Origin of the sequence: Hymenobacter saemangeumensis (assembly GCF_039541835.1) — a bacterium.
Lineage (GTDB): Bacteria > Bacteroidota > Bacteroidia > Cytophagales > Hymenobacteraceae > Hymenobacter > Hymenobacter saemangeumensis.
Genome location: NZ_BAABGZ010000013.1, coordinates 573,998 through 628,058, shown reverse-complemented (window position 1 = coordinate 628,058; position 54,061 = coordinate 573,998). Strand labels below are relative to the sequence as shown.

Genomic DNA, 54,061 nt, shown 5'->3' with positions numbered 1-54,061 from the left:
CTTCCAACGTTACCACACCCGACGACTTCACGGCCCGCTTCGGCCATGCCTTCGCGCCCACGGCGGCCGGCGGCGGCTGGAACAGCACCGGCACCAGCGGCGGCGCCCCCAGCCGCGGCTACTACATTCAGTTCACCGTGACGGCCGCCAGCGGCTACTCGGCCCGCATCGACTCGCTGGTGTTTAACTCCACCACCTACGGCACCGCCGCTGGCCGCCTGGCCCTGGCGTACTCGCGCAGCGGCTTCACCCAGGACTCGGTGGAGCTGAGCGCGGCCAGCTTCGCCAGCCCCATCACCCTGACGCAGCAGTCGACCGCCAGCTCCACCACCACCAACAACGTGCGCTACCGCCTGCCCCTGAACGGCGCCAGCGGCCTCACCATCACGCCCGGCCAGACCCTGACCGTGCGCTTCTACTACGGCGTTAACTCCAGCGGCACCAGCGGGCGCTACGCCCTGCTGCGCGACGTATTCGCCACCGGCGCCGGTATCGTGACCACAGTAAACAACATCACCGTGAGCTCGGCCCAGATTATCTCGGGCAACTACAACAACGTGACCATCACCGGCACGGGCACGGCCACCCTGGGGGGCAGCACCACCGTAGCCGGCACCCTGACGGTGCAGAGCGGCGGCAGCCTCGTAACGGCCTGCCAGCCCCTGGGCGGCAGCGGCAGCTTTGTGCTGGCCTCCGGCGCCACCCTGAGCGTGTGCGATGCCAGCGGCATCAGCGGCAGCGGCGCTTCGGGCGCGGTGCAAACGGGCGGCAGCCGCTCGTTCAGCCCCGATGCCAACTACATCTACAACGGCTCCAGCGCCCAGGTAACCGGCAGCGGCCTGCCCGCCACCGTGCGCAGCATCACGGTGAACAATGCCAGCGACGTGACCCTGAGCCAGGCCCTGAGCGTAAGCCAGCTGGCCCGCCTGCAGAACGGCGACCTGAACACCAACGGCCAGGCCTTCGTGCTGCTTTCCGCGCCCAGCGGCACGGCCGTGCTGGTGAACACCGGCGGCGTAGTGAACGGCACCGGCACCATGCAGCGCGCCATTACCAACAGCGTAACAGGCCCGGCCTACCGCCACCTCAGCTCGCCGGTGCAGAGCACCACGTTTGCCGACCTGAGCACGCCCGGCTTCACGCCCGTAGTAAACCCGGCCTACAACAGCTCGGCTACGCCCAACTTCGTTACGCCCTTCCCCACCGTGTTTGGCTACGATGAGAGCCGCATTGCCACGGCCACGTCGACCTACAGCAGCTTCGACAAGGGCTGGTTCTCGCCCAGCGCTCTCACCGACGTGATGCAGCCCACCCGCGGCTACACCGTGAATGCCCCCGCCACGGCGACGCCCATCGACTTCGTGGGCACCTTCAACAACGGCACCCAGAACTCGGGCAGCCTGAGCCGCGGCACTGATGCTGACGCGGGCTGGCACCTGCTGGGCAACCCCTACCCGGCGCCCCTGGACTGGAGCACGGTAACGGCCGCCCAGCGCCCCGGCATGGACGCCGCCATGTACGTGTACCAGAGCACCGGCCGCTACGTAGGCAACTACCGCTCCTTCGTGAACGGCATGGGCACCTCGCCCATCATCAACGCCGGCGCGGGCTACTTCGTGCGGGTGAGCGCTGCCGGCACCCCCGGCGCCGTGAACCTGACCAACGCCAACCGCGTGACCAGCTTCGCCGCCGAGCCCGCCTTTGGCCGCGGCACCACTGACACCCGCGCCCAGCTCCAGCTGCAGGTCAGCGGCGCCAACCTCAGCGACGACGTCATCGTCTACTTCGACGCCACGGCTTCGGCCACGGTTGACGCGGCCACCGACGCCGTGAAGCTGGCCAACCCCGCGGGCCTGAACCTGGCCGCGCTGGCCGGCACCGCCGAGCTGGCCATCAACGGCCTGGCCCCGCTCGCCGGCACGGAAGTCATCGTGCCCCTGGCCCTGCGCACGCCCCAGGCCGGCGCCTTCGCCTTCGAAGCCGCTGCCCTGGCGAACTTCGGCACCGGCACGGTGTACCTGCGCGACGCGCAGACCGGCACCCAGCTGCTGCTCAGCGCCGGCTCGCGCTACGCTTTCACCCTGGCCGGCACCAGCACCACGCGCTTCAGCCTGGTGTTCCGCGGCGCCAGCGTGACGGCCGCCCAGTCGGCCATGCTGGCCGGCAAGGTGAGCGTGTACCCCAACCCGGCCGCGGGCCGCTTCGCGGTGCTGCTGCCCCCGGTAGCGGGCCAGCAGCACGTGCAGGCCACCCTGCTCAACGCCCTGGGCCAGGTGGTAGCCTCGCGCACCATCGCCCTGACGGCGGCCGGTGCCAGCAGCGAGTTCGACACCCAGGCCCTGGCCGCGGGTGTGTACGTGCTGCGCCTGCAGGCCGGTGCCGACGTCCTCACCCAGCGCGTGGTGGTGGAATAAGCGCCCCTACTCGCGAAGGAAACACCCCGGTTGGCGCCCTGCCAGCCGGGGTGTTTTTTTATGGACAATTCCGGTTCGGTTTTCTCGCAGTGTTTCGCGGCGCTGTTCCGATAACCTGGCTGCACCTAGAATCTGCCTGTGCGTCTCAGCACATTCCTGATGCCGGGCACCGCCGGATTCTTAAACCACTTGGCTTCCTGAGTCGCTTGAATGCTTCAGAGACGGCATGTTACGTCTTGTCGTTGAACCATGGCGTAAGGTTAAGCTACGAGCATGAGAAGACGCAGCGTCTGTAGTGTCCTCCCTGGTGCAGTCCCGGAGACGCAAAATATTGCGTCTCTACACCATAAAAAAAGCGGCCCACCGGATTCGGCGGGCCGCTTTTACAAGGAAGCTGGATGCAGGTTTTACTCCAGCACCAGCTTGTGGGTGTATACGCCCTGCTCGGTCTTCACCACGCAGAAGTAGAGGCCGGCGGCCAGGCTGGGGTTGGTGTAGGTAGTGGAGTGCAGGCCGGCGCTGAGGGCCGGCTCGTTCAGCACCTCGGCCACCTTCACCCCCGCCATATTATAGAGGCCGATGCTGATGCTGCCGCCCTTCGGCAGCACGAAGTCGAAGCTGGTTACGCCCTGCGAGGGGTTGGGGTAGGCGCGGAAGTTCTGCGACTCCCGGGGCCGGGCCGTGCCCGTTACCGTGCCGAGGTGGCCCACGCCGGCATTGGGAATCACCACGGCGGCTACGTCGGCGGCATTGTTGAGTACCTGGGCGTAGCTGTAAGGAATCACGGCGGCGCAGGCGCGCAGCACGCGAGTATCGGCCGAGTACGCAAAGGGCGAGTTCACCAGCTGGTTGCCCACGATGTCGCCGAAGCCGTCCTGCGTGCTGTAGGCACTTACGTAGGGGTTGCGGGTGTTCACGAAGGCGTTGTTCTCAATCTTAAGGCAGGCGCCCATGCGGGAGTTGGCGGCCGTCGACACCACCCCGCTGTAGTAGTTGTTGAACACATGTCCGTTGCCGAAGCGGAACAGCGGCAGGCGGGAGTTGATGTTCTCGAAGCGGTTGTGGTGGTAGGTAATCTTGCGGTCGTAGTTGTCGGTATCCTCGAAGCCGCAGAGGCTGGCCTTCCAGGCATCGTGCAGGTAGTTCCAGGAGTAGGTGATGTACTCGCAGTTGTTCTTGGCGTCGAGCAGGCCGTCGTAGTAGTCCTGGTCGATGCCCTGGAACTGATTGTGCAGCTCGCAGTGGTCAATCCAGATGTGGTCCGACGGGCCTTCGATGGAGATGCAGTCCTTGTCGCCGGTGTTCACGTGGTGAATGTTGAGGTTCTGCACGATGATGTTGCGGGCCCGCCAGATTTTGATGCCGATGCCGTGAAATTCCCCGCTGGTACCCACCCCGATGATGGAGATGTTGTTGCGGTCCTTCACGTCAATCTTGCTCAACCCGGGCGAGTTGGCCGGCGTGATGGTGCCGCTGATGTAGATGGTGAGCGGGGCGTTGCTGCGGTTGCCGTTGATGGCCGCCTGCAGGGCCGAGCCGGTGCTTACCGTCACGGCCGTGCCGCCGGCCCCGCCGGTGGTGCCGGTGGTCAGGGTGGAGTAGCCCACCTGGGCGAAGTTGACCGTGGGCGCCTGGGCCCGGGCCGCGCCTGCGAGCAGCAGGGCCACGCAGGCCGTGAGTAAGACTTTTTTCATACGGACCTTAGTAAAAGATTAAAACACAGTGGCTGACCAGCAGCTTTATTCTTCACGAACAAAGTACTGCCGGCCAGCCGCTGGCTCATATCAACTCTACTCTACCACCAACCGCTGGGTGCGGGCCCCGGCGCGTACCAGGTACAGGCCGCGGGCCAGGTCCTGCAGGGCAATGGTGCTGCTGCCCAGGGGCAGGGTGCGCACCAGGCGGCCCTGGGCGTCGAGCAGCTCCACGGCCTGGCGGGCGTCGTGGCCCTGCACCTTCACTTGGGTCTGGGCCGGGTTGGGGGCCAGCTCCAGCGGCGTCAGGTCGCGGCCGGCACGGCTGGCCAGGCCGCCGGTGGGGGTGAAGGTGAAGATGCGGCCGCTGGTGGCACGGCTGGCAATGCTGCTGGTTTCGGTGGTGGTGCTGGCCGTAGCCGTCAGGTTCAGGTCCGACAGCGACATGAAGTTGCCGGCCATGAGCCCGCCCAGGCCCACGGAGGCGCTGCGGGTGGAGCCAGCCGCGCTGGTAGAGCCCTGCAGGTACTGGAACTGCACCACGTTGGTGCCCTCAAACAGGCGCACCATGCAGGAGAATACGGGGCCGGCGGCCGCCGGGCTCCAGCGCACGTTGCGCCACTCAATGGTGCAGACGCGGTTGCCGGCCGTGCCGCTGGTCTGGTAGTACAGGTTGCCGTCGGTAGCCGGGGCGGGCGGCATCGATACATCGCCGAAGCTGATGTCGTCCCAGAGCGGGGCCACGATGGGGCGCACCGTGCCGGTACTCAGGCTGTTGGCCGGCATGGCATTGGCCAGGGCCTGGCCGAAGGTCATCCAGCCGTTGGTGGAAGCCGAAAACGTGGTGTAGGCCGTGCCCGCAAACACAAAGGAGAAGCCGATGGGCAGGTTGTTGTAGTAGCCTTCGTCGAAGGTACCGGCCGTGCGCGTGGCAGCGGCGGAGGAGGGCTGCAGCAGGGTGTAGGCCGCGGCGCTGCTGCCGCTGCTGGCATAAGTGTAGCTGGTTACGCTCTGGGCCTGGGCCACGGCGGGCAACAAAGGCAGGAGCAGCAATGCGAGGCGGCGGGCAGCAGGCGAAAGAGTAAAAGGTGTAGTCATACAAGCGATGAAATGAGATAATGCGCTGACAATGGGGCGGCCCTACCGCTGTGGTAGCAGCCTGCCCGGGCGTAAAAGCGTCCCCGGGCTGCGAAAAACCCAGGGCCTCCGCACGGCACTTTGCGGGGAGTTAGCTAGATTTTTGGTACTCTTGTGGTGGAAAGAGCTGGCTAAAGGTTCCGCGAAGGCCCCGGCATAAGCAAGATTTGGACAAATATTTTTTGCGCAAACGTTGCCGGGAACGTTACCGACTCCTACAAACCCGTCTACCACTGGCTTAACAAGCTGAAAACCGGGCATATTTGCAGAGAACCCCGGCCACCCCCAGCTTAAACCTATTATTGTACTTTAATAAGATAACCGCTTGGACCCCGTCACCATCAAGGACATTGCCCGCGCACTGAACCTGTCTACCTCGACTGTTTCGCGGGCCCTGCGCGACAGCTACGAAATCAGCCCCGAAACCAAGCGGCTGGTGATGGACTATGCCGAGCGCATCAACTACCGTCCCAACCCCATTGCCCTGAGTTTGAAGGGCAGCAGCAGCCGTGCCCTGGGCGTGGTAGTACCCCAGATTGCCAACAACTTCTTTTCCCAGGCCATCAACGGCATCGAGGCCATTGCCTACAACCGCGGCTACCACGTCATCATCTTCCAGACCCACGAGTCGTACGAGCGGGAGCTGGCCAACATCCAGCAGGCCGTGTCGCGCCGCGTCGATGGCCTGCTGATTTCCCTTTCCAGCGAAACCTCCGACGTGTCTCACCTCAAGGCCCTGCAGGCCCAGGGGCTGCCCCTGGTGCTGTTTGACCGCGTGGCCGACGAGCTAAACGTGGCCCAGGTAGTGGCCGACAACTTCGGCGGGGCCTACGCCGCCACCTCCCACCTGCTGCAAACCGGGCGGCGGCGCATTGCCCACCTCACCATTCCGCCCTACATGTCCATCACGCAGGAGCGCCTGGCCGGTTACCGCGCCGCCCTGGAGCAGTACGGCGTGCCCTACGACGAAAACCTGGTGCGCTACGGCACATTCGGCCCCGACGAGGCCGACCAGCTGGTAGAAGACCTGCTCTCCCAGACGCCCCGCCCCGACGCCTTTTTCACGGCCAGCGACCGCCTGGCTCTGGGCTGCCTCACCGCCCTGCACCGCCGCGGCATCGCCATTCCCGACGACATCTCGCTTATCGGCTTCACCAACCTGCCCGCCGCCGAGCTGCTGAACCCGCCCATGAGCACCGTAACGCAGCCCGCCCAGGAAATCGGCGAGCTGGCCGCCGAGCGCCTCATCGAGCAGATTGAGCGCAAGCACAAAGCCAGCCCGCCCAGCACCACCAAGCTGCCCACGGGGCTGAACGTACGCGACTCGTCGCGACTGGTGAAAACGGTGGTTTAGCCCCACCCCCGGCCCCTCTCCTACAGGGAGGGGAGCCAATACTGGGATTTTAATAAAAGTGAGGATTTGAAAGGATGTTATGCCTTTCAAATCCTCACTTTTAACTTTTAACTCCTACAAGGCCGGGTCCCAGTCGCGCAGCACCTTCGCGCGGCTATACTTCGCGGCTTCCTCTGCCGTGAGCTGCTGGCTCCAGGGCACGCGCTGCCTGGGCTGGAAGCCGGGGCCGCGGTTTTGGTACTCGGCGTAGTAGGCGGTTTTCTGGTTGCTTTCCTTGCCCCAGTGGTCCCAGCCGGCGGGGCTGATGTGGGCGCCCAGCTCGCAGGCGATAAACACGGTTTTGGCGTGGGGGCGCCAGGGGCGGCCCAGGGCGTAGGAGGCCGCGGGCGCGTCGCCGGTGAGGCGGCAACGGTAGAACACGTAGCCGTAGCGGGCCGTGTCGGGCGTAGAGGCCGCCGTGATAAAGGAGCCGCCTTTCTTGGCGAAGATTTCACAGTCTTCGAAAAAGGCCGTGGAGGAGCCGAAGATGAAGTCGGTGGTGCCTTCGATGTAGCAGCTTTTGTAGTATTGCCGGCTGCCGTAACCGTAGGTGTAGAGCGTATCCTGAAAGCCCAGGAAGCGGCAGTTCACGAAGCGGGCCTTGTCGCCGGCTACCCACACGGCCACGGCCTGCCCCACCGGCCCGGCGCTGTTCTGAAAGGTGAGGTTCTCAGCCGTGAAGTCGCTGCCAAAGATGTAAAAGCTGGCCGAGCCGGAAGTGCCCTTGTCTTCGCCGAAGATGTTCTTCTTCTGGTTGAAGTCGTCGTAGGTGAGGATGGTAGTGCGCAGGTCTTCCCCTACCAGCTTCACCAGGGTCTTGCTGCCGGCCAGCACCAGCTTTTCCTTGTAAGTCCCTTTTTTGATAAAAATGGTGGTGACGTTCTTGCGGAAGTCCGGCACGGCGTTGATGGCCTCCTGCACGGTGCGGAAGTCGCCGCTGCCATCCTGGGCCACCACAAACCGGCCCACCTGCCCGAAGGTGAGGGCGGGCAGCAGGAGCAGGTAGAAGAGGAGCAGCGGTTTCATTTTGTTAGTTGTTAGTTGTTAGTTGTCAGTTGTCAGTTGTCAGTTGTCAGTTGTTAGTTGTTAGTTGTCAGTTGTCAGTTGTCAGTTGTTAGTTGTTAGTTGTCAGGACTGTTCTGATAGTATGCTTGGTATACTTGGTGTGCTTGGCCAGGGAGCGTGTCATTGCGAGCGCAGCGAAGCAATCCGGCCTCTAGCTTCCAGAAGCCCGGTAAACGCACGCGTTAAGTATCCGCCTCTCGATGATACCCCTTATCACTCCAATTGGCTGGTCGCCTGGACAGGACGGATTGCTTCGCTGCGCTCGCAATGACACGCTTCCTTCGCTCGCCCTCAGAACAATCCTGACAACTGACAACTGACAACTGACAACTGACAACTGACAACTGACAACTAACAACTGACAACTAACAACTAAGGCTCCACCCGAAACCAGTCAACGTCCACATTCCCGGCGTCGTTGGTTTTGCCGGCGCGCAGGCAGAACAAACCCATCTTGGCGCCTATCCACTTGCCTTCGCGGGCCTGAAACTCGCTGCCTATGGGCTGGAATGTCTGCCCGTCCAGGCTGTAGCTGAACTGACACTTTGCACCTTCTTTCACGGAAACGCGCAGGTAAATGGGCTGTTTGGCTGGTATTTCTACAGAGCCGCCGCTTGCTTCGGCGCTGCCCTTGTCGGCGCTGGTGCAGGTGGTGGGCGCCAGCAGCAGCTTGCCGCCCTGGCTGCTGAGGCCCAGGTAGGCGTAGTCCAGCCCCATCATGATTAGGCCGGTCTTCTCGCCTTCGAAGCGGGGCGTGAAGCGTAGCCTGGCGGTGGCGGTAAACTGGGCGGCCGGCAGCTTTTGCAGCAGCAGGTTGGGCACCTGCCACATGTTTTTGAAGTCGGCCGGCAGGGGCACGGAGTAGAGACGCAGGTAGCCCTGGGGGCCGTTGGGAAAAGCCCAGCCCACCTGGGGGTTGGCGTGCCACTGCCACTGCAAGCCCAGGCTGTTGGCTTCAAACTCGTCGGAGGTGGCGGGCGTAGCCAGGGTTACCGGGCCTTTCACGGCTGGCTTGGCGTGGGTCAGCACCGGCTCGCCCGTGCCATCCCCATCGGCGTCGCTGCCGATGACGGGCCAGTCGTTTTTCCATTGCAGGGGCTGCAGGTGCACCACGCGGCCGTAGGGCCCCTGGTCCTGGAAGTGCAGAAACCAGTGCTCCTTGCCGTCGGGCGTATCTACCCAGGCACCCTGGTGCGGGCCGTTGACGGGCGTTTTGCCCTGGGCCATCACGATTTTGTCTTCGTAAGGCCCAAATGGGTTGTTCGAGCGCAGCGCCACCTGCCAGCCGGTGGCCACGCCGCCACCCGGCGCCAGGATGTAGTAGTAGCCCTTGCGCTTGTAAAACTTCGGTCCTTCGATGGTGGGGTGCTTTTCGTGCCCGTCGAAAATCAGGACGTCGTCGCCGATAAGGCGCAGCCCGTCGGGGCTCATGCGGCTCAGGGCCAGCACGCTCTTGAAGCCGGCGCGGCTGCCGGCAAAGGCGTGCACCAGGTAGGCCTGCCCGTCATCGTCCCAGAGCGGGCAGGGGTCAATCCAGCCCCTGGCTTCCTTGACGAGGACGGGCGCTTCCCAGGGCCCGGCGGGGTGTTTGGCCCGCGTCACGTAGATGCCCCGGTCGGGGTCGGGGTAGTAGATGTAGTACTGCTTGTTGTGGTAGCGAATAGCCGGGGCCCACACGCCGTTGCCGTGCTGGGGCTGCTGAAAGTCGGCCAGCGGTGGCTGCTGGCTGAATACCGCGCCGATGATGGTCCAGTTCACCAGGTCGCGGGAGTGCAGAATCTGCAGGCCCGGCACGGCATTGAAGCTCGACGAGGTGAGGTAGTAGTCCGGCCCCACCCGCACCACATCGGGGTCGGAGTAGTCGGCGTACAGCACCGGGTTTTTGTAGCTGCCGTTGCCCAGGTCGGGCACCCACACTTTCGACACCGGGCCCTGGGCCCGGGCCGCCAGGCAGCCCAGGCCCAGCAGCAGCAGAATGCCCGCGATGCGGCGCAGCAAGGGCCCGCTCCTCATTTACTTGCCCTGGCCAAGCAGCCAGGCGGCCAAGTCCTTGGCGGCCTGAAAGTTTTCAAACGAAGCCGGAATCTTGCGGCCATCCACGTACTCGTTGTACAGCCAGGGGTCGCCGAGCACGAACACCGTGCCTTTGCCCAGCTTGGCCGTGGCCATGATGAGCTTGCCCTCGCTGGTGACCAGGGGCTGGGCCGGGGCTTTCACCTCCAGCACCGACAGCTCCTTGATGTAGGCGTTTTTGGCGTTTTTAAACACGGCCTTACCCGAGGACAAGTCCACCAGCCCCTGCTCAAACTGGCTGCCCTTCACCATGTGGGAGCTTTGGTCGGTGAAGCGCACGCCGAAGTTCCTGGCCAGCTCGTTGAAGCGCCTGGTTTCGCAGTTGGCGGTGTCGTTGGCCAGCAGCACCAGGGTTCCTCCCGCCTTCACCCAGTCGGTAATCACCTTGCTGTCGGCATCGCTGATGTAGTTGGGACTGGCCGTTTCCTTGCGGGTATCGGGGTCGACAATAATGTAGACGCTCAGCGGCTTGAGGCTGGCGGCCGTGGGGGCGGCGGGCAGGCTCACCGTTTTGGCGCCCAGCTCCCGAAACTGGTTGCCCCAGAGCCAGAAGCCGCCGTGGCTGCGGTCTTCCCAGGTGTAGTGCCACTGCTCCTGCTCGCCGGTGAGGGGGCTTTTGCGCAGCTCGTGGTTGAAGTGGTAGTCCAGGCCCACGGCTTTGCCCTGGCCCAGGCTGTTTTCGGCGGCAATCTCCATCTCCACGCTGGCCAGGATAAAGGGGCCCACGCCCTTGAGGTCGTTTTTGCGCAGCGGCTCGCTGAGGTAGTACTCAAAGGAGCCGTCGCGGTAGGGCTTGCCGCCCAGGCCGCCCACGCTCACCGTGCCGTTGAAAGCCAGGGCGCCGCCTTGCTCAGTGCTTACGAAGGATTTCACCAGGCCATCGTAGCCCTTTCTGGCCACCTTGGCGAAGCTTTGGTCGAGGTAGCCCAGGCGCACGCCCTTGGCCAGGAAGTACACGAACATGCTGGAGCCGGACGCCTCGGCGTAGTTGCCCTGGCGGCCTTCCTGGTTCATCACCAGGCTCCAGGTGCCGGTTCTGGCATCCTGGTACTTGGCCAGCACGGGCGCCAGGCGCTGCACGTTCTTAATCAGCTGCGCCCGCTGGGGGTGGCCGGCCGGCATATAGTCCAGCACATCCACCAGGGCCATGCTGTACCAGCCAATGCCGCGGTCCCAGAAGTTGGGGCTCTGACCGGTGGTTTTGTTGGCCCACTGCTGCTCGCGGCTTTCGTCGTAGCCGTGGTAGAGCAGCCCGGTTTTGGAGTCCAGCAGGTTTTGCTCAATCAGGGCAAACTGCTTGGCCACGTCGTCAAACCCGGCCGGCTGGTTGAATACCTGGCTGTACTCGGCGTAGAAGGGCTCGGCCATGTAGAGCCCATCAAGCCACATCTGGTTCTGGTAGATTTTCTTGTGCCAGAAGCCCCCGGCCTTGGTGCGCGGCTGCTTGTCCAGCTGCGAGCGCAGCAGCGTGGCGGCCCGGGCGTACTTGTCGGCCTCGGGCACCGAGCTCTGGGCCAGCAGCAGCAGGGCGTGGCCCGTGGTGAGGTTGTCGAGGTTGTAGTCGTCGAGCTTGTAGGTGCGGATGCTGCCATCCTTCTGCACAAACAGGTCGAGGTCCTTCTTGATGTAGCTGAAGTACTTGCCATCGCCCGTGCGGTTCCACACCCGCTCCAGGGCCTTCAGCATCAGCCCCTGCTCGTAGTCCCAGCGCGTGGTTTTACGGCTGCCGATGAGGATGGAGTCGGGGTGCCAGGAGATGAAGGCGTCGGCCATGCGTTGGGAGAGCGGAGCCCCACCCCCCAGCCCCCTCCCCTGCAGGGAGGGGGAGCCCGACGGCTCTATGTGGCTCGTTGGCGCGGGGTTTAGGGCCGCGGACAGCTGGCTCATCAATGACAGTCCCAGCAGTGGAAGCGCAAATTTCTTCATGCAATGAAAGTAGAATCGAGTGCAGTTGTCGGGTTCGTGTAATGGCTCCAGCCGTTCAACCCTACCCCCGACCCCTCCCCGATGGGGAGGGGAGCCCGCAAAGAATTGATATGGGGAGATACCAGTTGAAAAGCAATGCTCCTTTTCACGCTTCACTTTTCACTTTAGCTCAATCATTTGGCTCCCCTCCCCCGCAGGGGAGGGGCCGGGGGTGGGGCTACCGCCCCGCCACCGTCACCGTTTTCTTGCCCAGCTTCTGGTCTACATCCAGGCTTTTCTTGGCCAGCTTGGTGTCGGTATTGTTGAGCTTGATGTTTTTGCTGCGGTCGCCGGTCACGCGCAGCAGCAGCTCGGCGCCGCTGGCGTAGCGGATGCCGTCGAGGGTGATGTCGCGGCTGTTCTGCACCTCCAGCACCGGCGTGGTGTCGGCCGTGTACAGGGCCACGTTTTTCAGCTCGATGTTTTCGGCTTCCTGGCACACCAGGCCTTTCTTGCTTTCAATCACCACGTCCTCGATGCGGATGTCCTTGATGGCCATTTCGGGCAGGCCGCGCACCAGGATGCCGGTGGCGGCGCCCTTGCAGGTGACGTTGCGGATGCGGAAGTTGCGGAACTGCGGCGTGCCTTCGCCCAGCGGCTCGGCTTTCATCACGGGCGGGGCCGTGCTTTCGCCGGCCATCGGCACGGGGTCCTTGGCGGCGTAGTACATGTCGAACAGAATGGCCTCGCCGGCGATGTCGGTCATGTCCACGCCGTTGACGTGGATGTTTTCCACCACGCCGCCGCGGCCGCGGGCCGTTTTGAAGCGCAGGCCCACGTCGGTGCCCATGAAGGTGCAGTTGCTCACGAAGAGGTTGCGGGCGCCGCCCGACATCTCCGAGCCTATCACGAAGCCGCCGTGGGCGTGGTACACTTTGGTGTCGCGGATGATGAAGTTCTCGGTGGGCACACCGCGCTTGCGGCCCTGCTCGTCGCGGCCGCTCTTGATGCAGATGCCGTCGTCGCCCACGTCGAAGGTGCAGCCTTCCACCAGGCCGTTGCGGCAGGATTCCAGGTCAAGCGCGTCGGTGTTCTGCCCGTACCAGGGGTTTTTGGCCGTCACGCTGCGGATGGTGAGGTTGTCGCAGAGCAGGGGGTGAATGGTCCAGGCCGGCGAGTTCTGAATGGTGAAGCCTTCGAGCAGAATCTGCTTGCAGCGCGTGAGGCTGAGCATGTTGGGCCGCAGAAAGTCCTTCACGTCGGCGTAGTCGCTCACGTTAGCGGCTTGCCCGGGCTTGAGGATGCCGGGCTTGGTGGCGTTGGCGCCTTTCAGCGACTGCTCCGAGGGGTACCAGGTATCTTTCTTCTCGTTCAGCACGCCGCCCGAGGCCAGCAGGTTTTGCCACTGCGTGGCGTTGAGCTTGCTTTTCTTCACCATGCGCCAGGCGTCGCCGGCACCGTCGAAGGTGCCCGGGCCGGTGATGGCAATGTTTTCCAGGTCGTGCCCGTAGAGCGGGGCCTGGTTGCGGATAGCGTCCTCGCCTTCCCAGGTGGTTTTGATGAGGTGGTAGTCAGACAGCTTGCTGCTGAACTGCACCAGGGCCCCTTGGGCTACGTGCAGGTTCACGTTGCTTTTCAGCTCGATGCTGGCCGTCAGCCACAGGCCGCGCGGAATGAGCACGGTGCCGCCCTTCTGCGAGCAGGCGTCGATGGCCTGCTGAATGGCGGCTGTGTTCAGGGTTTGCCCGTCGGGCCGGGCCCCGAACTTCAGGATGTTGAAGGTGTCTTTGCGGAACACCGGCTGCAGCACCACGGGCAGGTCGTGCTGGAACTTGCCCTCAAACTCCAGGCGGCGCAGGCGGCTGGCCAGGGGCAGGTTCTGCTCCTGCACGGCCTGGGCCACCAGCTGGGCCACGCGGTTGGCGCCATACTCCGAGAAGTGGGTGTTGTCGTTCTTGGCCGGCGGCACGGGGTTGGCCTCGTAGTAGCCGTTCTGGTAGCTCCAGAACAGGGGCCGGGTGCCGGCCTCGCCCAGCTGGGAGTACAGGGCCCAGCTTTTCTCGTGCAGGTCAATCAGCGGCACCTTCTGGGCTTTGGCTACCTCGCGGGCCACGGCCGGGTACTGGCCGTGGTCGTCCTTGCGCTGGCCGGCCTCGTCGAAGTAGCGGCGGCCGACGGGGGTGAGCAGCACGGGGTTGGCGCCCTTGGCTTTGGCTTCCTGCACGTATTTGGTCAGCAGCTGCCGGTAGATAGTCTGGGCCGGGGCCGAGCGCACGCTGTCTTCCACTTTGGAGTCGTTGTGGCCAAACTGAATGAACACCCAGTCGCCGGGCTTTACCTGCTCCAGCACCTTGGCCCAGCGGCCTTCGCGCAGGAAGCTCTTGGTGCTGCGCCCGTTCATGGCGTGGTTCTGGATGCTCACGCTGCCGTCGAAGTACTGCCCGAACAGCATGCCCCAGCCCCGCTCGGGCTTGCTCAGGTCGGCCTTCTGCGACATGGTGGAGTCGCCCACCAGGAAAATCTGGATTTTCGGCTCGGCCACCGGCCGGAAGGCCAGCAGCAGCACGGCCAGAGCGGCCAGCAGTAACGCGGAAGTTGATTTCATCAAGAAAATGAATAGGTCGATAAATAGCCCGCCGCGCCAGATGGCGGCAGGCTTACCCATACAATATTAACCCCGGCCTACCCCCGAAAAGCCTTAAAACAGGGTTAATGGGCTGGTTTATTTGTGCAATCGATGCCGGGAACGATGTCAGCCCCGCCTCCAGCCCCTCCCCTTTGGGGGAGGGGAGCCAGTGCCGGTGGTTCTGCTTCGAAGCATAAAAAAGCAGAAGGGAAGAGCTAAAAGCAGTTCGGCTTTCAACTCTTCCCTTCTGCTTTTACTACTTGGCTCCCCTCCCTGCAGGGGAGGGGCCGGGGATGGGGGCTTACTCCTTCACCACCGTCACCGCTTGCCGCACGCCGTCGCCGGCATACAGCAGCAGGTAGTTGCCGGGCGCCAGCGCACTCACCGGCACCTTGGTTTCGGTGCTGCCGGCCTGGGCGGCAAACGTGCCCACCTGCCGGCCATCGAAGGCATACACGGTGACGGTGGCGCCGGGGCTGGCTTTGGGGTGGCGGGCAGTCAGCTCGGCTGTGGCGGGGTTGGGGTACACCACCAGGCTGTTTTTGGCCGTGGCCGCGCCGCGTACGCCCGAAATCGTGAGGGCTTCGCCTTTCACCTGCACGTCGCGCAGCAGGCCGTAGCGGCCGCTGCTGCTGCTGCCGGTGGCCCAGTACAGGCGGATGCTGATGGTCTGGCCGGGCTGAATCACGGGTGGCGTGTCGGCCAGGGCCAGGCGGTAGTAGTGGTTGGCGCCGGCGTTCTGGTTGAGCAGCACAATGGGCGTGGCAAAGCCGCCATTGGCGCCGGGCGTCAGGGGGCCACCGGGTCCTTTGCCGCCGGCCACGTCGGTCGAGTCCAGCTGGAAGTTAGACCGCGACCATACCACGGCCAGCTTGGTGTTGCTGCTGGTGTTGTAGAAGGCCGACCACAAAATCAGCGAGTCGAGGCGCACGGACTGGCTGCCAGTAGCCGTCACGGTGAACTGCTCGTAGAAGCGGCGGTTTACGTTGCCGCCGGGGCCGTTCACCGGGGCGGCCGTGCCCCAGGAGCCGTCGCCGTTGGTGCTGGCGCCGAAGGCCTGGCCGTAGCGGGCCGAGTAGGCCGGAATGGCCGGCACGGTGGTGCCGTCCGATACGTAGAGGCGGCGCAGCAGGGGCGTGCTGGCCGTCAGGTTGGCCGAGCGCAGGCGGGCGCTGTCCTGGCTGCTCACGCGCAGCGACCACATCTGCAGCACGTTCGATACGGGAGCGGGCGTGTTCACGAACGTACCCGTGAGGGCCGTGCTGACGGTGGCCGCACCGGCGCTGCTGTGCACGATGCTACCCGAGTAGCTTCCCGGCGCGGCAGCGTTCAGCCGCACGTAAATAGTGGTGTTGGCCACCGTGTTGTTGGTCTGCGTCAGCGTGAGGCTGCTGCTCCAGGCAGTGCCGTTGGTCGACAGCTCAAAGTTCGCGGGCGCTGTGATGGTCAGGTTGTTGGTCATGTTCGCGCCCGACACAAGGTAGGTACGAGGGGCCGAGGGGCCGCCGGCGTATTGCGTGATGGGGCTCAGGCTGCTCACGGCGCTGATGGTGGGAATGCGCGAGATTTCCACCGTGTCGGAAATGTGGGTGGCCAGGCCGGCCTTGCTGGCCCGCACGTAGTAGTAGAACGCCGAGCCGGCGGCCGGCAGGGCGTCGCTGGCCTGGAAGCTATACAGCGTGTCGCTGGCCGCCGTCCGCTGGCTTACGGCCGTGTAGGTGCCGTTGCGGGTGGCCGAGCGCATCAGCTCGTACTGCACCTGGGCAATGCCCCAGCTGGCGTTCCAGGTGAAGGCCGTGGTGGTGGCCCCTTTTACGCCGCGGAAGTTGGTGACGGCGATAGGACGGGTGAAGGGCACGCAGATGTTGTTCCACACGGCGCAGGGGTTCCAGCTGCCCAGCACGGTGCTGCGGCTGTAGTTGGCCGTGTCGGCCGCAGCCAGCTGCTGCGACCAGCTCACGCGGCGGCTGACGTCGGCCAGGCCCCCGCGGAAGTTGCGGCTCTGAAACTCGGCATAGGTAATGAGGCTGGTGTTGGTGCCGGCATCCCACACGGCCCAGCCCTCGGGCCGCACGACGCCCGCACCCAGGGTAGTTTTCAGGAACACCACCTTGTTGTTGGCCAGCGGCGAGTTGCCGGTAGAGTTCTGCCAGGGCCGGCCCAGCAGGAAGGTGGTTGTGCCCTGGTTGGCCGGAATGATGCAGTTGCGAAACACGTAGCCGTAGGTGGTGCCGGCCGGGGTATTGGCAGCGGTAATGTAGCCGAGGGCCGTACCATCGCGCCGGGTTTTGGGGTAAATCACGCAGCCCTCAAATACGGCAGCCGACGAGCCGAAGATGAAGTCCACCGTGCCGTCGATGTAGCAGTTGCGGAAGTACTGTGTGAAGTTGGCGCCCTGGGCCAGCACGGTATCCTGCCCGCCCAGGAAGCGGCAGTTGAAAAACGCGGCCCGGTTGCTGTTCACGGCAATGGCCAGGGCCTGCGGGGCGTCGCCGGTGGTGTTTTCGAAGGTGATGTTGATGGCCGAGAAATCGGCCGCGTTCACAATCACCGAGGCCGACGTGGCGGTGCCGTAGTTGCCGCCCCCGGGCATGGGCTTGCCGGCGTAGTCGTCGAAGGTGAGGATGGTGTTGGCCACGCTCTCGCCGACAAACTGCAGGAAGGTCTTGTTGGAGGCAATGATGATTTTCTCCTTGTACTTACCGTTCCGGATGAAGATGGTGTAGGGCGTAGTGCGGCCCGTGGGCGCGGCATTCACGGCGGCCTGCACCGTGGTGAAGTTGCCGCTGCCGTCCTTGGCCACCACGGCATCGTAGGTCTGGGCCTGCACGGCGGCGGTGAAAATGAGCAGCAGGGCCGCCGTGCACAGGGCCGTCAGCCAGCGCTGCAGCGGGGCCAGTCGCGGCGCGGGGTTGGATAAACTAAGCGTAGGCATGGAACATAAATTGGTGGGAAGGATGAGAAAGATGGCCGCGCAACCGCTTGCCACGCAGCGTATAGGTTCTGCAATTTGCCACCCCCGCCCCTGCTTATCCGCCCCACCGGCCAACTATAGTTGTGCAAACGTTGTCGGGAACGTTGCCGGCAGCCCGCCTTAGAAACCGCCACAAGCCGCTCGGCGGCCCCGGCTTCCCGGCGGCTACGGCCTGCCTTTCTCCCCCGCAACCGCCGCGGCAAGGGCTTCGTTGTCAGAAAAAGGCGCTGGCAAGCAGAAAGTGAGGGGGCCGGTGCTAGCGCAGCAGCGGCAGCACCGGCACGCCCCCGGGGCACGTACACCGCCGCATGCATGCCGCTCTACGCGTCGGCAGGTGCCCTGACGGCCTGGCAAAGCTCACGCTCACACCCTTGCCCTGCCCGGGCCCGTAGCTCCCAATGAGACTAATTTTATGCTACCTTCGGGATAATCTCGCCTGGCAGAGACTGGTTGTCGGGCGGCGCATGAAATAGAGCGCCTGAGGCCCGGTCTCTACCCCAAAATCTACCCCAACCCGCCAACATGTTAACTCCGTCGGAACTCACGCACGCTTTATTGGAAGGAAGCCAGCAGGTTTCGTTCGTGTACAGCGCCACGGCCCGGCAGGTGCTTTACGTAAACGCGGCCTACGAAAAGCTGTTTGCGCCCCACCGCCGCGAACAGGTAAACAGCGACCTGCCCGCCTTGCTCGGCCGCATCCACCCCGACGATGTCGAGTACAGCGCCGACTGCTTCGAGCGGCTGGTGCGCGGGCAGCTCAAGGAAGACATACAGCTGCGCCTGCTGCCCCTGCCCGAGCATGACAAGGTGCAGTGGCTGGGCATTAAGGCCCATCAGTACCTGGCCAGCGACGGGCAGGTGCTGGTCTGCGGCACCCTCAACGACATCAGCGCCGAGCGGGAGTACCTGCTGAACGCCGACAAGTTCAACGCCAAGAAGAACACCACCCTCGAAATTCTCTCCCACGACCTGGCCGGGCCCTTCAACCTGCTGCAGCAGATGATAGACTTCTGCCGCGAGAAAGTGGGCCCGCTGCAAGACCCCCAGGTGGAAAAGATGCTGCAGGTGATGCACGACACCTGCCGCGACAGCGTCAACCTCATCCGCGACTTCGTCGACCAGGAGTTTATGGAGTCGACCAGCGTGCAGCTCAAGCGCGAGCGGTTCGACCTGGCCCGCCGCCTGCGCCAGATAATGGACACCCTCCGCGATGGCCAGGCCCACCTGGGCAAGCACTTTGAGTTTATCTGCACCCGCGAGTCGGTGTATGCCGAGCTCGACGACAACAAGTTCCTGCAGGTAGTCAACAACCTGCTATCCAACGCCATCAAGTTTACGCCCGACAACGGCCACATTCGCCTGAGCCTGGAGCAGCGGACCGACACGCTGCTCATCACCATCGCCGACGACGGCATCGGTATTCCGCAGAAGTTCCACGACGTGCTGTTCGACCGGTTCACGCCCGCCCGCCGCCCGGGCCTGCGCGGCGAAAAAACCACCGGCCTGGGCATGTCGCTTATCCACACCATTGTGAAGCTGCACGAAGGCCGCATCTGGTTCGAGAGCGAGGAAAACCAGGGCACCACCTTCTTTATTGAAGTACCCGCCAGCAAGCCCCGCCGCCACCCCTGGGGCGAGCGGTAATTGGTGATGAGGTGATGAGGTGATGAGGTATTCCTCCTTACTTCATCACTTCATCACTTTTTACTTCATCACCTCATTACTTCTTCATCGTCGACTCCCGCACCAGCAGCTTGGGCTTGAGCACCACGTTGCGGGGCTGCATGAGGCGGTCGGGGTTGCCGGCCAGCATTTTCTGCAGCAGGCGCACGGCCGAGATGCCCATGGTGTCGCAGCCCTGGTCGACGGTGGTGAGCTGGGGCTCGACCAGCGTAGTGAAGGGCTCGTTGCTGAAGCCGGCCACGGCAATGTCTTCGGGCACGCGCAGGCCCTGGGCTTTCAGCTCCTGCAGGGCACCCACGGCGGCCAGGTCGTTGGAGGCAAACACGGCGTCGGGGCGCTCGGGCTGCTTGAGCAGCTTGCGCATGTAGGCCGCCCCGGTTTTCTGGTTGAGCTCCCCAAACACGGTGAGGCGCGGGTCGGGCTGCAGGCCTTTGTCCTTCATGGCATCGAGGTAGCCCTGGTGCCGGCCTTTGTGAATGTTGATGTGCAGCGGGCCGGTGAAGTGGGCAATGCGGGTGCAGCCCTGCTCAATAAGGTGGGCCACCACCTGGTAAGCGCCCTGGTAGTCGTCGAGCATCACGGCGCTCACGTTGTCGCCCCGGAAGCCCTCCACCACGCGGTCGAAAAACACCAGCGGCACGTTCTGGCTGCGCACCGCCTCGAAGTGGCTGAAGTCTTTGGTGGTGTTGGCCAGCGACACGAGAATGCCCTCCACCTGGGAGTTCATCAGCAGGTCGATGTTCTTGCGCTCCTGCTTCACGTCTTCGTTCGACTGGCAAATCATCACGTTGAAGCCCAGCCGGGCGGCCTCGGTGGCAATGCCATTGACGACCTGCGGGAAGAAGTGGCCGGTGATGTGCGGCACCAGCACGCCCAGGGTGTTGGTGCGGCCCCGGCGCAGGGCGGCGGCCAGCTGGTTGGGCTGGTAGCTTAGCTCCTCGGCCAGCGCCCGCACGCGCTTCTTGGTGGCCTCGCTCACGTCGTTGTGGTCGGCCAGGGCCCGGGAGATGGTGGATGTCGACAGATTCAGCGCTTTGGCCAGGTCGGTAATGGATGCCCTACGATTTGCCATCGTCTTGTTCTATAGCGGAGTCAGAGTGTATGTGCGGGCCGGCGTACCGCTGCCCGGGAGCAGCGGCTTCGGCACTACCGAAGCAGGGGCCCGTAGCCACGGCACGGCAGGCAATTTAGCGCGGCTATATTAAAAACCGATTTGCTGCGGCAAGTTAACAGGGCCCGCGTGCCGGATTGTTTCTTGTTTTTGGCGATTGTACGCCGCATTCCCAGGAAACACCAGTCAAAATTGGGGCAAAAACCAGAGCCGTAGGCCCCGCCGCCGGAGCCGGGTGCGGAAGTTCAGGTAAAATCTACCGAAATTGCCGGCTGTAAGCCGCGCCCGGCGGCGGGTGCCCCTCCCGGGCCCTTCCGCCGGCCGGCTGCCTGCCCGTCCATCGTTCACCGTTTTCGCTTCACTCAATTCTTTTTTCATGGCTGACCAAACCCTTACCGCCCTCCGGGCCGGCGTGCTGCACGGCGACGAAGTTCAATCCCTCTTTCAGTTCGCCAAGGCCAATGCCTTCGCCCTGCCGGCCGTGAACGTGACCGGCACCAACACGGTGAACGCCGTGCTGGAAACTGCCAAGGCGGTGAACTCGCCCGTCATGATTCAGTTCTCGAACGGCGGCGCCCAGTTTTTCGCCGGCAAGTCCATTGCCAACGACAAGCAGCAGGCCAGCATCGCCGGCGCCATCTCCGGCGCCCTGCACGTGCACCACATGGCCGAGCTCTACGACGTGCCCGTGGTGCTGCACACCGACCACGCCGCCAAGAAGCTGCTGCCCTGGATTGACGGCCTGCTCGCCGCCGGCGAAAAGCACTTCGCCCAAACCGGCCAGCCCCTCTACAGCTCCCACATGCTGGACCTGTCGGAAGAGCCGATTGAGGAAAACATTGAAATCTGCAAGCGCTACCTCGAGCGCATGGACAAGCTGGGCATGACCCTGGAAATTGAGCTGGGCGTGACCGGCGGCGAGGAAGACGGCGTCGACAACTCCGACGTGGACTCCAGCAAGCTTTACACCCAGCCCTCGGAAGTGGCCTACGCCTACGAGGAGCTGATGAAGGTGAGCCCGCGCTTCACCATCGCCGCCGCCTTCGGCAACGTGCACGGCGTGTACAAGCCCGGCAACGTGAAGCTGCAGCCCATCATCCTGAAAAACTCGCAGGAGTACGTGCAGCAGCACTACGGCACCGGCCCCCAGCCCATCGACTTCGTGTTCCACGGCGGCTCGGGCTCCAGCCAGGAGGAAATCCGCGAGGCCATCAGCTACGGCGCCATCAAGATGAACATCGACACCGACCTGCAGTGGGCATTCTGGGAAGGCATCAAGGACTACTACGTGAAAAACGAAGGCTTCCTGCAGGGCCAGATTGGCAACCCCAGCGGCCCCGACTCGCCCAACAAGAAGTACTACGACCCGCGCGTGTGGCTGCGCAAAGGCGAGGACACGTTTGTGGCCCGCCTCAAGCAGGCCTTCGAAGACCTGAACTGCATCAACCGCCGGCCCTAGCTTCCGGGCTGCTGGCATAGAAAAGGCCGCTCCTGAAAAGGAGCGGCCTTTTCTATATTGCAGGCATGCCCAGCTTTCGCTTCTTCCGGGTTTTGCTGTTGTTGCCGCTGTGGGCCGCTGCCCTGTCGGGACGGGCGCAATCGGCCGAGGCCGACAGCCTGCGCCGCCTGCTGGCCACGGCCCCACCCGACACCAGCCGCGTGCTGCTGCTCGACGAGCTGTGCTGGCAGCTGAACCGCACCGACCTGCCCGCGGCCCTGCGCTATGGCCGGGAAGGGCTGACGCTGGCCCGGCGGCTGGGCTTCCACCGCGGCGAAGCGGTGTGCCTCAACGACCTGGGCACCGCCGCGCTTTACGCCGGCGACCTGCCCGGCGCCGCCCGCTACTACCAGCGGGGCGTGGCTCCGGCCCGGGGGCACCACCGGCTGCTGTCGTTTCTCTACACCGGCCTGGGCAACGTGGCCGCCCAGCAGCAGGACTTTCCCCGCGCGGCCCGCTATCACCGCGCGGCCTTAGCCGAGCTGGCCCGTGTGCGGCCCGCCCCCGCCCCACCCGACCTGGCCCTCATCTACACCAACCTGGCCGACCTGTACCGGCGCTGGAACCGCCCCGACAGCGCCCAGCTACGGCAGCGCCAGGCCCTGGCCGTGTACCGGCAGGCCGGCTACCTGCCCGGCCAGGCCATGAGCCTGGTCAACCTGGGCAGCGTGCACCAGCAGCAGGGCCGGCTCGACTCGGCCCAGCTTTACTTCCGCCAGGCCCTGCGGCTCGATGAGCAGCTGGGCGACCTGTACGGCCAGGCCCGCGACCTGATTAACCTGTTTGCGCCGCTCTACGACCAGGGCCGCTACGCCGAAGCGGCCGGCGCCGCCCGTCGTGCCCTGGCCCTGGCCCGGCGGGCTGAAGTGCCCCGCCTCGAAGCCCAGGCCCTGGGCAACCTGGCCGAAGCCGAAGCCGCCCTGGGCCGCCACGCCCAGGCCTATGCGCTGCAGCGCCGCTACCAGTTTCTGCAGGACACCCTGCTCAGTGAAGAGAAAAACCAGGCCCTCAGCCAGCTGCAGGTGCGCTTCGACGTGGACCGCCAGCAGCAGCACATCCGGGAGCTGACGCAGCAGAGCCGGCTGCAGCAGCTGCAGGCCGCCCAGCAGCAGGCCCGCACCCGCCTGTTTGGCGCTCTGGCCGGCGGGCTGGGGCTGGCGCTGGCAGTGTTCGGCATTTTCTACTGGCAGCTGCGGCGCTCCCGGCGGCGTTTGGCCGAGTCGGAAGCAGCGGCTCGCAGCGCGGCCGAAGAAGCCCGCGCCGCCAACCGCACCAAAGACCAGCTGCTGGCTGTTATCGGGCACGACCTGCGCGGGCCGGTGGGCTCGTTTCAGGACGTGGGCGAGCTGCTGCGCCACTACCTGCAGGCCGGCGAGCTGCAGGAGGTGGCCGGCCTGGGCCGGGAGCTCGACCAAGCTAGCCAACAGCTGGGCGCCCTGCTCGACAACCTGCTGCAATGGGCCCAGAGCCAGACCGGCGCCCTGCTCGTGCGCCCCGAGCCCCTGCCGCTGCACCAAGCCGCCGAGCAAGCCCTGCAGCTCTACCGCCCGGCTGCGGCCGCCAAAAAGCTGACGCTGACCAACACTGTTCCAGCTGGCCTGGAAGTGCAGGCCGACTCCAACCTGCTCCAAACCGTGCTGCGCAACCTGCTGGGCAACGCCATCAAGTTCACGCCCGAGGGCGGCACAGTAAGCATTACGACCGGGTTACAGGCCGGGCAGGTGAGCGTGGCCGTGGCCGATACCGGTGTGGGCATGACGCCTGAGCAGCAGGCCCGCCTCTTTGCCTTCGACCGACGGCGCAGCACCCGCGGCACGGCCGGCGAGGGCGGCACGGGGCTGGGCCTGCTGGTCAGCCAGGAGTTTGTTCAGCGCCTGGGCGGGGCCCTGCGGGCGCAAAGCGCGGTGGGGCAGGGCACCACGTTCAGCTTCGAGCTGCCGGCCGTTAACCTCACCCCCAGCCCCTCTCCCGCGGAGAGGGGATACTGACGACAGCAGTTACCAGTTAAAAGTGAGGAGTGAAAAAACAGAATTTCTTTTCAATTTTCAACTTGTGGCTGGCTCCCCCTCTCCGGCGGAGAGGGGCCGGGGGGTGAGGTTAACGGAGTCGCGCCGACTGCACGGCTACTTTTGACTCAGTACTTAAGCAGTCTTAACAGTAAACGGGTTGTCAGTTGTTAGTTACCAGACAGCTTCTTAAGCGAACCTGACAACAGACAACTACCAACTGACAACTTACTTTTGCCTACCCGCCCATTGCTCATGCATACTGAAGTCGTTCGCATTCTCGCCGTTGAAGACAACCCCTTGCAGGTGCGCAAGCTGCGGATGCTGCTCTCCGAGCTGGGCTATGCGCTGGTGGGCGTGGCGCCCTCGGCCCCGGAAGCGCTGGCCCTGTTTGAACAGCACGCGCCGGATGTGGTGCTGCTCGACATTCAGCTCGATGGCGACGCCGATGGTGTGGACCTGGCTTTGCAGCTGAACGAGCGGCGGCCCGTGCCGCTGATTTTCGTGACCAGCCTGCAGGACCGCACCACCTTCGAGCGGGCCCGCGCCGCCGGCCCGTTCGCGTTTCTGAGCAAGCCCTACGACAAGCTGTTGCTGGAGCGCTCCATTGAGCTGGCCGTGCAGCACTTCGCCCAGGGCAAGGCCCCGGCTGAAGGCAGCGGCGGCAGCCCCGAACCTGCCGATGCCTTGCTGCCCGACAGCCTGTTTCTGCGCGAAAACAGCCGCCTGGTGAAGGTGCCCTACGACAAAATTCTCTGGGCCGAAGCCGACGGCTCCTACTGCCACCTGCACACCGCGCCCCGCAAGCACACCGCCCGCCTCACGCTTAAAGACCTGGAGGAAAAGCTGCCCGCCGGCCGTTTCGTGCGCACCCACCGCTCTTATCTGGTGCAGGCCGCCTGCATCGAAAGCCTTGACCTGGGCGAAGGGCAGGTGTGGGTAGGCGGGCAGGGCGTGCCGGTGGGCCGCGCCTACCGCGACGAGCTGCTGCGCCGCCTCAACCTGGTGGGCTAGCTTCGGAGTTGCTGGTTTCTTGTTGCTGGTTGCTGGTTTCTAGTTTCTGGTTTGAACGACAACCAGAAACCAGCAACCAGCAACAAGAAACTTTTCTACTGTCGTTCACTTACGCCAAACGGCCGTCTGCCCCGCGCAGGCGGCCGTTTGGGCTATAAAGCCAGCGGGCCGGGGTTTCAGAAAGCAGTTTTGGCTTGCCAAACAGCTTTTGCCGCTCTTATCCCTTGCGTATATGAAAACACTGCTTACTCCCGCCCTCCTGCCCCGGCTGCTCACGGGCCTGCTCCTCCTTACCGGCCCAATGGCCCTGGCCCAGGCGCCGGCCGTGCGCGTGGGCGAAGCCACCCCGGCGCAGCAAACCCCGCTGGAAGTGAATGGTCCGCTGCGGGTGCAGGCCTCCACGACGGCCCCCGGCGCCCCGTTCACCATCACGCAGCCCAACTCCACGGGCTACCTGAACCTGAGCAGCCCCATTGGGCAGTCGTTTACACTGGCGGCGGCGGCTACGCTCAACACCATTCGGCTGAATGTGGAAGTCAGCGGCTTCAATGCCAGCAACCTGGCAATAGAGGTGCGCAGCGGAGAGGGCACGGGCGGCGCAGTGCTGCACACCCAGCTGCTGTACTCGGGCATAGGGGCCAACTACCGCACCCTCACGCTGGCACCAGCCCTGGCGCTGCCCGCCGGCACCTACACGTTTGTCGTGACCTCGCCCAACCCGGCCGTCACCCTGTATGCCACCTACACCACCAGCAGCTACGGCGGGGGGCGCTTATATTACTACGGCTCTGCCCACCCCAATGGCGGCCTTGACTTCCAACTGGGCCTCACGGGCACCACCACGACCACCGCCCCGGTGCTCACCACCACGGCCACGGGCCGGGTGGGCATTGGCACCAGCAGCCCCACCGCGCCGCTGGAAGTAGCGGGCAGCGTGAAGCTCAGCGGGGCGGGAAGCACCCTCACCTTTCCCGACAACTCCGTGCTGACAACGGCCCCGGTCGACACCGACAACCAGACGCTGAGCTTGTCTGGCTCCACGCTCACCATTTCCAAGGTGAGCGGTGCGGGCAGCAGCGTGACGCTGCCCAGCGGCGGCGCCGACAACCTGGGCAACCACACGGCCACCCAGAATCTCAACCTGAGCAATAACCTGCTCACCGGCGGCGGCAGCAGCGGCCTGCGCGTGGATGCCAACGGCTACGTGGGCATCGGTACGGGCACGTTTACCTCCCAGCTTTCCTTAGGACGCACGGCCAGCAGTGGCAACACCACCCAGGGTCGCATCGCCAACTATGAAGACAGCAACGGTACGTACTTCTACGGCACGGGCACCATCTCCAACGGCAGCAACTACGGCCTGGGCCTGTGGGGCGGCACCGGCGCCAGCACCCCTTTCAACGGCACGACCGGCCAGCCAGCCCACCTGGCCGTGCTGGACAATGGCCGGGTAGGTATTGGTACCACTTCCCCTACGCAGATGCTCGACGTGAACGGCACCATCCGCTCGCGCAGCGGCGGCATTCAGTTTCCCGATGGCACGGTGCAAACCACCGCGGCCAGCGGCGGGGGTACCTACCCCACGCCCCAGGCCCGCACCCTCACGTTGAGCTTCGCCAGCTTTCAGCCCGAAAACGGCAGCACGCCCACCGCGTTTTTTCCTAACAGCGACGACTTTTACCCCACTTCCGGTACCCAGCCCGCGTTTCGGGCACCCATACTGCTGCCTCAGGGCGCCACTATTACCGGCATCACCCTGTATGCCTACGACAGCAATACCGCGGCTATTACCGCTGAGCTGGTCAGCTACGCGCCGGCTACGTTCTTCCGTTTGGTGGCAACGAGCGTAAGCTCCGTCAATGGAACCGCCACTAACCCCTCGGCTCCTTTAAGCCTGGTGGTAGACAATACCGTGCGCTCCTACTCGGTGCGCGTCAGCTTTGGCGCGGTCAACACCAACTTATTAACCGTCAGCGGCGTCCAGGTAAACTACCTTGTATCCCAGCCCGATTAGCCGCCTTGCCGCCCGTGGTCTTACCGGCGGGGCCGGGCAGGAGCGGGATTATTCGTGCAAAGGGCCCTGCCATAGGCAGGGCCCTTTGCACGGTCTTCCCAGCCACGTCAATCACCACCGTGCCGGTAAGCTGGCCGCACCTGTTGCAGCAGGAAACGACCAATAGTCTGGTTGGTAGCAGCCGACTCCATGCATGCCGCGGCGCTGTGAAACAGGTGTAAGCCCGGGTCAACTTGCCCTGATTGGCAAGGTTCATACCGGCTGCATTGGGCTGGCTTTACTAGACTACCGGCAAAATCTCTATTTGCTGCAACTGCCTGAAATTTTCCAGGTTGCCGGGGCTAGACGCGGCTTTACTTCGCCTTCCGCACGTAGATGCTGCCCTGCAGCGACTTCATCATGATTTCGGCCCCGCCGCCGTTGAGCTTGCCGTAGGTCCAGCTGTCCTGCGTGACGCGGTACATGCCGCCGCCCTTAGTGCTGGCCACGGGCCGGGGCGCGGGGGCCACTTCCATGTCGAAGTCGCTGTAGATGGCGCCCTGGTCCGATTTCAGCTTCAGGTTGGCTTTCACTTTGTTGGGAAAGCTCACGTCAATCTTGCCGTTCACCGTCGAGAAAGCCATGGGAGCATCAGCCGTCACCTTCTCGAAAGTAGCCAGCACGCTGCCGTTCACGGTGTTGACCACGGCCGAGCCGCCCACCTGCCGGAGCGTGATGGAGCCGTTCACGTTGCTGATTTCCAGCTCCCCATTTACGTCTTCCACCGTGATGTCGCCGCTGTTTACCGTACCCAGCTTCAGCGAGAAGTTCTGCGGCACCTTAATGGTGAGGTCGATGGGCCGGCGGTAGGAGTCGGTTTTGATGACGACGAGGTTGTCCTTTTCCTCTACCGTCATTTCGAGGCCCTCGGCCTGGTCGATGCGGCGCAGGCCGTCGCTGGTTTCCCGGGCCCGCTCCCGCCGGCTTTTCAACTCGCGGGCCGAGGCATCTATCACCACGTCTTTGCCCTTGTGCCCTACCACGTTGATAGAGCCGCCCACCAGCTTCAGGCGCAAGGTGCCGGGCTTGCCCGGCGACGTGAGGGGCACCACTACCGGGTCGGTGCCGGTGTTCTGGGCCCGGGCGGCCGGGCCGGCGGCCAGTAGTACTAATAGGGCCAGCAGGGCCGGCTGCAGGCCGTGGCGGGCCTGGGCTAACAGGATATGGATAAGGTTCATTAGAGTTGTTGCTTGATGGTTACGTCGCCGTTGAGGGTTTCAAAGCGCAGGTCGCTGCCGCCTTTGCCCAGCCGCAGGGCCGTGTCTTTGCTGAGTTTATACTTGGTGCCCTTGCCGTCCTTCTGCTGGGTTTGCGTCACTTGGCGGGGCATCATCTGCACCTGGGGAAAGTTGGTGTACAGCTCGCCGTGCATGCTTTTGAAGTGCACGTCGCCGCCCATGTCCTTGGGGTAAGCCACGGTAATGCGCCCGTTGATGGTTTTGTAAGACGACGGGCCGGGTGGGTTGGCGGCGTAGGTCACATCCACGCTCCCATTCACGGTGTGGGCCTTGGTGGTGCCCTTAGCGTTTTTGATGCTGATGCCACCGTTCACGTTGCGCACGTCCAGGGTGCCGGCCACGTCCTGCACCTCTACGTCGGCCCCGTTCACGGTGGAGGCGTGCAGGTTGATGGCGTAGGGCACTTTCAGCACGAAGTCGTAGCTGAAGCTGTAGTCGAAGTCGTCGCTGTTCCAGTTGAAGTTGCGGCGGGGCCGCGAGTCGCGGGGGGCGCTCACGTACACCACCACCGAGTCGTTGCGCTGCGTGAAGCCCAGCTGCACCTGCTTGCGGCCGGCTTCCAGGCCGGTGGCATTGTCCGAGCGCACGGTTTTGGTGGCTTCCAGCAGCACCTTGCTGCCGGCGTAGCCTTCCACCCGCACCGGGCCGAAGATGTTGTACACGGCCAGCACCTGCCGGCTTAAGTCGCCGCTCAGGGCAAACTCTTTGGTAATGGTTTCCCTGGCCTCCTTGCGCTGGGCCAGGGCGGGGCTGCTAAGCAGCCACAGTATCGCGAGAATCAGTCCGGGGCTGCTGCGTTTCATGGTTGTGGGGAATTGAAGGGTCGGCGTTCCGACCGTTTGACAAGGTTTTGATGCTGCTTTCAATCTTGGTTTTCACGGCCTCGTTCAGGCCGCCCTGCTGCAGCAGCTGGCGCAGGGGCTTCACCGAGCGGCGCACCTGCAGCTGCACCATCACGTCGGCCAGGGCCGACTGCACCAGCGGCGACTCCTGCAGGGTAAGGGAGTGCACCAGCCCCTGCCGCACCACGGGGTCGCGGCCCAGCTCGGCCAGGGCTTCCAGCGTAGCCAGGCGCACGTTCACGTTGGGGTCGTTGTTGAGCGTGCTCAGCAGCGCGTTCACCACCTGCTCGTTTACCTGGGCAATGTCTTTGGTGGAGCTCACGGCCCGCAGGCGCTGAGTGGCCGAAGGGTTTTCCAGCATGGCCAGCACCATGCGCTGCTCCTGGTCGGGCGCGGCTGCTTCCGGCGCAGCCGCCAGCGTAGCCGGCGAGCCGGCCCCGGCCCCCTGCCGCTGGTTGCTCACCCCGTAGCCAATGGCCAGGCCGGCCACCAGCACCAGCAGGGTGTAAGCCAGGCGCAGGCCCGGGCCGGGCTGCAGCAAAGGCTGCAGCCAGCGCTTTGCCTGCTCCCACAGCGTAGGCCGGCTTTCGGCGGCCTGAAACTCGGCCAGCATGGAGTAGAAGCGCGGGCGCAGCTGCTCGCTGGGCTCGGGCGTGTCTACCGCGCCCAGCGTGCTCCACAGCTGCTGCAGGGCCGCCAGCTCCTGCCGGCAGGCGGGGCAGCGGGCCAGGTGCGCTTCCATTTCCGCGCGCTCGGTGGCCGGCAGCCGGGGGCTGAGCCAGTCCACGAGCCGCTCGCGGGTATTGTCGCAGTTAAAGGGATTTGATTCCATTTTCCAGTTTCAGGTAGATGCCTTTGAGTTGATTCAGGGCCCGGTGCACGCGCACTTTCACGGCACCCTCGGTGGTGTCCAGCAGCTGGGCTATCTGCTCGTACTTAAGCTCCTGGAAGCGACTGAGCACCAGCACCTCGCGCTGCTCGGGGCTGAGCCGGCCCATGGCCTGGTGAAGCAGGGCCACGTCCTGGGCTTTTTGCAGGCTGGCATCGGCTGCCGTGCCGCCGCCAATCTTTTCCTCCCAGTCCACGATGTCGTCGTGGTGGCGGGCGGTTTTGTTTTTCCGGGCTGCGTCGTGCGAGGCGTTGCGGGCCAGGTGGTACATCCAGGTGCGAAACTCCCCCTCGCCGGTGAAGGTGTGCCGGTACTTAAGCATGCGGTAGAACACGGTCTGCACCAGGTCCTCGCTGGCGTCGGAGTCGCCAGTCAAATGATAAAAGAAGCCAAACAGCGGCCGGTGGTAGCGCTCAAACAGCAAACCCATCTTGTCCACCTGTCCAGCTTTCACCTGGAGCATGAGTGCATTGTCGGTCAGCGAGTTCAAGCGGCTAACGAGTTAAGGTTGTGAGCATATTCGGCGGTGGAAACCTTGCTTCCCCGGCAAGGTTACAGCGGGTGGTTAACTTTTTTCAGTTTCCCCTGCTGAGTTAAAAGGTAAAAGGGAAGAGTTAAAAGGCAGAACCACCTTTTAACTCTTCCCTTTTACCTTTTAACTCAACTTTTACAGGCACTCCCAAGTCGACGTACCGGCTTCGTTCTATGGTTCGCCTCTCCCCCGCCCCCAAAAAATGCTTAATTCGCATTTCCGAAAGGGAGAGGGGGAGCCGGTCTGGAATAACCCTACACCAACTTGGAATGCGCTTTAACTTACCCGAAAAGGCTCCTGCTTACAGCACCACGGTCCGCTTCACCGGGGCGTAGCCCTTCACCTGCAGCTGCACGAAGTAGGTACCAGCAGCCAGGCCCTGGCGCGACCACTGCAGCTCGTGCCTTCCGCCCGGCAGCGGGCCCTGGTGCAGGGTAGCCACCTGCCGGCCCCGGGCATCGAGCACGCGCACCCGCACCGAGCTGAAGGCGGCCGGCAGGGAGATTTCCACGCGGGCGGCTTCGCTGATGGGCAAGGGGTACACGCCCAGCAGCTGGGGCTCGGCGGCCAGGCCGCGCACCAGGGTGTGGTCGTCGATAAGCTGGCCGGTGCGGGTGTAGAAGCGTAGGCGCAGGCTGTCGGCGCTGGCTTCCAGCAGCTGGGCGCCGTAGTCGGCGTTGTAGCGCACGGCGCTGCCGTCGAGCGGGGTGCCGTTGAAGCTGTAGAGGCTGCGCCCGCCCAGTCCGTTCACGCAGTACACCAGGCCATCGGCCACTACCCGCTCGTAGGTGTGGTCGTGGCCGGTGAGCACCAGCGAGGCGCCCCACTCCCGAAACGGCCAGCGCAGGCCCCGGTCGCTGCCGTGCGAGCCCGAAGAGTACGGGGCATGGTGGAAGTACACCACCTTCCAGGGCGCGGTGGAAGCCGCCAGCCTTTCTTTTAGCCAGCGGGCCTGAGCGGAAAAGCGCCCGGTGCCGTCGGGCTCGGACCCGTCGCTGTTTACCGCGAAGAAGTGCACGTTGCCGCGCACAAAGTCGTAGTACCGCTCGTTGCCGGGCAGGGTAAAGTAAGCCAGGTAGGCGGCGCCGGCGTTGGTGTACAGGTCGTGGTTGCCCAACGAAGGGAAGAAGCGGTTTTCGGTAGCGCCGGCCCCGTAGCGGCCCTGGTAGGGCGCGATAAACTCGTGGTAGTACTGCCCGATGTTGTCGTCGATGGTGCTGGCAGCACCTACGTCGTAATTGTTGTCACCCAGGGTGATAATGAATTCCGGGCTCCAGCTTTTCACCAGCTGGCTGACATCGCGCTCGGGGCTGCCGGCGTAGCCATAGTCGCCAATGGCGGCAAAGCGCTGGGCCCAGGCCGGGGCCAGCGGCAGGCCCAGCAACAAGCTGAGCATGATTGTTCTAAATCCTGTTCTCATTGTCAGCATAGGCACTCGCAATTCATTTAATTATTATCAGGCCAACCACTTACCTTTCCGCAGCCAGGAAGCCGTCAACTTCCGCCTTACGCAAATCCCGGCTAAAAGCCGTGCCTTTGTGGCTTCTTGCTGCAACACGCGTTCCTGACAAAGAAGTTTGCTTTTCTGGCGCTGCTCCTCGCCCCTGCGCTGCCGCGCTGCGGCTGCCGGGCCCAACTGTCTTCAGATTTGCGGTATTTGCAGCCAGGGTAAACGCAAGCCGCTTTCCACCCGTAACTCATCTGCCTTCCCACCTGCCTTGCTGTCCGCCGTATGCCCGCCCCCCTCGACGCCCGCCCCGCTGTTCTGAAGCGCAACAACGTGAAGGTTTCCGGCCAGGGCCGCCAGGGCCTGGTGTTTGTGCACGGCTTTGGCTGCGACCAGCACATGTGGCGGCTGGTGGCGCCGGCGTTTGAGGACCGGTACCGGGTGGTGCTGCTGGACCTGACCGGCGCTGGCCTCTCCGACCTGTCGGCGTACAGCCCGGCGCGGTACAATACCCTGGCTGCCCACGCCGAAGACGTGCTGGGCGTGATGCGGGCCCTGGACCTGGAGCAGGCCATTCTGGTGGGCCACTCCGTGAGTGCCATGATTGGCATGCTGGCGGCTATCCGGGAGCCGGCCCGCTTCCACCGGCTGGTGCTGGTGGCTCCCTCCCCACGCTATATCAACGACCATGCTGCCGGCTACACCGGCGGCTTCGAGCAGGCCGACATCGAAGAGCTGCTCGACGCCATGGACAACAACTTCATGGGCTGGTCGGGGGCCATTACGCCCGTCATCATGGGCAACCCCGAGCGGCCGGAGCTGACTGCCGAGCTCAATAACAGCTTCTGCCGGACCGACCCGGCCATTGCCCGGCACTTTGCCCGCGTCACGTTCATGTCCGACAACCGCGCCGACCTGCCCCGGCTGACGACGCCCGCCCTGATTCTGCAGTCGGCCAACGACGCCATTGCCCCCCTGGCCGTGGGCGAGTACCTGCACCAGCGGCTGCCCCACAGCCAGCTGCTGGTGCTCAACACCTCCGGCCACTGCCCCCACCTGAGCGCCCCGCAGCAGACCATTGCGGCCATCGAGCAGTTTCTCGCCCCGTCCGCCACCCCCCATCCCGCAGCCCGATGAGTGCCCCCGACGACGAGCCGCTGCCGGAGCTGGACCTGCGCCTAACCCAGGAAGACCCCGACGACTTGTATGAGTACGCGCCCTGCGGCTACTGCTCCTGCCTGCCCGACGGCACCCTGGTCAAGCTCAACCACACCCTGCTCGACTGGCTGGGCTACCGCCGCGAAGAGCTGGTGGCCCGGAAGTCGCTGCCCCAGCTGCTCACCACGGGCGGGCGCCTGCACTACGAAACCTACGCCGTGCCCCTGCTGCTGCTGCAGGGCCAGGTGCGCGAGTTTAGCTACCAGCTGCGGCGCAAAGACGGCAGCACCCTGCCCGTGCTGCTGAACGCCACCCTGGTGCGCGACGCCAACACCCTGCCCCTGGTGGTGCGCGTCACCCTGTTCGACATCACCGACCGCCGGCAGTACGAGCAGGAATTGCTGCGGGCCAAGGCCGTGGCCGAGCAGCAGCGCGAGCAGCTGGCCCGGGTAAATGAGCAGCTCACGGCAAAAAATGAGCAGCTCACGCGCATCAACGCCGACCTCGACAGCTTTGTGTACACGGCGTCCCACGACCTCAAGCAGCCCATCCACAACATGGCCGGGCTGTTTGCCGAGCTTAAGCGGGCCGCTACCTTTCACGACCCGGAAGCGGCCGGCATGGTGCAGATGTTCGACACCGCCCTGCAGCAGATTCTGACCACCATCGATGGCCTCACCCAGGTAGTGCAGCTGCAGCGGGAGCTGGAGCAGGTGCCGCAGGAGATTATCGTGCTGACCCCCTTTATCGGCGAGATTATCCGCAGCCTACAGGTCAGCAGCCGGGAGCGGCAGGCCACGTTTGCGCTCGACTTCGAAGCGGCTCCGCGCCTGCGCATGACGCGGCCCGGCTTGCATAGCATGCTCTACAACCTGCTCAGCAATGCCCTGCGCTACGCCGACCCCCTGCGCCGGCCCCACGTGCAGGTGAGCACCGCACCAGCCGACCACGGCATCGTGCTGACCGTACAGGACAATGGCCGCGGCATCGACCTGGAGCGCTACGGCCGCGAGCTGTTCCAGCTGTTCCGCCGCTTCCACCCCGACGTGCCCGGCTCCGGCATGGGCCTCTACCTCGTTAATCGCCTCGCCCACCAGGCCGGTGGCCATGTAGAGGTAAGCAGCACGCCCGGGCAAGGCACCACGTTTCGTATCTACCTGCCGCAGTAAGGCGCAAGGCTGCTTTACTGCGCGGAAAAAGAAAAAGGCCGGTTTCCTTATGGAAACCGGCCTTTTAGGTAGCGGGGACAGGACTCGAATAATCAACCCCTGCAAAAAAGTGCGTTTCCGGCCAGAAAAGGCACTTTTATACCCGCTCTAAGTACATTCTGTGCTCGATTATGTGATAAAATTGTGACTTTTTTCTACATGGTAGCTGGTACCCAGCCTATTTCATACATACTAGTTACGTCGCACATTCCCAGCCGCTTAAATGTGCGGCCCACAAACCGCGTCTTGTCTAAGTAGGTAACATCTATCCGAGTTCCCCCGCCGGCCTTGCCTGGGTCCAGCATAACCGACTGGCCAGACATTTCCCAAATGCCGGCCCTTGCCCCACCAGCAGCCGAAATAATTTGATAGGTGCCATCTGTCTTAAAAACATAACGGTCCCCTGCCTTAAAGGCATCCACGTTTTTAATGTTGTTCGCTTTTGTGAATTCAGCTGGGCTGAAACCGTTGACGGTAGAGCCGGCAACCTTCCATGTAGTAGACGTTAGCTGCGCTTGCACGGCTGCCACATCGAATGTGCGGGGGTCGTTTTGGGCCTGAGCCGTGCTGGCACCCACTGCCAAGAGGGCAAAGAGTAATAGGGTTTTCATTGGTTTTGTGAAGAAAAGGTGATGGATAGAATGCACGTTTACAAATGCCTTGCCGCTTTTATTTGGTGGCTTTACTTGAGCTGAGGCAGGTTCGCAATAGAGTTATTAAGCGCTGCCATTTGCTCTGTCAGTTGCGCTATAAAGCGCATTACTCCGGCCCTATTCGGATTGGAACTGTTGAAATTTATACTGGCTTGATAGCGGAACATTGCCCGCACTTCAGAGCGCAAAATTTCATAAGGGTCAAAGTGTTCGTTGAAAGAGCGTAAGGTAAAAAATTCCTCGGAAGGCCCGCGCCGTAGCTCCTTTACCACAAGACCGTCATTGCAGAGTAGTACATAGACTTCGCCCCACCTCAGAGCATCGTTCTTTTCTACTTTCTGCCCGAATACCACGTCCCCGTTATTGAAGCGGTCCGCCATGCTGTCGCCGCGCACCTGGAAGGCATACACGTTGGCCGGAAGTCCCAGGAAGGGAAGGTAAAACTTTGGTAGGTGCTCTATGTACTCTTCATCGCCAAAGCCATTCAAATAACTACCTTCTGCAGCTGCAGGAACAAAGGGTATCGCATCCTCTTTTTCCCTGTGATTACTACTGTCATAAGTTGCTGCCTCATCTTCAACCTGGGATTTGTAATGAGCTTCTAAAATGCTATTGCTGATATCGGGAGGAAAATATTTAGGCCCATTCCCATTCAATAGCCATTCCATTCTAACAGTCGGGAACGCAGAAAAGATACTGTGCAAGGTGCCAGCACTTGGCAAGCTTCCCCGAGGCCCTATTATGCTGTAGAGCGTCTGGTATTTGACATCAATTTTTCTTGCAAAAGCAGAAACATTAAGCCCAGAATCTGCAATCAATTCTTTGATTCTGTGGGAAATAGTGTCTTTCACTTTATCTTTTGCTTTTTGAATGTGGATAAATTTCTGCTGATTCAGCAGAAGCTTTTCTGCTTTTGCATACTATGTTTGCAAGGTCGGTTTTGAAACCGGCTTCCGAAAGTACGCCTTTGCTTCTGTTTACAAGCGCCGCGCCAACCATCGGAAAAAGTTCCAAATGGAAAAATCTTTCCGATGGCCCCGCAAACGCCCCTGCCTCTCCCCCTCAAATACCGCTTTAGGAGCTGGCTAGCCGAGTACCCGGCAGCCACCCGCACGGCACTACGGGAAGAATTCGCAACCTATCTGCGGGTTACGCCCCGCACCGTGTATGCCTGGCTGAACCTGCCGGCCGATGCGCCGCACGACATACCGTTTCTGGCCGTGGTGTACATGGCCCAGCGACTCGGGAAAGACCCGCTGCAGGCTCCCACTTCTAGCGCCCCGCAGCAATGAGCCAGCTAACCCACATCGACCTGTGTATGTGCCTAAACGAGCTGCTGCCTTCGGCCAAGACCGAGGAGCTTGAAAGCGCCGCAACAGTGCTGCTGGTAATGTTCAAAGTAGCCGGCACCGCACCCCAGGCCCCCGCCCCCAAGGCCCCGGCCAAAAAGCCCCGTCGCTACACGGAAAAGCCCATCGCTCAGAGCCAACGCCTGAAGCTGTAATGCCCGGCCCGCACCATATCAGCCACCTCATCGCCCGCTGGGCGCTAACCATCCCTTTTCCTATGGGTTCCGCCACGTTTACCGCCCCCACCCTCAGCGCCGCACAAGAGCAGCACCACGAAACACTAAAGCAGGTGTACGAAGTGCTGGATTCCCGCTTGCTGGACATTGAAACGGCCAAGCAAAACGGCCGCATTTCGCCCCAGACCGCAAAATCTGCCCTGCACCATACCGAAGGGCTGATGAAGGAAATCAGCGCAAAAGCCAACCTTATTACGGGCTGCCCCCTGGGCATCTGGATTGACTAACGATGAACACGGTAGCCGCTTACTTCCGTCAGATACCACGCGCCGTGCTTGTGGCCGTGGCTGCAGCTGTAGGGCTGGCCGTGCTCGTGCGTCAGCGCCTTACCCGTTTCGACGCTGAAACAGAAGCCAAGCTGGCCCAGCTCACCCCGGCTGCCCGGGCTAAATTCCGCACATTCTTAGAAGCTGCCCGGGAACGTGGCTGGCAGGTGGTGTTTGTGAGCGGGTATCGGACCTATGCCCAGCAGGCCGCGCTGCACGCTGCCAATCCACGCAATGCAGCCGCCCCTGGCCACAGCAGCCACGAAACCCGCGAAGCCGGCGACCTCAATTTTATACATAGCCGCACGGGCGCAGAATTGCGGAAAGGCACTTCTAAAATCCGTTGGCAGGCGTCTGGCCTCGTGTACGATGCTGCAGCAGCTGGCCTGACATGGGGCGGGCCTTTCGGTGATAACAACCACTTCAGCGCCCGCAGCTAAGATGGCCACCAAGAAGAAGCCCAGCCCCACCCGCGCTGCCTCGTTCCCCATTCCGGCCTACCTGACCGGCACCGACTTGGCCAGCCTGGAACAGCAGTATGTGTTTTATGCCAAGGTCTACCGCCTGCCTGATATGAGCAAGGTGATAGACCATAACGGCGAAGAACAACGGGTATTCACCTACCCCGCCGAGCTGGGGGACTGCGACGCCATGCCGATGCCGCCCCGCGTGGTGGAAAAGTTCTGCACCCTCATTCCCGCCATTCAGGAAGGCCGCGCCCGCGCTGCTGCTATTGGCAAACAAGCTGTACTGCTATGAAAACGGCCCGCCCTTGTGCTTGTGGCAAACCAGTAGCCAAGCACCGCACCATTTGCAGTGCCTGTCATTCGCTGAAAACTGCACGGGCTAACCCCCTGAAAGCTGCTTTTCGCTATCTGAAAGGCAATGCTAAACGCCGAAAAAAGGACTTCTCACTGACGTTGGAGCAATTCGCGCAATTCTGTATCGAGACAACATACCTCGACAAGAAGGGCCGCACCGCTACCAGCTTCACCATTGACCGAATCGACCCAACCCAGGGGTACCACATCTGGAACATTCAGGCCCTCGAAAATCGGGAAAACGTGCTGAAGCAAGTCCGGGAGCAGCGAACTGTGAACTGCTACAATCCCGAAACCGGCCGGCGCGAATTCTTCACCATTTCCACGAATCCTTCACCTCCCACTTACTGCCCTTTTTGACATGTATACGATTAAGCGCACCACCGCATTTATCCTAAACCACTGGGGCCAAATACCCCGTCACGAGCTTGACCAAGACGAGCGTAAGTCTTACCGGAATGATATCGAAATGCTCCGCTGGTTACGCCAGTCTCTAACCAGCGGAGATTAATGAAATCCAAGGGTAGGTTCTGGCGCACGGCCCCGGAATTGGGATAAGTCCGTGGTGGTCCCCGGCTAGGGACAGGCCCCGAGTAATCGGACCCTAGCAGAAAGCCAGAATGACAGCACGGAAAGACGCGCAGGCCCTGGCTTGGTGCCCCCAAAGGGAACAGCGGGGAAAAGGCGGTTCGATTCCACCCAGGGCCACAAAAAACGATTCTAGGGCTATCGATTTCGGCCCCCCAGAACATTAAATGCTAATCGTGGATGGTCGTTCCTGAGCGGCTAGCGAAGGCGTCACCAGCCACGATTCCACCAGAACAACCCGCCCCACCGTGGCCAAATATCCTTATCCAATGCCCTTCAAAGAAGCCATTCCCGTGCTGCGGGAAATGGCCGATTTGCTGGCGCAGCAGGACAAGGAAGAAGCTGAGAAGGGCAAGCAAAAGAATGAGGTACGGGAGAAGCGCCGCAAGGCTCTAATGACCGCCCAGCAGGTGCTTTCGGACTACCTGAACACGGGCGCACCGGCCCAACATTGGCAGAAAGGGGAGCAACAAGCTCTGTTTTAGTCCGCGCCTTACCGGCCTGTAAACAAGTCGTTAAGGCCCTTCCTCGATAATAAAGAAACGCTCGGGGAAAACCCGCCCAAGTTTTAGAAACCTTTTCCTATGTCTGTCACCATAACGCAAGCCAGGCCCGAAGGCAGCCCCGAAACTGCCACAAAAGAGCTGCAGCAGCGCGTAGACCGCAACCGCAAGCGCAGCAACCGTGCTAGCAACCTGAAGCGCGAAGCAAACCGACTCTGTAAGCAGATGTACGCTTTCCTGCAGGAAGAACACCCCAGCATTCCCCAGGAAGATTTAAACGTGCTGGAAAAAGCCGGCCGGCAAATTTCGAGCTGCGCCACCCACGCGCTATACCGCGAACACCTGGGCGGCGCTTCGCCCGTCGAATACATTGGCGCAGCAACCTGTAAACACAAGATATGCCCGGTTTGCAACTCCGAGCGCAGCAAGCGGCTGCGCCGCAAATGGATGGACTACCTGACCGCTAACCCGAAGCTGCTCGAAGAGTACGACCCGATGCACCTAACGCTTACGGTACCGCACACGGCCGCGCACGGCTTCCGTGGTGAACAGTTCTATGTGATGACCTTGATAAACATTTTCAAGGAAATGCGCCGGAATGTATGGTTCAGTGGCCGGCCCGAAGTGCTGCCCAAGTACTGCGAAGAAACGGGCAAGCTGCTGCGGAAAGGCAGGGATGGGATTGAAGGCATGGTGTACGCCGGGGAGTACGGGGCCGAAGTAACCCGCAACGAACACGGGATGCACTTCCACATTCACAGCCTTGTTTTTGTGCGTAAACAGCTACAAAACCGGAACGAGCTGCACCGGCATATTCTGCTGGCGTGGAACTGGGCCACGATGGACCAAACCGCTACCCGGCAGCACTTCCGGCCCGATGAGCTGGCCGCGATTAAGAAGGGGAACAAGCTGCTGACCGATGAGGACCTAGCCGCCCTCGTGCCCCAGGGCTCTACGCTTGTCGGCCTCGAAAGCTTGTTTGTGATGAGCGACAAGCGGCTAGGCACCTCCGACAAGTGGGATGCGGAAAAGCGGCAGTGGAAGCACTACGTAAGCAAAAACAACCTGAAAAGCCTGATTTCAGGCGTTATGGAGTGCCTTAAATATCATTTCGAGCCCCTGGCCCTGAAAAAGCATGGCAGCCCAGAATACGACTTTCAACTACTGCTGGAACTGCTACCGAAAATCTTCGGAAAGCCGCTGTATCAGAAGTTCGGGGCCTTTCGTGGGGTAACGGAGCTGAACATTAACCCGCCGAAAGATGCGGCCGGCGAGGCAGCCGAACTGCTGCAGGACTATGCCCACGAGGAAGTAATAAACCCCGATACGCTGGAAGAAGCTGAGCGGGAGGAATATACCTATTTCGTGGCTTGCGTGGCCAGCGTCTACCACTTCAACGAGCACGGGTTACGGCCCCACGTCCGACGAAATGCGCCCCGCGTCTACCTGGACCAAGCCCGCACGATGGGCCACGCGCTTAGGGTAATGATTGACATGAGCATAACCAAACGCGAATAGAAATGTGCTTTCTGACTACCTGTGTAGTATGCCCCTTACGGCCGACTTGTAAAGGACCATGCAAAGAGCCCCGCCCACATCAAGAAATGTTGGGCACTATTAAAACTGTGCTGCAGCAGGCTGCAGCGACCAAAACCAAGCCGCAAAATGAAAACAGCAGCCGAAAGCCGCGCCGCGTCCTATGAAGGGCTACTGGCAAAGATTGAAGCCGAGATAGAGGCAGCAGTTGCCAAACACGCACTAGAAGCCCGTGTATACGTGGGCTATACTGTTTCCGAAGAATTCATTTGGCAAGCGAAAGAGGCTCTGAAGGCGAAAGGATATGAGGTGCTGTTTTTCCCCGGCTTCCCGGGAATTTTCTGGCAGGTACAGCCCCACTACCTCATTCAATGGAACAAGTAAACAACCACTTTTTAACCCCAACCATCAAACCATGTTCAAACTTACCGCAATCGGCAACCTGGGCAAAGATGCCGTAATGAAGCACCAGGAAAACGGCGACCGTGTTATTAACTTCTCGGTAGCCGTAAACACGGCCTGGAAGGACAAAGCCGGCCAGCGGCACGAGCGTACCTCCTGGGTAGATTGTGCCCTGTGGCGCACCCAGCAGCAAAGCACCGAAATTTTGCAGTACCTGAAAACAGGTACCACGGTCTATGTAGAAGGGGAGCCCAGCGTTCGGGCCTACATCAACAGCAACGGCGAAGCAGCAGGCGCGCAGGTGCTGAAAGTATCCATGATTGAGCTGGTAGGCGGGAAGAAAGCCGAGCAGCCCACCCAGGCCCCGCAACAGCCTGAAAACAAGCCCAAGCCCGGCGATTTGCCCCCGAGCAGCTTCGATAACGAGCCCGAGCCCGCTGCAGCACCTACCCGCACGGCAAAGGCCACCGCAAAAGCCTAGTAAAAACCACGTTTACAGCCGCCCACTATGAGCCCCGCTCCTGCCGCCTTCAAAATTCAGCCGTACAACAAAACCCAGCTTGCCAGCTACTACGGCGTTGGCATTGATACGCTAAATGCGTGGCTGAAAGACGTGCCGGAGCTGGGCGAATACCGGGGGCGGCTGTTTACTAAGAAACAAGTGCAAGCCATCGTTGAACACCTGGGAGAGCCAGACAAGCACTAGCGCAGCAACTCCAAATAAAAGGCCCGTTTACGCTGTAAACGGGCCTTTTTTGCGTGGTAGCAAGGTTAAAACGGGCGAAACAGGGCGAAGGGCTGCGAACGGGTTTTAAGCCTGTTTACAGGCAGAACCTTTGGGAAAACAACTCCAAAGGCAATGAACATCTTTCAAAAAACACGCGGGCTCTTAGCCGCCGCGCTTACCATGCTCTCGGGTGTAGGAGCGCACATCAAGCCCGCCGTGAAGGTGGTAAACCTCATCAAAGAAGCCGTAGACAATCCGGCGTTCGACTTGGTAGTAAATATCACGGCTACCCCGTGGGATAACATCACCCTGCAGAAGCTGCGGGCCGCCCTGTATGCGGCAATAAAACTGCTATCGGATGTAGGGCATCACCAGAGCGGCCCCGAAGCCCTGGCCCACCTGGTAAAGTCCTTACGGGATGCACCCGCGCCGTTGCAGTCTGCTATGTACTCGAAACTAGCCAGCACGGTAGCTACCAAGCTTTCGGGGGGCGTACTGACAGAAGTTGAAGCAGATACGCTGGTACAGCTGCACTACGCACAAACCAAGCTCACGGCGTAAGGATGGCAGACGAGCAGGCCCCCGCTGCAGAGCCACGGCGAAAAGCGGCCGTGGTATCGATGCGCTTCCGCAACGAAAAAGAGGCAGAAGAATTTTTCGAGGTGCTGACCTACCGCATGGACAAAGGCAAGTCGAAAGATGCCTCCGACTTTATCCGGCAAATGTTCAACTACTTAAAAAACGACCCCCACGGGGACTTTAAAACTGGCCGCTGAACGATGGCAAAAAAAGTAAACCTGAAGCCCAGCAGCCACGCTGCCCCTTCCGACGACATACCAGCCGGCATGGTGCTGGTAGCGTCCGCGCAACTAGACAAAATCCGTGAAACGGTGAACACGCTCACGGCTCAGAAAGCCGAGCTGGCGCAGAAGTGCAGCGAGTACAGCGCCGACCTAAGCACCATTATCAACTGCCTGGCCGTGCTGGGGCCGATTGTCGGAGACGAAGGGCTGAGCGTGTCCAGCGTCATGCGCCTCGTGCAGAAGAAAGACGAGCTGGCGGCTAAAATGGCCCCGATGATGGCCGTAGTAAACAAATACACGGCAGCAGCTGCCGCCCCTCACAATGCCTAAAGCAAGAGCAGTAGACTTGGCCGACGTGCTGGCCCAGGGGACCGAAGCCGTAAACACTGGCACCGCGTCCGACTTCGCACCCGATGTGCAGCCAACCCCGGAAGCCAGCAGCAGCCCGGATGATTTCGGCCCCGAGCCGGAAGAAGTAGACGCGCAAGAGGTGTTTACGGCCGGCGACGACGACGAGACCGAAACAGCCGCGCCCACGCCAGAAGACGCGCTGAAGTCGGCCCGGCGCATCATCTCGTTTGTAGACAACCTCCAAAAGCCCTTTTTGGTCAGCGCCTACAAGCGCAGCGTTCTGTGGCCAGGGGACGAGGAAAAGCTAACCGAGTTCAACCGGCAGCGTGCCGCCCGGGGCAAATACTCCCTGCAGGACGCGATAACCGAAGATTCCGACTTCTACCAGGTCTCGAAACGGGCCGAAGAATTCTTTGCGCTGTGCGAAGCGGCCCCGTTTACCGACGACGAAAAAGACAGCCTGGCCGGCCCGCTGTCCGAAGTACTGGAAAAGTACACGAGCCTGCAGCTTACGCCTGAAATGGCCCTGCTAGCAGCCGTAGCAATGGTGATGCTGCCCCGCGTGGCCCCCCTCATTCCCGCATTCCGCAAAGGTTTTACCCTGTAAACAGATGAAAAAGCTACTTGTATTAGCTGCGGCCTCGCTGGGGCTGGCAGCCGTAGGCAGCAGCCCGCAGCCTACACCAGTCGAGCAGGGCCCCACCACGAGCAGCACCACTGCCCAGCGGGAAGCGCCCAGCAAGCGCCAAACCAGTAAGCCCGCCGAGTCAGCCACCCAGGCCACGGCCCCAGTACAGCGGCAGTGGCGGCGTAAGCCCCGGCGCACGGCTGGCGGGGCGATATACAACCAGCCGCGCCGCTGCCGGTATGGAAAGGCGCGTTGGGTAATGATGGGGTAATGAGCAAGACGCGCGGCCACATTGCGGGCCTGATTGTCGGCCGGAAGCGTACCGGAAAAAGCACCTACGCCAACGCCGTAGCCGTGAAGTACGCCAAGGCCCACCCCGATAAAAAAGTGCTGATTATCGATGTAAACGGCAGCCCCGCCTACGCAGAGCATCAACTAATCGACCGGGCCCTGTTTGTGCGCTGGAAAAAGGGCGTAAAGCGGTTTTACGAGTCCGACCACGACGCCATGTTTGCTTTCATCAGCAAGCATTTCCGAAACGGGCTCATCATTTTCGAGGATTGCACCAAGTACATAAAGCCCAACCCCAGCCAGCAGGTGAAAGAGTTTCTGGTAGACCACCGCATGTGGGATACCGACCTGTTTTTCACCTTCCACAGCCTGATTCGAGTACCAAAGTTTTTTTGGGAAATGACCAGCTGGGTAGTGCTCAAAAAGACCCAGGACGAAGAAGCCGAGATACTGAAACGGCCGATTCCCAACAAAAAAGAAGTGCTGGCCGCATTTCGCCGCGTGATGGCTGCGAAAAGCGAGTTTGCCAACGAAACGGTAGAAACCCTTATATGACGCAGTTTTTCAGCCTTTTCTTTAGCGAATTGTTCCGACCGTGGGGCTTCCGCTCAGGTCGGGACTATTTCGCTACGGTGCTGGGGCTGAAAACAGCCTTTTTCGCCCCGGCTAAACTGGCAATGCTGGCCCTGGCCCTGGGCCTTACCGTGGGCTTCTTTGAGAAGTGGATATGGAACCCACCCGGCGCTGCTTTCCTGATACTGGGAATGGACCTGGTAAACGCCTGGTACGGGTATAAAGCAAACAAAGCCCTGCGCGGGGAGCCCTTCTCGCTGCGAAAGTTCACCCGCACGTTTGCCATTATGGTAACCGATATGCTGGGCTTTGCTATGCTGCACCACGCCATTAACTTTTACCCCTGGTTTACGACCGCAGGCGACGTGCTATTTTCCTACTACTTCACCACCAAGCTAACCGATATCTGGGGCCACTGGAAGGAAATGAAGCTGTCTAAAGGGGAATTTGTCGGCTTGCTGATAGCCCACATCAGCGGCATGTTAGCAGGGCTGCTGAAAAGCAGAGCAGCAGCCGAAGTAGTAGACGCTGTGCAGGACCACTTACCCCCGCCCACCGATGAGCAGCAGCCAGAGCCGCCCACTCCCTAAAGCACGCACCCGGGCCGAGCTATGCGACGAGCTAGGGGTGGAGAAGCGCACGTTTGGGCGCTGGCTGAAGCTGGCCGGCATCACCCATCGGCGCCGCGTACTGACGCCCCGCGAGGTAGCCCAGTGCTGCGCGTACTTGCTAGCAACGGCCGTTTAAGTGGTTGAAAACGGCGAAAGTGACAGAAAGCGACACGAAACGCGAGGCGGGAAAGGCCGAGGGTAGGCAGCGGCTGTAATGTTGAGTCTAATTCAACGGAGCCCCTTTCACCTCACTACTTACAAATGAAGCTCAACTGGTACACCGTAGCCGCTGCCGTGCTGGCTGGCGTTGTGGTTCTCCTGATTCAAGAATACGCATTCAAGCGCACCGTGAACGACGGGGTAATTGAATCGAAGCTGTTTTTTCAGGAATAGCCACTCCAAGACCTAAAAACACTTTTTTATTACAGACGACAGATGAAAAACCTCATCACATCGATGCAAGCGCTGGCCACCCTGGCTGCGCTGGGGGGCAACCAAGAGCGGTACGCCAACGCTACCGGCAGCGCTGGCGGCATGGTGCCGTACACCGGGCAAGGTGACCCCACGCTAGCCATTCCCGGCCAAATCAAGAATTTCGCGGTAGAAGGGCACATTAACCACCAGGTTTCCTTCACCATCAAGAATACGGCAATGGCTGCGCGGGAAGTGGTGCTGTTCCCGGGCTACAACCTGGGCAACCAGGACGTACGGCCCGGCCAGATGACCGACGGCGAATTTTACGACCGCAACGGGCAAGTGGGCCTGCAAGCCTACAGCACGAATGCCCGGGTAAAACTCATTGAAATCCTGCAGTTCTTCAAGGAAAACCCGACCCGCGTTGTACAGATGCGGATTCAGACCAACAAGGACGAGCAACTACTTAACACGATTGAGCTGCAGCGCCTGGACATTTTCAAGGCCCAGGGCAGTGATACCATCACGCCTTCGACCTACATTGGCTCGAACAGCTTCAACACGAATATCGTGACGTTCGATACTGATTTCCAGATTGACGACCGTTCGGATATTCTGACCACGATTGCCCCCGACTCGACTACGACCTACACGCTGTTTTGCGGTGCTACGCTCGACAAGTCGCAGGAGCTGGCGGTAAAAGCCGCCATTGGGAAGCAAGGAGCACAGATGCTCTACTAAGCGCGATTCGCGCCACTGCCTCATTGAGAAAAAGGCCCGGCCAAACGTGCCGGGCCTTTTTTGATTCTACGTCTTACGCCATGCACACCCTAACAACCGAACAGCGCGCCACCTGGCAGGAACTGGAAAACCTGATAACTACGGCCCCTGCCGCCGTGCAGGAGCTGATGGCAGATTTTGGCTGCGCGGTGCCGCCCAGCGTGGAAGCGTTGGTGCTGCTGCAGCAAGTGCGCGGGGAGTCGTTTACCGACGAACTATTTATTCTGCTGCGCGCCAGCCAAGCCCAAGCGGCCGGCCGGTTTGCTGGGTTTACCAGCCCCGGCACGGCCACCCCGCAGCAGCGGACCGGCTTCGGAAAACTGCTCGATAGCTTGTACAACATCATCAAAGGGCAGCCCACCAGTGCGGGCAGCGCGGCTACGAGCACCACCACCGACCCCGAAGCGCCCGAAAAGCGCATTCTGGGCCTAGCGCAGCCGGTCTTTATTCTGGCGTGCGTGGTGCTGCTGGCCCTGGTTGCCGTGGTGGTGGTGCACAAAATGAAAAAGTGAGCAGCCCGCTAACCATCGTGCGGCAGCACGGCCCGACCGAGTGGCTGGCTACGGTGGACATGCTTACTGGCGTGCTTCGCGTGAACGGCAGCCGCTGGGACGCGCTGAAGCCGGCCCATCGGCGCTTTTTCGAGCTGCACGAGCTGGCGCACTACCAGACAAAAAACGCAGACGAGTTGCTAGCCGACCGCCTGGCCTTTGCCACCTTCATTCAGGAGCGCCACCCCGCCCGCGAAGCTTACAACGCCCTGGCCACCGTGCTAAACCCGGCCGTGCCGGAACACCGCTTGCGACTGGATTTCATGAAACGCCGAGCCGCTCGACACACCGCCTAATCCTTCAACTTTTTACCCATGCCTCAATTCTTTATTCTGCGCTGCGAAGAAGCCATCGCACTTAACACGCCTTTTACTGCTACCGTGAACGGGGAACAGCAGGGCATCAGCTTGCAGCAATGCCAAAAGGTCATTTCCTACCGGGGCAAGCTATCCACAGCGGCCCGCCCCCAGTTCGACGGATTGCCTATTGCAAACCAGCTGGCCTTAGGGGCCACCGTTGACCTGTTTGCAACGGTTGAAGTGCCCGATATCAACAATCCCGAGGGGAATAAATAACCTAAAACGCACCAACAATGGCCACTAAAAAAACCAAGGCAAAGCCCGCTAAAAAGGCTAAAAAGCCGCGCAAAGCCCCCTTTAAAATGAGCGCAGCCGATGCCAAAACCGTGCGCGGCCTGCTGGCCGATGTGCGGAAAATCGGGCTCAAATACCGCCGCAGAGGCAAACAACTGGGCCTCGGCCTCTAAGAACCACGACAATGCCACTAGAACAAGGAACGAGCACGGGCAGCGGCAGTGGCTGGCAGCAGTTTGCGGCCGGCACATCGTCAGGCTTCAACATGCAAACCGGGCAAATCCCCGCCTGGGACGCCAAGTTGCATTCCCTGCTGGGCAGCGATGCCAACAGCAGCGCCGGGATGATGGGCGGTAAAATCGGCGGGGCCATCGGGGGTATGTTCGGCGACACGGTGGGGGGCTGGGCAACCGGCGTAGGCAGCCTCATTGGCGGCTGGTTTGGCAGTGGGCTGAATGCAGAAGATAACGACGCCTTAAAAAGCTCGCAAATCGCACAGGTAGCGCAGCGGTCCGGGGTAGAGCCCGGGTTAATTTCTGCCGTGATGGCGTGGGACCAAGGATATACAAACCACGACTTCGAAACGGTAATTAATTACATGCTCGACAGCCAAGAAAACACGGAACGAATGATTCGTGGCTACTTGGAAGAGACCAACAAGAAACGGCGCGACGAGCTTACCAAAATAAGCGGTCAAACCGGGCTGAGTGTACCTTTTTTGGCGCAGCTGCTGGAATACGAGTCGAAGCTTTCCCGCAACAGCGTAGAAAAGGTACTTGGCTGGTGGAATGCGGCCCGGAAAAACGCGCCCGATAATGCCCACGGCTACCGGGCTTACCTGGCGCAGAACTTTACCGCGTCCCTGCCGCGCATTAGCGCCTTTACCGGGCTTCCGCAGAACATTCTGCCCGGCTTGCTGGAGCACGAAATGAAGCTGCACAACAAACCGGCTGAACAAGTGCTGGAATGGTGGAGCGGCGACCCGGCCAACGCGGCTGCCAATGCCCGCAGCTATACCGAAATGCTAGCCCAGAACGGAATAACGGCAGGCGGCGTGGCACCGGGGATGGCTCCGAGTCTTTCCGCACGGCAAGGGGGCAACACAAGCGCCAGTACGCCAGATGCGGAGAAGGGCAAAACAACCCTGTACGCCAGCATCGGGGGCGGGGTGCTCCTGCTTATCGTTCTGGCCCTGGTATTCCTTAAAAAATAAAGCCAGCTGCAATGTCATTTTCTGACTCGTTTAACAACTTCATGACCTCCAAGGGCGGGCAGTTAGCGGTAAGCACCGCAACCAACCTGGCCAACGGGCAGAGCTGGCAGCAGCAGGCGGGTACCGTAGCGGGCACCCTGACCAACAACCCCCAGGCGGGGAACTTGGCCGGGGCCTTGCTGCAAAGCCTCAACACCGGCACCGCTTCGCCGGGCCAAGTGCCCCGTTTGGAAACAGGCAGCGCAGGCAGCACCGATGTACTGGAAAAGTACATGCAGGCGCAGTACCAAGCCCCGCTGAGCCAGTGGCCAGCCCAACCCCACCCGCAGCCCCAACCCACCCAGGGCCCGCAGCCGGACAAGGAAAAAGACCATTCCACTGCCTATGCCCTGGCGGGTGGCGGCGCCTTGCTGCTGCTCCTTATCGTTCTCATTTTAAAAAAGTAACCCAATGCTTAAATCAGAAAACCTCTATGAAGAGGAAGGGGGCGCAGGCGACTACCAGCCCACCGTACCGGCGTCTACTCCGTACCTCGAAGGCGCGCCCCCGGTAAAAGGCGGCATTGTGCCGCCCCAGCCGTCGGTAATAGAGCCCGTGAACCCGATTCGCCCGCTGGCTACTGTCTCGGCTACGCCCGTAGAGCCCGTGAACGTGCCGGCGTCGGCCACCATCCGAACCGCTGCAGCCGATGCCGGCACGGCCGGGGACCCCGAATATTCGGACGCCGACGCCCCAACGGTGCAAGAGCTGGCCGACCTGGTAGACAAAGCCAACAAAACAAAGCAGTGGTACCAACAGCCGGCCGTACTGGCCGGGGGCGCAGTGGCCGTGGTGCTGCTGGTGGTGCTGTACCTGAAGTTTAAATAAACCGCGCTATGCTACTGGTAAACTGGTTAAAGCCGAGCGCGAACTACAGCTACAACAGCAACCCGAGCGGCTACCCGCTGGGCACTACCGCCATTGTAGAGCCGGGCAAGGTGACCTATTTCGGCCCCGACCAACTGCCGGAGGAACAAGCCTATGTCTCGGAGCTGGAAGCCCAGCGCGCACGGGCAGGCTGGCTGCGCGTGATTGCTGCGGTGCTGATTCTCGCCGGCTTGTGGATGGTGTATAAAAAGAAGTAACAATGAACCTGACGACCATCTTCGCAAACAAGCCCCTGCAAATTACCCTGGTGGTAGTAGGGCTGGTTGTGGCCATTTATTGGTACGGCAAAAAAGCGGGCGATGACAAAAAGAAGTTTGACCCCGAGCTACCCAATTCTGGCTCAGGTATTCCCCAGGGCTGGGACCCCATGCCCCGGGTGCGGCGCTTGCATGAGGTGATGGCCGGCGTTTTTACGCCCAGCTTGTCAAAGGAAGCCGAATGGCGCATGAACCTGGCCTTAACCAACGACCAATTAACGGCGGTGTATGGGGCCTTTAATCGGGCGTACTGCACAAGCAACGATGAAACGCTAACCACTTGGATAGACGACGAATTCGGGGCACCCTTCAACAGTGCGAAACCCGCGCTACTAAACCGGCTTCGCAGCCTTAACCTGAATTAAGATGATAGGACTTCCCATCGTGGGCGCCGGCCTGCTCGTGCTGCTCATTGCCAATGCTAAAAAGAAGAAAAAGCCGGACGCCGGGGTAACAACGCCCCCGGTGAAATCGGCCCCGGTCAAGAGCCAGGTAAAAACCGGCGCAGCGGCCCCCACAAAATCTGTAAAACTGCCGGCAGCGCTAACGCCCCGGCCCATAAACGGGGGTGGAAAAACCAACGTGGAAGGCCCGGGTAAATACGTCAAGATGGAATCCATCAACCAGGTGTTTGATAGTGGCTACGGTCCAAATCCGAACATATTCCAAGCCCCTGTGACCGCGAACGGCACCACCTACACCCACATTCCTTATAAGAAATAGGATGGACAAGGTTTTTGAATTTTTCGACTCCAAACTAATTGCCGACTTGAAAGAAGGAAAGGCCCCGGAAGTTCCGGTGGCCTTTTCTGGCAAGGCGCTGGTTGACCTGAGCGCTGCTCTCTTTTTTACGGCGCTGGCTATTCTGCTGGCTTCTCACCTTCTTAAAAAACTGTAGCCGTGAAACTATCCTTTGAAGAATACGTGCCCGCCACCGTGCGGGCCGCTTTCGTGACCAAGGTGCGGCAAGTAGCCGAGCGCCTGAACGTAAAGCCCGACTGGTTGATGGGGGCGATGTACTGCGAAAGCGGGTTTAATGCCCAGGCCGTAAACCGCTTTAGCGGGGCTACCGGCCTGATTCAGTTTATGCCGAAAACGGCCGCGAACCTGGGCACCACCACTGCCGCGCTGGCGGCAATGCCCGCCGTGCAGCAGCTCGACTACGTGGAAAGGTATTTCCGCAGCCACGCGACACGCTTGCGGCAGGCAAAAGACTGGCTGGACCTGTACCTGGTGGTATTCTACCCCGTGGCCGTGGGCAAGCCCGATAGCTACGTGCTGGGCAGCCAGACGCCGGGCACCCCCGCCCAAAAAGCCGCGATGATAGCCAAGATAGCCACGCAAAATGCCATTTACGCGAAAGAAGGCGTGGTGACCGTCGGCAGCATTCGCGCCCATTTCGAGAAAAAGCCCGCTTTCGTTGCCCTGAAAAAAAAAGAGCCGGCCGCTACCGTCTAGCCGGCGCGGTTGTGCTTCTCCTTGTCATCATCAGCTGGCGCCACCGCCGCCGCCTTTATGCACACTTCGCCCCGCACCGCTAACGCCATTTTACTAGCCGAGCGCTACCACCGCGCCATTCTCCGCCTGCCCGACCCGGTAACGCCAGAGCCGGAAGGCCCCTTTGAAAACGAAGAAGAACGGTACTGGTACAATTTGCTGAACTCGGTTCGGCAGTTGGATTTCACGCCACCGAAACAAGACCGGCCGTTTGGCTTCAGCTTGTGGCCTATTGTGGACGGTGACCCGATGAGCGGCTACGGGGTAGAAACGAAAAGCGTCAATGCCGGCGGTTACTTTCTGGACGCCATACAGTTTGAACCATTGCAAGGCGCCCTGTCCGGGGAAACGGAACTGTGCATCATTGACGCACCAGGCGGCTCGATTGGCTCTATCATTTATGCTGCAGAGTATAATAATCAGTCGTTAAGCCTGACCTACCACGACCCGGTAAATGGCCTGCACTACACGATTGAGAGTAAGTTCAAAGTAGCCATCAATCTGCCCTGAGCGGAGCAAAACCGCCCATTTTCAGGTATGCACATTACGCCCCGAACGGCCAATGCCATTTTACTTGCTGAGCGCTACCACCGGATTCTGCTCGGGATGCCCCAGCCCGCAGAACCGGAGCCGGAAGGCCCCTTTGAAAACGAAGAGGAACGGTACTGGTACAGTCTGCTGAACTCTGTTCGCAGCCTTTCGGCACCGCCCCCAGCGTATGGGTATTACCTGCCAGCCATGCAAGCATTCCCTTGCACTGGGGCAGGCATTACCTGTGCCACTGTCGATAATGACTACGGTTTTCAGGGCATCTTGGGCCTGCAGTTTGCGCCATTGCCAGCAAACCGGCTAACCAACCAGGTAAAAACCATGGAGCTGGAAACGGCGGGCCAAACCATTGGCACCGTCTTTTTTGATGAGGCTTACACGGGCCGGCCAATTAGCGTCATGCTGCTCAGCGAATACTTGCCCCAAATAGGGTACGGCTGGTTTACCATCAACTGTGAAGAAGGAATTTTCCCCATTGGAACCATATGAGCCAAGCAAAATCTTACCTGCATTTAAGCGTTCCGTTTTTCGTGGGCTTTCGGCGCAACAACCCGGGCAACCTGGCCAAGAGCAGTCGAAATTTCCCCGGCATCGTGGCCAAGCCCGATACGGGCAGGGGCAATAAGTTTTTTGCTTTTGCCTCGGTAGCCCACGGCTTCCGGGCCCTTATTGAAGTGCTGATGGTACGCATTAGCACGCCGCGCACCAACACCATTCGCAAACTGGGGCCAGTCTATGCCCCGCCCCACGAGAACGATACAGCCGCTTGGGTGAAAACGGTAGCGAAGTACGCCGGCATGAATCCCGACACCCCACTAACAGTGGATAAGCAGGTAATTAAACGGCTGGCGCTGGCCATCATCAAAAAAGAAACCGGGCTAAAGCAGAAGCACGGCAACACGGTGGCCACGTTCAGCGAAGAGGATTTTGAAGATGGGTGGGCGCTGCTGCAGGCCCCGCCCCTGGCATAGCCGGTAGGTTTGATTGCATAAAGAAGAAATGAAAAAAACCCCGGCCTGATAGGTCGGGGCTTTTTCGTTGTGGCCACAATCAAAAATCCGGCATCGCATCTACTTCCGCGCCATCGTGCAGGGCACCCAGGCCACGTAGGTAAGTAGCCGTAATGCCCGCGTGCGCGTGCCGGCAATGCCGGCGCACTAGTTCAATGTCGCGGGTAGCCAGGTACAGGTTAATTGCGCCCGTATGCTTGTAACTGTAGACCGTTAGATTTTCCTCGGCCAGCCCTACGGCTTCGAGAATATCGCGGTGGCGTCGAGCAAAGTAGTTCTTACCCAGCGGCACAGGGCCCGGCTCCTGCATTTTCGTGAACACATAAAAATCAGGTGGAAAGCTACGCAGCTTGTGGGCCTGAATCACCTTTTCCAGCTTGGTTGGAATAGCTACGTGCTCTGCCTTGCCATTTTTCGCCCGAGCCCCAGGCACTAGAATGGTATCGGGAAGCAAGTCGCGCACGCGCAGCAACCGCAGCTCACCGCCCGACCTGATAAAACAGAAGTAGATAAAGCAGATAAATAGCAGCAGCTGGTGTTCGCCCCGCCGCTCCAACTCGGCCCGGATGAGCTGCCGCTGGGCCTCGGTATAGGGCTGATGCTGGGCCGAATCGGTAACCCGGCGCCGCTCCACGCCCTGCACGGGGTTTTTGTCAATCACTTCCAGCTTTATAAAGAACTTATAGACGCTGGCCAGGGTGTCGCGGTAACTGTTGTACGACTTGGGCCCGAAGCTGGGGCGATTGGAAAGCAGCGTCATAAACTCTAAGACGTGCGTAGGCTTTACGAGCCGGAACGGCATCGACGCCAACGCCGGGGCGGGGTTTTCCTGCAGCCGTTTTACGAGTCGCTGGTAATCTTCTCCCGAACGGCCCGGCCCCGAGCTGGTTTTGTTGAACATCACAATCTGCACGGCTTCCAGCACCGTTCCTTTGTGAATGTCCAACCCAGCAGCCACCGTAGGGGCCGCGCCAGCCGTGTAGCCCTGGGCCAGCAGGGCTTTAATCTCAGCCAGCTTTTTTTTAGCCACCCGCTGCCGTTCCCGCAGCGTGGTGTACTTGTTCATGCCAGTATACTGCTTTCGCACATATGCTTGCTTGTCGCTGTCCCAAATGCGGTAATCAATAAACCACCGTTTCGACATGTCGCCGCCGTGGTCGGCTAGGCGGGGCTCATAGTCCGGCGTGCCTGTTGGTTGTGACATTCTTGTGAGAATTGAAGCGCAGGACGTAAAAAAACCGGCCTAGCGTTGCCGCTAAGCCGGTTTCCTAAGGTAGCGGGGACAGGACTCGAACCTGTGACCTTTGGGTTATGAGCCCAACGAGCTACCAACTGCTCCACCCCGCACTGTTTGTGACACAAAGGTAAGGCAAGTTTTTCGGGAAAACAAAGCCCAGTGGCTTAAAACTGCTGCACAAGGGCTAGTAGCCTAGCTTACAGGCTGGAATTTAAAGTGAGGGTTTTCGATAATGCCCAGCACATTGCCAAAAGGGTCCAGCACGGTGGCCACCCTGATGCCCTCCCCTACTTCCTGGACGGCCTGATGGACTTGCGCGCCTAAGCTGATAAGTCGCTCGAAAGCGGCCTGGGCGTCGGGCACGCCCCAGTAGGTGAGCGGGCCAGCGGGGCTGGTGGCGGGGGCAGCGTCGGGGTCGAGGCCCAGTTCGAAGCCGCCCACGCTGAAGCCTACATAATAGGGCTCGTCGAAGTAGGGCGGCTGGCCGAGTACCTGGGTGTACCAGGCTTTTACTTCGGCTAGCCGGGGCGCGGGATAGATAACGGTGCGGAGTCCTTGGAACATGAGGAGGGGCTTGATAAATGGATAAGCAAAGCAACGAGTTATTTTACTAAATACAATAGCTTTTTGGATTGAGTTATTAGATAAAAGAACTACCTTTCGGCACCAAAACACTAAATTTATTCGCCATGAAAAACCTTAAAAAACTTGGTCTTGCTCTCCTGATAATCATTG

63 protein-coding genes and 1 tRNA gene (2 of these 64 cut by a window edge) are annotated in these 54,061 nt (G+C 61.3%); 46 read left to right on the top strand and 18 right to left on the bottom strand.

Annotated features, from left to right (window positions below):
- Positions 1-2,414, top strand: the 3' portion of a protein-coding gene (locus ABD919_RS07005) for a beta strand repeat-containing protein (RefSeq protein ID WP_345235099.1). It extends 2,332 nt beyond the left edge of the window; the window shows 2,414 of its 4,746 coding nt (coding positions 2,333-4,746); its start codon lies beyond the left edge, outside the window; its stop codon occupies positions 2,412-2,414.
- Between the two features lie 407 nt (positions 2,415-2,821).
- On the opposite strand, the gene ABD919_RS07000 is transcribed toward ABD919_RS07005, so the two are convergent.
- On the bottom strand, positions 2,822-4,108 hold the full coding sequence (locus tag ABD919_RS07000; RefSeq protein WP_345235097.1) for a pectate lyase family protein: 1,287 nt from the start codon (positions 4,106-4,108) through the stop codon (positions 2,822-2,824).
- Positions 4,109-4,204: 96 nt separating this feature from the next.
- The gene (locus tag ABD919_RS06995) at positions 4,205-5,206 is read right to left on the bottom strand and encodes a T9SS type A sorting domain-containing protein (RefSeq protein WP_345235095.1); all 1,002 of its coding nucleotides are present in this window, start codon (positions 5,204-5,206) and stop codon (positions 4,205-4,207) included.
- Positions 5,207-5,570: 364 nt separating this feature from the next.
- On the opposite strand from ABD919_RS06995, the gene ABD919_RS06990 reads away from it, so the two are divergent.
- Positions 5,571-6,599: a LacI family DNA-binding transcriptional regulator gene (locus ABD919_RS06990; RefSeq protein ID WP_345235093.1), complete on the top strand. Its 1,029-nt coding sequence runs from the start codon at positions 5,571-5,573 to the stop codon at positions 6,597-6,599.
- Positions 6,600-6,713: 114 nt separating this feature from the next.
- Here the strand turns inward: ABD919_RS06990 and ABD919_RS06985 are convergent, their stop codons facing one another.
- From ABD919_RS06985 to ABD919_RS06965, 5 genes are all read right to left on the bottom strand, one after another.
- The gene (locus ABD919_RS06985; RefSeq protein ID WP_345235091.1) at positions 6,714-7,664 is read right to left on the bottom strand and encodes a pectinesterase family protein; all 951 of its coding nucleotides are present in this window, start codon (positions 7,662-7,664) and stop codon (positions 6,714-6,716) included.
- Positions 7,665-8,075: 411 nt separating this feature from the next.
- A complete protein-coding gene (locus ABD919_RS06980) occupies positions 8,076-9,716 on the bottom strand; it encodes a glycoside hydrolase family 43 protein (protein WP_345235089.1) in 1,641 nt (546 codons plus the stop codon).
- Positions 9,717-11,549 carry a glycoside hydrolase family 88 protein gene (locus ABD919_RS06975; RefSeq protein ID WP_345235087.1) on the bottom strand — a complete coding sequence of 611 codons (1,833 nt, stop codon included), beginning with the start codon at positions 11,547-11,549 and terminating at the stop codon, positions 9,717-9,719.
- A 370-nt stretch (positions 11,550-11,919) separates the two neighbouring features.
- Positions 11,920-14,286 (bottom strand): glycosyl hydrolase family 28 protein, encoded by a 2,367-nt coding sequence (locus ABD919_RS06970; protein WP_345235085.1) that lies wholly within the window; start codon positions 14,284-14,286, stop codon positions 11,920-11,922.
- A gap of 322 nt (positions 14,287-14,608) precedes the next feature.
- Positions 14,609-17,242 (bottom strand): pectinesterase family protein, encoded by a 2,634-nt coding sequence (locus ABD919_RS06965; RefSeq protein ID WP_345235083.1) that lies wholly within the window; start codon positions 17,240-17,242, stop codon positions 14,609-14,611.
- A gap of 561 nt (positions 17,243-17,803) precedes the next feature.
- On the opposite strand from ABD919_RS06965, the gene ABD919_RS06960 reads away from it, so the two are divergent.
- On the top strand, positions 17,804-18,925 hold the full coding sequence (locus ABD919_RS06960) for a sensor histidine kinase (protein ID WP_345235081.1): 1,122 nt from the start codon (positions 17,804-17,806) through the stop codon (positions 18,923-18,925).
- Between the two features lie 76 nt (positions 18,926-19,001).
- Here ABD919_RS06960 and ABD919_RS06955 read toward each other — a convergent pair whose 3' ends face one another.
- Entirely contained in the window at positions 19,002-20,036 is a 1,035-nt protein-coding gene (locus ABD919_RS06955; protein ID WP_345235079.1) for a LacI family DNA-binding transcriptional regulator, read from the bottom strand.
- 415 nt (positions 20,037-20,451) lie between these two features.
- Here ABD919_RS06955 and fbaA point away from each other — a divergent pair, with 415 nt between their 5' ends.
- The 4 genes from fbaA (at position 20,452) to ABD919_RS06935 (ending at position 26,607) form a co-directional block, all read left to right on the top strand.
- Entirely contained in the window at positions 20,452-21,534 is a 1,083-nt protein-coding gene (fbaA, locus tag ABD919_RS06950) for a class II fructose-bisphosphate aldolase (RefSeq protein WP_345235077.1), read from the top strand.
- A gap of 65 nt (positions 21,535-21,599) precedes the next feature.
- Positions 21,600-23,561, top strand: coding sequence for a sensor histidine kinase (locus ABD919_RS06945; protein WP_345235075.1), 1,962 nt, complete (start codon positions 21,600-21,602; stop codon positions 23,559-23,561).
- A gap of 273 nt (positions 23,562-23,834) precedes the next feature.
- A complete protein-coding gene (locus tag ABD919_RS06940) occupies positions 23,835-24,593 on the top strand; it encodes a LytR/AlgR family response regulator transcription factor (RefSeq protein WP_345235073.1) in 759 nt (252 codons plus the stop codon).
- Positions 24,594-24,825: 232 nt separating this feature from the next.
- Positions 24,826-26,607, top strand: a complete 1,782-nt coding sequence (locus ABD919_RS06935) for an autotransporter outer membrane beta-barrel domain-containing protein (RefSeq protein ID WP_345235071.1) — start codon at positions 24,826-24,828, stop codon at positions 26,605-26,607.
- 353 nt (positions 26,608-26,960) lie between these two features.
- Here the strand turns inward: ABD919_RS06935 and ABD919_RS06930 are convergent, their stop codons facing one another.
- From ABD919_RS06930 to ABD919_RS06910, 5 genes are all read right to left on the bottom strand, one after another.
- Positions 26,961-27,824, bottom strand: coding sequence for a DUF4097 family beta strand repeat-containing protein (locus ABD919_RS06930; protein WP_345235069.1), 864 nt, complete (start codon positions 27,822-27,824; stop codon positions 26,961-26,963).
- Entirely contained in the window at positions 27,824-28,687 is an 864-nt protein-coding gene (locus ABD919_RS06925) for a DUF4097 family beta strand repeat-containing protein (RefSeq protein ID WP_345235067.1), read from the bottom strand. Before ABD919_RS06925 ends, ABD919_RS06930 begins: the two co-directional genes overlap by 1 nt.
- Complete coding sequence (locus tag ABD919_RS06920; protein ID WP_345235065.1) at positions 28,638-29,558, bottom strand: zf-HC2 domain-containing protein; 921 nt, start codon at positions 29,556-29,558, stop codon at positions 28,638-28,640. The genes ABD919_RS06925 and ABD919_RS06920 overlap by 50 nt, the downstream gene beginning before the upstream one ends.
- Positions 29,539-30,078: an RNA polymerase sigma factor gene (locus ABD919_RS06915; protein ID WP_345235204.1), complete on the bottom strand. Its 540-nt coding sequence runs from the start codon at positions 30,076-30,078 to the stop codon at positions 29,539-29,541. The genes ABD919_RS06920 and ABD919_RS06915 overlap by 20 nt, the downstream gene beginning before the upstream one ends.
- Before the next feature lie 370 nt (positions 30,079-30,448).
- The gene (locus ABD919_RS06910) at positions 30,449-31,543 is read right to left on the bottom strand and encodes a metallophosphoesterase (RefSeq protein ID WP_345235063.1); all 1,095 of its coding nucleotides are present in this window, start codon (positions 31,541-31,543) and stop codon (positions 30,449-30,451) included.
- Positions 31,544-31,879: 336 nt separating this feature from the next.
- On the opposite strand from ABD919_RS06910, the gene ABD919_RS06905 reads away from it, so the two are divergent.
- Positions 31,880-32,731, top strand: a complete 852-nt coding sequence (locus ABD919_RS06905) for an alpha/beta fold hydrolase (RefSeq protein WP_345235061.1) — start codon at positions 31,880-31,882, stop codon at positions 32,729-32,731.
- Positions 32,728-33,921, top strand: a complete 1,194-nt coding sequence (locus tag ABD919_RS06900; protein ID WP_345235059.1) for a sensor histidine kinase — start codon at positions 32,728-32,730, stop codon at positions 33,919-33,921. Before ABD919_RS06905 ends, ABD919_RS06900 begins: the two co-directional genes overlap by 4 nt.
- 194 nt (positions 33,922-34,115) lie before the next feature.
- On the opposite strand, the gene ABD919_RS06895 is transcribed toward ABD919_RS06900, so the two are convergent.
- On the bottom strand, positions 34,116-34,571 hold the full coding sequence (locus tag ABD919_RS06895) for a hypothetical protein (protein WP_345235057.1): 456 nt from the start codon (positions 34,569-34,571) through the stop codon (positions 34,116-34,118).
- Positions 34,572-34,642: 71 nt separating this feature from the next.
- The gene (locus ABD919_RS06890; protein WP_345235055.1) at positions 34,643-35,464 is read right to left on the bottom strand and encodes a S24 family peptidase; all 822 of its coding nucleotides are present in this window, start codon (positions 35,462-35,464) and stop codon (positions 34,643-34,645) included.
- 180 nt (positions 35,465-35,644) lie between these two features.
- Here ABD919_RS06890 and ABD919_RS06885 point away from each other — a divergent pair, with 180 nt between their 5' ends.
- The 36 genes from ABD919_RS06885 (at position 35,645) to ABD919_RS06710 (ending at position 52,050) form a co-directional block, all read left to right on the top strand.
- Positions 35,645-35,905, top strand: coding sequence for a hypothetical protein (locus tag ABD919_RS06885; protein ID WP_345235053.1), 261 nt, complete (start codon positions 35,645-35,647; stop codon positions 35,903-35,905).
- The gene (locus ABD919_RS06880; RefSeq protein WP_345235051.1) at positions 35,902-36,117 is read left to right on the top strand and encodes a hypothetical protein; all 216 of its coding nucleotides are present in this window, start codon (positions 35,902-35,904) and stop codon (positions 36,115-36,117) included. The genes ABD919_RS06885 and ABD919_RS06880 overlap by 4 nt, the downstream gene beginning before the upstream one ends.
- Before the next feature lie 62 nt (positions 36,118-36,179).
- On the top strand, positions 36,180-36,425 hold the full coding sequence (locus tag ABD919_RS06875) for a hypothetical protein (RefSeq protein ID WP_345235049.1): 246 nt from the start codon (positions 36,180-36,182) through the stop codon (positions 36,423-36,425).
- Positions 36,426-36,427: 2 nt separating this feature from the next.
- Entirely contained in the window at positions 36,428-36,904 is a 477-nt protein-coding gene (locus tag ABD919_RS06870; protein ID WP_345235047.1) for a D-alanyl-D-alanine carboxypeptidase family protein, read from the top strand.
- Position 36,905: 1 nt separating this feature from the next.
- Positions 36,906-37,223: a hypothetical protein gene (locus ABD919_RS06865; protein WP_345235045.1), complete on the top strand. Its 318-nt coding sequence runs from the start codon at positions 36,906-36,908 to the stop codon at positions 37,221-37,223.
- The gene (locus tag ABD919_RS06860) at positions 37,220-37,645 is read left to right on the top strand and encodes a hypothetical protein (RefSeq protein WP_345235043.1); all 426 of its coding nucleotides are present in this window, start codon (positions 37,220-37,222) and stop codon (positions 37,643-37,645) included. Before ABD919_RS06865 ends, ABD919_RS06860 begins: the two co-directional genes overlap by 4 nt.
- 497 nt (positions 37,646-38,142) lie before the next feature.
- Positions 38,143-38,358 (top strand): hypothetical protein, encoded by a 216-nt coding sequence (locus tag ABD919_RS06855; RefSeq protein ID WP_345235041.1) that lies wholly within the window; start codon positions 38,143-38,145, stop codon positions 38,356-38,358.
- Positions 38,359-38,457: 99 nt separating this feature from the next.
- Positions 38,458-39,894, top strand: a complete 1,437-nt coding sequence (locus ABD919_RS06850; protein ID WP_345235039.1) for a rep family protein — start codon at positions 38,458-38,460, stop codon at positions 39,892-39,894.
- A gap of 147 nt (positions 39,895-40,041) precedes the next feature.
- Positions 40,042-40,296: a hypothetical protein gene (locus ABD919_RS06845; protein WP_345235038.1), complete on the top strand. Its 255-nt coding sequence runs from the start codon at positions 40,042-40,044 to the stop codon at positions 40,294-40,296.
- A 31-nt stretch (positions 40,297-40,327) separates the two neighbouring features.
- Positions 40,328-40,795 carry a single-stranded DNA-binding protein gene (locus ABD919_RS06840; RefSeq protein ID WP_345235036.1) on the top strand — a complete coding sequence of 156 codons (468 nt, stop codon included), beginning with the start codon at positions 40,328-40,330 and terminating at the stop codon, positions 40,793-40,795.
- A 27-nt stretch (positions 40,796-40,822) separates the two neighbouring features.
- Positions 40,823-41,020 carry a hypothetical protein gene (locus ABD919_RS06835; RefSeq protein WP_345235034.1) on the top strand — a complete coding sequence of 66 codons (198 nt, stop codon included), beginning with the start codon at positions 40,823-40,825 and terminating at the stop codon, positions 41,018-41,020.
- A gap of 153 nt (positions 41,021-41,173) precedes the next feature.
- Positions 41,174-41,602 carry a hypothetical protein gene (locus tag ABD919_RS06830; RefSeq protein WP_345235032.1) on the top strand — a complete coding sequence of 143 codons (429 nt, stop codon included), beginning with the start codon at positions 41,174-41,176 and terminating at the stop codon, positions 41,600-41,602.
- 2 nt (positions 41,603-41,604) lie between these two features.
- Positions 41,605-41,817, top strand: coding sequence for a hypothetical protein (locus ABD919_RS06825; RefSeq protein WP_345235030.1), 213 nt, complete (start codon positions 41,605-41,607; stop codon positions 41,815-41,817).
- A 3-nt stretch (positions 41,818-41,820) separates the two neighbouring features.
- Complete coding sequence (locus tag ABD919_RS06820) at positions 41,821-42,174, top strand: hypothetical protein (protein WP_345235028.1); 354 nt, start codon at positions 41,821-41,823, stop codon at positions 42,172-42,174.
- Complete coding sequence (locus ABD919_RS06815) at positions 42,167-42,802, top strand: hypothetical protein (protein WP_345235026.1); 636 nt, start codon at positions 42,167-42,169, stop codon at positions 42,800-42,802. The genes ABD919_RS06820 and ABD919_RS06815 overlap by 8 nt, the downstream gene beginning before the upstream one ends.
- 4 nt (positions 42,803-42,806) lie before the next feature.
- Positions 42,807-43,094 (top strand): hypothetical protein, encoded by a 288-nt coding sequence (locus ABD919_RS06810; protein ID WP_345235024.1) that lies wholly within the window; start codon positions 42,807-42,809, stop codon positions 43,092-43,094.
- Positions 43,094-43,669, top strand: a complete 576-nt coding sequence (locus ABD919_RS06805; RefSeq protein ID WP_345235022.1) for a hypothetical protein — start codon at positions 43,094-43,096, stop codon at positions 43,667-43,669. Before ABD919_RS06810 ends, ABD919_RS06805 begins: the two co-directional genes overlap by 1 nt.
- Before the next feature lie 29 nt (positions 43,670-43,698).
- Entirely contained in the window at positions 43,699-44,277 is a 579-nt protein-coding gene (locus ABD919_RS06800) for a hypothetical protein (RefSeq protein WP_345235020.1), read from the top strand.
- A complete protein-coding gene (locus ABD919_RS06795) occupies positions 44,246-44,434 on the top strand; it encodes a hypothetical protein (RefSeq protein ID WP_345235018.1) in 189 nt (62 codons plus the stop codon). The genes ABD919_RS06800 and ABD919_RS06795 overlap by 32 nt, the downstream gene beginning before the upstream one ends.
- Before the next feature lie 125 nt (positions 44,435-44,559).
- Positions 44,560-44,691, top strand: coding sequence for a hypothetical protein (locus ABD919_RS06790; RefSeq protein WP_345235016.1), 132 nt, complete (start codon positions 44,560-44,562; stop codon positions 44,689-44,691).
- A gap of 42 nt (positions 44,692-44,733) precedes the next feature.
- On the top strand, positions 44,734-45,453 hold the full coding sequence (locus tag ABD919_RS06785) for a hypothetical protein (RefSeq protein ID WP_345235014.1): 720 nt from the start codon (positions 44,734-44,736) through the stop codon (positions 45,451-45,453).
- A gap of 80 nt (positions 45,454-45,533) precedes the next feature.
- On the top strand, positions 45,534-46,004 hold the full coding sequence (locus ABD919_RS06780) for a hypothetical protein (RefSeq protein WP_345235012.1): 471 nt from the start codon (positions 45,534-45,536) through the stop codon (positions 46,002-46,004).
- On the top strand, positions 46,001-46,339 hold the full coding sequence (locus ABD919_RS06775) for a hypothetical protein (protein WP_345235010.1): 339 nt from the start codon (positions 46,001-46,003) through the stop codon (positions 46,337-46,339). The genes ABD919_RS06780 and ABD919_RS06775 overlap by 4 nt, the downstream gene beginning before the upstream one ends.
- 18 nt (positions 46,340-46,357) lie before the next feature.
- Positions 46,358-46,618 (top strand): hypothetical protein, encoded by a 261-nt coding sequence (locus ABD919_RS06770; RefSeq protein WP_345235008.1) that lies wholly within the window; start codon positions 46,358-46,360, stop codon positions 46,616-46,618.
- A 17-nt stretch (positions 46,619-46,635) separates the two neighbouring features.
- On the top strand, positions 46,636-46,809 hold the full coding sequence (locus tag ABD919_RS06765) for a hypothetical protein (RefSeq protein ID WP_345235006.1): 174 nt from the start codon (positions 46,636-46,638) through the stop codon (positions 46,807-46,809).
- Positions 46,810-46,820: 11 nt separating this feature from the next.
- The gene (locus ABD919_RS06760) at positions 46,821-47,849 is read left to right on the top strand and encodes a hypothetical protein (protein ID WP_345235004.1); all 1,029 of its coding nucleotides are present in this window, start codon (positions 46,821-46,823) and stop codon (positions 47,847-47,849) included.
- An 11-nt stretch (positions 47,850-47,860) separates the two neighbouring features.
- Complete coding sequence (locus ABD919_RS06755) at positions 47,861-48,295, top strand: hypothetical protein (protein ID WP_345235002.1); 435 nt, start codon at positions 47,861-47,863, stop codon at positions 48,293-48,295.
- Between the two features lie 4 nt (positions 48,296-48,299).
- A complete protein-coding gene (locus ABD919_RS06750; RefSeq protein ID WP_345235000.1) occupies positions 48,300-48,716 on the top strand; it encodes a hypothetical protein in 417 nt (138 codons plus the stop codon).
- Positions 48,717-48,724: 8 nt separating this feature from the next.
- The gene (locus ABD919_RS06745) at positions 48,725-48,973 is read left to right on the top strand and encodes a hypothetical protein (protein ID WP_345234998.1); all 249 of its coding nucleotides are present in this window, start codon (positions 48,725-48,727) and stop codon (positions 48,971-48,973) included.
- A gap of 2 nt (positions 48,974-48,975) precedes the next feature.
- A complete protein-coding gene (locus tag ABD919_RS06740; protein ID WP_345234997.1) occupies positions 48,976-49,398 on the top strand; it encodes a hypothetical protein in 423 nt (140 codons plus the stop codon).
- Between the two features lies 1 nt (position 49,399).
- Complete coding sequence (locus tag ABD919_RS06735) at positions 49,400-49,756, top strand: hypothetical protein (RefSeq protein WP_345234995.1); 357 nt, start codon at positions 49,400-49,402, stop codon at positions 49,754-49,756.
- Between the two features lies 1 nt (position 49,757).
- Positions 49,758-49,931, top strand: a complete 174-nt coding sequence (locus ABD919_RS06730; protein ID WP_345234993.1) for a hypothetical protein — start codon at positions 49,758-49,760, stop codon at positions 49,929-49,931.
- 2 nt (positions 49,932-49,933) lie between these two features.
- Positions 49,934-50,491, top strand: a complete 558-nt coding sequence (locus ABD919_RS06725) for a lytic transglycosylase domain-containing protein (RefSeq protein WP_345234991.1) — start codon at positions 49,934-49,936, stop codon at positions 50,489-50,491.
- Positions 50,492-50,548: 57 nt separating this feature from the next.
- Positions 50,549-51,040: a hypothetical protein gene (locus ABD919_RS06720; RefSeq protein WP_345234989.1), complete on the top strand. Its 492-nt coding sequence runs from the start codon at positions 50,549-50,551 to the stop codon at positions 51,038-51,040.
- 27 nt (positions 51,041-51,067) lie between these two features.
- A complete protein-coding gene (locus ABD919_RS06715; protein ID WP_345234987.1) occupies positions 51,068-51,568 on the top strand; it encodes a hypothetical protein in 501 nt (166 codons plus the stop codon).
- A complete protein-coding gene (locus tag ABD919_RS06710; RefSeq protein WP_345234985.1) occupies positions 51,565-52,050 on the top strand; it encodes a hypothetical protein in 486 nt (161 codons plus the stop codon). Before ABD919_RS06715 ends, ABD919_RS06710 begins: the two co-directional genes overlap by 4 nt.
- 79 nt (positions 52,051-52,129) lie before the next feature.
- On the opposite strand, the gene ABD919_RS06705 is transcribed toward ABD919_RS06710, so the two are convergent.
- From ABD919_RS06705 to ABD919_RS06695, 3 genes are all read right to left on the bottom strand, one after another.
- Positions 52,130-53,293 carry a site-specific integrase gene (locus ABD919_RS06705; protein WP_345234983.1) on the bottom strand — a complete coding sequence of 388 codons (1,164 nt, stop codon included), beginning with the start codon at positions 53,291-53,293 and terminating at the stop codon, positions 52,130-52,132.
- 70 nt (positions 53,294-53,363) lie between these two features.
- A tRNA-Met gene (locus tag ABD919_RS06700) sits at positions 53,364-53,436 on the bottom strand.
- Between the two features lie 82 nt (positions 53,437-53,518).
- Positions 53,519-53,890, bottom strand: coding sequence for a VOC family protein (locus ABD919_RS06695; RefSeq protein WP_345234982.1), 372 nt, complete (start codon positions 53,888-53,890; stop codon positions 53,519-53,521).
- Between the two features lie 125 nt (positions 53,891-54,015).
- Here ABD919_RS06695 and ABD919_RS06690 point away from each other — a divergent pair, with 125 nt between their 5' ends.
- On the top strand, positions 54,016-54,061 hold the beginning of the coding sequence (locus ABD919_RS06690) for an SRPBCC family protein (protein WP_345234980.1). Its footprint extends 506 nt past the window's final position; only the first 46 of its 552 coding nucleotides appear in the window; the start codon lies at positions 54,016-54,018; its stop codon lies off the right edge, out of view.

Coding starts and splice junctions, on each gene's coding strand:
- ABD919_RS07000 (WP_345235097.1), bottom strand. CDS start 4,108: ATGAAAAAAGTCTTACTCACGGCCTGCGTGGCCCTGCTGCTCGCAGGC.
- ABD919_RS06995 (WP_345235095.1), bottom strand. CDS start 5,206: ATGACTACACCTTTTACTCTTTCGCCTGCTGCCCGCCGCCTCGCATTG.
- ABD919_RS06985 (WP_345235091.1), bottom strand. CDS start 7,664: ATGAAACCGCTGCTCCTCTTCTACCTGCTCCTGCTGCCCGCCCTCACC.
- ABD919_RS06980 (WP_345235089.1), bottom strand. CDS start 9,716: ATGAGGAGCGGGCCCTTGCTGCGCCGCATCGCGGGCATTCTGCTGCTG.
- ABD919_RS06975 (WP_345235087.1), bottom strand. CDS start 11,549: ATGGCCGACGCCTTCATCTCCTGGCACCCCGACTCCATCCTCATCGGC.
- ABD919_RS06970 (WP_345235085.1), bottom strand. CDS start 14,286: ATGAAATCAACTTCCGCGTTACTGCTGGCCGCTCTGGCCGTGCTGCTG.
- ABD919_RS06965 (WP_345235083.1), bottom strand. CDS start 17,242: ATGCCTACGCTTAGTTTATCCAACCCCGCGCCGCGACTGGCCCCGCTG.
- ABD919_RS06960 (WP_345235081.1), top strand. CDS start 17,804: ATGTTAACTCCGTCGGAACTCACGCACGCTTTATTGGAAGGAAGCCAG.
- ABD919_RS06955 (WP_345235079.1), bottom strand. CDS start 20,036: ATGGCAAATCGTAGGGCATCCATTACCGACCTGGCCAAAGCGCTGAAT.
- fbaA (WP_345235077.1), top strand. CDS start 20,452: ATGGCTGACCAAACCCTTACCGCCCTCCGGGCCGGCGTGCTGCACGGC.
- ABD919_RS06945 (WP_345235075.1), top strand. CDS start 21,600: ATGCCCAGCTTTCGCTTCTTCCGGGTTTTGCTGTTGTTGCCGCTGTGG.
- ABD919_RS06940 (WP_345235073.1), top strand. CDS start 23,835: ATGCATACTGAAGTCGTTCGCATTCTCGCCGTTGAAGACAACCCCTTG.
- ABD919_RS06935 (WP_345235071.1), top strand. CDS start 24,826: ATGAAAACACTGCTTACTCCCGCCCTCCTGCCCCGGCTGCTCACGGGC.
- ABD919_RS06930 (WP_345235069.1), bottom strand. CDS start 27,824: ATGAACCTTATCCATATCCTGTTAGCCCAGGCCCGCCACGGCCTGCAG.
- ABD919_RS06925 (WP_345235067.1), bottom strand. CDS start 28,687: ATGAAACGCAGCAGCCCCGGACTGATTCTCGCGATACTGTGGCTGCTT.
- ABD919_RS06920 (WP_345235065.1), bottom strand. CDS start 29,558: ATGGAATCAAATCCCTTTAACTGCGACAATACCCGCGAGCGGCTCGTG.
- ABD919_RS06915 (WP_345235204.1), bottom strand. CDS start 30,078: ATGCTCCAGGTGAAAGCTGGACAGGTGGACAAGATGGGTTTGCTGTTT.
- ABD919_RS06910 (WP_345235063.1), bottom strand. CDS start 31,543: ATGCTCAGCTTGTTGCTGGGCCTGCCGCTGGCCCCGGCCTGGGCCCAG.
- ABD919_RS06905 (WP_345235061.1), top strand. CDS start 31,880: ATGCCCGCCCCCCTCGACGCCCGCCCCGCTGTTCTGAAGCGCAACAAC.
- ABD919_RS06900 (WP_345235059.1), top strand. CDS start 32,728: ATGAGTGCCCCCGACGACGAGCCGCTGCCGGAGCTGGACCTGCGCCTA.
- ABD919_RS06895 (WP_345235057.1), bottom strand. CDS start 34,571: ATGAAAACCCTATTACTCTTTGCCCTCTTGGCAGTGGGTGCCAGCACG.
- ABD919_RS06885 (WP_345235053.1), top strand. CDS start 35,645: ATGGCCCCGCAAACGCCCCTGCCTCTCCCCCTCAAATACCGCTTTAGG.
- ABD919_RS06880 (WP_345235051.1), top strand. CDS start 35,902: ATGAGCCAGCTAACCCACATCGACCTGTGTATGTGCCTAAACGAGCTG.
- ABD919_RS06875 (WP_345235049.1), top strand. CDS start 36,180: ATGGGTTCCGCCACGTTTACCGCCCCCACCCTCAGCGCCGCACAAGAG.
- ABD919_RS06870 (WP_345235047.1), top strand. CDS start 36,428: ATGAACACGGTAGCCGCTTACTTCCGTCAGATACCACGCGCCGTGCTT.
- ABD919_RS06865 (WP_345235045.1), top strand. CDS start 36,906: ATGGCCACCAAGAAGAAGCCCAGCCCCACCCGCGCTGCCTCGTTCCCC.
- ABD919_RS06860 (WP_345235043.1), top strand. CDS start 37,220: ATGAAAACGGCCCGCCCTTGTGCTTGTGGCAAACCAGTAGCCAAGCAC.
- ABD919_RS06855 (WP_345235041.1), top strand. CDS start 38,143: ATGCCCTTCAAAGAAGCCATTCCCGTGCTGCGGGAAATGGCCGATTTG.
- ABD919_RS06850 (WP_345235039.1), top strand. CDS start 38,458: ATGTCTGTCACCATAACGCAAGCCAGGCCCGAAGGCAGCCCCGAAACT.
- ABD919_RS06845 (WP_345235038.1), top strand. CDS start 40,042: ATGAAAACAGCAGCCGAAAGCCGCGCCGCGTCCTATGAAGGGCTACTG.
- ABD919_RS06840 (WP_345235036.1), top strand. CDS start 40,328: ATGTTCAAACTTACCGCAATCGGCAACCTGGGCAAAGATGCCGTAATG.
- ABD919_RS06835 (WP_345235034.1), top strand. CDS start 40,823: ATGAGCCCCGCTCCTGCCGCCTTCAAAATTCAGCCGTACAACAAAACC.
- ABD919_RS06830 (WP_345235032.1), top strand. CDS start 41,174: ATGAACATCTTTCAAAAAACACGCGGGCTCTTAGCCGCCGCGCTTACC.
- ABD919_RS06825 (WP_345235030.1), top strand. CDS start 41,605: ATGGCAGACGAGCAGGCCCCCGCTGCAGAGCCACGGCGAAAAGCGGCC.
- ABD919_RS06820 (WP_345235028.1), top strand. CDS start 41,821: ATGGCAAAAAAAGTAAACCTGAAGCCCAGCAGCCACGCTGCCCCTTCC.
- ABD919_RS06815 (WP_345235026.1), top strand. CDS start 42,167: ATGCCTAAAGCAAGAGCAGTAGACTTGGCCGACGTGCTGGCCCAGGGG.
- ABD919_RS06810 (WP_345235024.1), top strand. CDS start 42,807: ATGAAAAAGCTACTTGTATTAGCTGCGGCCTCGCTGGGGCTGGCAGCC.
- ABD919_RS06805 (WP_345235022.1), top strand. CDS start 43,094: ATGAGCAAGACGCGCGGCCACATTGCGGGCCTGATTGTCGGCCGGAAG.
- ABD919_RS06795 (WP_345235018.1), top strand. CDS start 44,246: ATGAGCAGCAGCCAGAGCCGCCCACTCCCTAAAGCACGCACCCGGGCC.
- ABD919_RS06790 (WP_345235016.1), top strand. CDS start 44,560: ATGAAGCTCAACTGGTACACCGTAGCCGCTGCCGTGCTGGCTGGCGTT.
- ABD919_RS06785 (WP_345235014.1), top strand. CDS start 44,734: ATGAAAAACCTCATCACATCGATGCAAGCGCTGGCCACCCTGGCTGCG.
- ABD919_RS06780 (WP_345235012.1), top strand. CDS start 45,534: ATGCACACCCTAACAACCGAACAGCGCGCCACCTGGCAGGAACTGGAA.
- ABD919_RS06770 (WP_345235008.1), top strand. CDS start 46,358: ATGCCTCAATTCTTTATTCTGCGCTGCGAAGAAGCCATCGCACTTAAC.
- ABD919_RS06765 (WP_345235006.1), top strand. CDS start 46,636: ATGGCCACTAAAAAAACCAAGGCAAAGCCCGCTAAAAAGGCTAAAAAG.
- ABD919_RS06760 (WP_345235004.1), top strand. CDS start 46,821: ATGCCACTAGAACAAGGAACGAGCACGGGCAGCGGCAGTGGCTGGCAG.
- ABD919_RS06755 (WP_345235002.1), top strand. CDS start 47,861: ATGTCATTTTCTGACTCGTTTAACAACTTCATGACCTCCAAGGGCGGG.
- ABD919_RS06750 (WP_345235000.1), top strand. CDS start 48,300: ATGCTTAAATCAGAAAACCTCTATGAAGAGGAAGGGGGCGCAGGCGAC.
- ABD919_RS06745 (WP_345234998.1), top strand. CDS start 48,725: ATGCTACTGGTAAACTGGTTAAAGCCGAGCGCGAACTACAGCTACAAC.
- ABD919_RS06740 (WP_345234997.1), top strand. CDS start 48,976: ATGAACCTGACGACCATCTTCGCAAACAAGCCCCTGCAAATTACCCTG.
- ABD919_RS06735 (WP_345234995.1), top strand. CDS start 49,400: ATGATAGGACTTCCCATCGTGGGCGCCGGCCTGCTCGTGCTGCTCATT.
- ABD919_RS06730 (WP_345234993.1), top strand. CDS start 49,758: ATGGACAAGGTTTTTGAATTTTTCGACTCCAAACTAATTGCCGACTTG.
- ABD919_RS06720 (WP_345234989.1), top strand. CDS start 50,549: ATGCACACTTCGCCCCGCACCGCTAACGCCATTTTACTAGCCGAGCGC.
- ABD919_RS06715 (WP_345234987.1), top strand. CDS start 51,068: ATGCACATTACGCCCCGAACGGCCAATGCCATTTTACTTGCTGAGCGC.
- ABD919_RS06710 (WP_345234985.1), top strand. CDS start 51,565: ATGAGCCAAGCAAAATCTTACCTGCATTTAAGCGTTCCGTTTTTCGTG.
- ABD919_RS06705 (WP_345234983.1), bottom strand. CDS start 53,293: ATGTCACAACCAACAGGCACGCCGGACTATGAGCCCCGCCTAGCCGAC.
- ABD919_RS06695 (WP_345234982.1), bottom strand. CDS start 53,890: ATGTTCCAAGGACTCCGCACCGTTATCTATCCCGCGCCCCGGCTAGCC.